We start from the raw sequence: 57671 nt of genomic DNA on the forward strand, positions 1-57671 counted from the left end.
TTCACAAAAGGCCACCCCGATAGAAAATTTTGTTAGTATTGCACCCATTTGTTCTGGACTATGCTTTAGCTTATCTACATGAATTTTGAAAACGATCATAATACAAAGTGCAGCAACGATGGAAGCACCTGCAAAATAATAGACAGACAAACCACTTTCCTCCAATTCAATTGTATTTTTCGTATACATAAATTACACATTAGCGCGCCTTTTTTGTAAAGGATTATGTTAGAAGAAACATATGAAACAACTAATCGCGCGTTTCATGAAAGAGCTATTTAGATGTGTTTTGTCCCAATTCCGTATGGCAATCGAACTTCTTTTTGAACCCCCCTTTGCTTTTCTAAAAACACTTTCACAATCCTCTTTCTGCCTCGCGAACAGCTTCTCCAACTGTATAGGCTCTTCGCTTTAGATGACCAGCGATGAAAAAAAACAAACTTAACGCACAAATCAACGCTAATCCTATAAACATGAATTTGCCACCGAAATGAACAAGGAGTATTCCTGATAGCCATGGTCCGATAAATTAACCGAGCGATGTAAAATTGAGTGATCCGTAATATGTGCCGCGCATATGATTGGGCGTGATTTCATCTACAATCGAGTATTCTGCGGGAATAAGGAACATCTCCCCAATTGTAAATACGATCATTGCTAAGCAAAAGGTCATAAAGTTGAACGAAGACGCAAAACCAATTACCCCTACAGCAAAAAAAAGACTCCCAATTACAATTGCTCGTAACGGCGATAAACGTTCCATCACTTTAACCAATGGGATTCCACAAATAACAATTACTCCCGAATGGACAGACCAAAGCAGCATTAAATAAGCTAAACCACTTTGAAATTCCAATTCAAAATATTGAGATAAAATAACTGAAAATTGACCATGAACAACTGTCGCTAGTAAGCCACCGAATAAAAATAAGAGCAGCACACGATCACTTTGAATCGCTTTGAAAGCACCGGCTAAATTCACATGCTCTTTTTCCCCGATCGAGATCTCTTGGACGCCAAAGGCACGGAATAACCATTGTAGAAAAAGAGCGTAAGCAAGGAGAATCGTCGACATAACGATAAAAGGTAGTCTACTACTTGCCGTCACGCCAGCTACTATACCAATCAATGGACCAATCGCAAAACCGATGTTGGCTCCAATGTAACGTAAAGAGAATGCTTTCATTCGCTTTTTACTCTCTGTAAAATCTGCCATTAGTGCTTTTGCGCAAGGTTCAAAAAAAAGTACAGAAGCCCATCACTAACGTTAAGCATACTAGTAGAAGGGCATAATCTTGGAGCATAAACCCAGCATAAATGGCAGAAGCAACAACAAGAGACACGAGCATGATCTTTTTTCTTCGAAATTGGTCTGATAATGTTCCTCCTAAAAAACCGCCCACCAAAGAGCCAATAGATGTGGTGCCTACAATTAAGCCGATCGAGACAGGGTCTAAACCTGTATACGTCCCTAGATAAATCGCGAAATATGGGACAACCATTCCGAAGCCAATGTTCATGCAAACACTTCCAAAAATCATCGAATATACGATTGGATGAAATTCTGTAAACCTGTTTCGTATTCGCATGAGCTAGTCCCCTTTTACATACCTAAAAAGAACGTCTTGTAATTGAACCAATGACTCATCTCTCAGACTATATTTTTCCACTCTTTTGCTATTGTGATGAGCGCGAATAAATCCAGCGGTCCGTAACAATTTTATGTGGTAATGGACATTTCCTTTTGCCAAGCCTGTAAACTGTTGGATTTCGGAAAACGTTCTTGGTTTCTCCTGCAAATAACGAAGGATCTTTAATCTCCTCTCATCAGCTAAACTTTTCATTTGTCTTTCAAGTTTTTTAGGAGGCTCTCCTTTCAACTCTTGGTCAACAGGATATAAGCATGTAATCAATCCATCAAAATAATCAATCACACTAAATGGGGATTGATGAAACTGAGGAACTAATAGTAGCGTGTCAACATTCTCAGCCATAATGTGCATTCCATTCGTACATTGCTCCACAAGGTCCACCGGGTCTATCTGTGAAGCGAGAACCGTTTTTTTTAACGCATCTTTTTGGAGCATCTCTAAAATATCTTCTGATAAATGACAAAAATATTGTTCGTTCCACCTTCTTAACAACGATACAAAGTACGTTTGAATCTGGATCATATCCTTAGATATTTGCTGCACCCATGGCACAAGTAATTCATAAACTTTTTCGGACGGAAGCTGTTCAAGCCAATATAAAAAACCCGTAATGGTCTCCTTGTGTGGACATTGCCATACAAGCAAACTTAAGCGATGCAACACTTCTAATTTTTGATCTTTCAACTCGTTTGCAAAGTCAGCGTTAATGCTTTTTTCCACTTGTTTCACCCACTTTGTCCCAAGCTCAGAAATTTGCCTGTTAGAAGAATCTAAATAAGTGTACAGGCTTGTAATAAGTTCATAAGCAGGGGAATAATCTATTTCGATTTTATACAAAAGCACCAGCCCCTTTGTTCAATATTTTCAAAACTTAATGTTGTTATAATTTTATTAAACAAATAAAGTGCTGTCAAACAAAAACCATTCGCTCCCGCCTTTGGCGGAAACGAATGGTTTCATTAATTAGAACGAATTTCTTGTCGCATGAATAAAACATAAGCAATGGCAAAGCAAACGAGGGTCGCCGCAATTAAGCCTGTTAGCTGTGGCCAAATTAACAATAAGCTTTCCTTTAAAACAAGCGGACTTGCAATTGAACCAGTTACCTGCTCCATCGTCATTAACCCGGTACTTCTCACTGTAGGGGAAAGGAGAACTGTGGTCGATTCTTGAAACAAATAGTTTGGTGAGAACCGATAAATGTTTAAAACCGCATTGTATCTGGACACATATTCATTCGTTGAACCTGCTTCCTCTAAATAAGAGTTTGTAAGTAATTTGACAATCATCGAGTAGAACACAAGGAAAAACAACCAAAGAGCCATGCTTGATAATGCTGAAGTCGCTTGCTGCCGGAAAATTACCGAAAAAAGGATAGCCAAATTGATCCAAAAAGCGATGTAGATAAGGATCAAGAATAAGAAGCTGATCACCCTTAGAAACTCATCGATACTCGGTGGTATTCCTAAAATGAGAATACCGAAAGCCATTACGAGCATGCCTAAAGCAATAAAGAGAACTATATTAATGAATAAAGCAGCAACAAACTTAGCATTAATCACATAATCCCTTGGAATCGGTTGGGCCATTAGTCGGCTCAACGTCCCTTTGCTTCGCTCGGAGTTAATCGCATCAAAGCCTAGAGCGATTCCTAACAATGGCCCAAGAAAACTGACAAACGAGAGAAACGAAGGTAAATTCCCATCCGAAATTGTAAACATTTGCAAAAACAAGTATGAATTTCTACCAATTCGGCCCCCATCCTGGTAGGAGTTAATGGCGTCTTGAATTGTGGTCACTGCCGTATACAGCGAACCTACACACGTGAGCAAGATGATTCCTAACAAGATAATGATTCTCCAGCTTGAAAGGAAATCGGTAAATTCTTTGCGGACGATAGCCCAAAACACTTTTTTCGTTATCGTCTCTTTCATCTGTTTTGACGTCTTTTGTCTGGCAAAACCGGCTATAGCCTGTTGAATTTTAGCCAGCTTCATTTGCTTCACGTCCTTCAAAATAGCGATGGTAAATTTCATCAAGTCCGAAATGTTTTTTGTATAAGTGATAAAGGTTTGAACCCGATTCCACAATTAATTTGCTAATCGTCGCTGAGGCATCTTCACGGCAATAAATGTCGAGCCTGTCCTCTTGAATTACATCCACGTTTTTTACCTGTTCAATCGTTTTGAGCTGATTTAATAGACTTTCATCAATTGGTGATGCTGCCACATGAATCACAACACTCTCATGCTTAAACAACCGTTTCACTAACTGATCAAGATCACCATAGGCCAATAACTTCCCATCGACAAATATTCCAACACGGTCACACACTTGCTGAACTTGATGCAAATGATGGGAGCATAGCAACACTGTAAGGTTTTCGTTTTGATTTAGGTTTCTGATTAAGTGTAAAAAGTCACGCACCCCTTCAGGATCTATTCCTAGTGTTGGTTCATCTAAAATAATAATCTCTGGACCTTTCATGAGAACATCTGCTAGTCCGAGTCTTTGCTTCATACCTCTTGAATATTGCCCAGTCTTTTTCTTCGCTGCCTCCGTTAGCCCCACTTTTTCTAGAAGTGTATTCGCCCGCTCAATGGCTTCAATTTTTTGAATCCCATTCAAACTAGCCGTATAGAGCAAGTTTTCCATGCCGGTCATATCTGGATAAAATCCGACGTTATCTGGCAGATAGCCCACTTTCCGCTTTACCTCAATCGGATATTTTGTTGAATCAATACCGGCCACCTGAACAGTTCCTGAGGTTGGCTCACTGAGCCCGAGCATCATCAAAATACTTGTCGTTTTTCCAGCCCCGTTCGGTCCAAGAAGCCCGAAAATTTCACCTTTCCTAATCGAGAGAGACAGATGGTCAACAGCATAATGATCATCGTACCGTTTTGTAATCTCATTCAGCTTAATAATCGCTTCTTCCACCTTTATCTCCTCCCAAATTTCCGAATGATGGAATACAGTCCACCCACTACTCCTAAAATAATGGCGATCGAAACAATTCCCCAAACTGTGGAGGTCCCCACTGAAATTCGAAATGTAGCATCTGAAGATGTTTCATCTGTTGATGCCGTGAAGGTTGCAACATAGTCACCAGCAATTGCGTCTTTTGGTGCCGTGACAGTTGCTTTTACTGTTTTCGAATCACCTGGTTCAAGATCAGCAATGGTATTTTCGTCAAATTCAACCTCCCACTCTGAAGGTGCGTCTACTGAAAGGTTAATATCTGTCAATGGAGCGGTTCCAGTATTGGTGATAACTAATTCAATAGTCTGATCATCTCCAGCAGTCATATCTGTATTTAATACACCCGTCGGTGTCGTCACTTCAATCCCATAAGATCCCGTCACAACTGCTTCTAACACGAGCTCTGAGTTCGAATCTGTCGTCGAGGCTGTAATCGGAATCTCATAGGTGCCCGCTTCCACATTTTCAGGTGGAGTTACTTCAACGGTTAAATCTGTCGAGGTATTCGGGTCTAATGATAGAGATGTAACCGAATTCCCTTCAGATAAAAAACGAACTCCCCATCCATCATCGGCAGAATTGCTTAACGCATAATTTTGTGCCTCTGCCGTTTTATTGCTTAACGTCACCGTATAAGAAAAAGTAGAGTCTGCATGCCCTTCTAGGTTCCCTTGTTTTGTCGTTAGTTCTGTTTCAAATGACCCTTGCTCTGTCACAGAAACCGCTAAATCTAAAGTCGATTGACTGTTGCCATCTGTAGCGACTAATGCAAACTGGTATTCCCCTTTATCTGCATCTAGAGGAACGGAGATTTCAGCAGTTATGGAAGCTTCACTATTCCCTTTTACGGATAGCTCACGAACGTCTGCTTCGTCAGACTTTATATTATAATCCCATCCTTTAGGTAACCCTTCCATTGCAAATGACATGCTTTGAATCGAAGAGCCGTTATTCATCACATCTACGTTATAGTGTATTGTATCTCCTGGTGCGGCGGACGTACCTGTATGTGGCGTAAATAGTGTCACACTTTCCAAAGCATACGCTTGGTTTACTTGCAGCATCGTCCCTAATAAAATAATTATCATGAGAAAGGATAAAACTTTCCGTCCGAACATGGTCTACATCCCCCTATCTAATCGTTTCACTTTTGATACGGACGGAACATTATTTTGGATTTGTATTTGAAAAAAAATTTTGTATGATTGTTTTAGAATCTATGGAGCAGGGGCGATTACAATGGGTACCAATCAAGAAAGCTTACAGTTATTGCAAAAAATACAAAATGGCTCTCGCCTAGCTTTTGATACGTTTTACAAAATGCATTATCCGCTCGTGTTCAACATTTCTTTGAACATTTTAAAAGACCATAGCGAAGCCGAAGATGTTTCACACGATGTGTTCCTTGAAGTTTTTCAAAAGATTGAACACTATGATGCTACGAAAGGGAGTGTCAGATCTTGGTTAGCGGTTATGACGAAAAGTCGTTCCTTAGACCGCCTTCGAAAAAAAAGACCTCTGCTAATTAATCGATTAGAATATCTACTGAAAGACGAAGAAAAAGGAGCCGATCTTCAATTTCTTTCCGAATTACAAAGACATCTTATTGTCGATGCCCTAAAACAAATCCCAACCGAGCAAAGAGAAGCGATCATCCGCTCTTATTTCCGGGGAGAAACTCATTCTGAAATTGCTACGACTATGGACAAACCATTAGGCTCCATTAAGTCACTGATTCGCTATGGCTTAAATAATTTGCGAAAGCAGAAATCCCTTTTGAATTGGGTAGAATCAGAGGGAGGGAAGAAGAAAAATGGTTAAATCAAACCATCTAACTGAACAGCAATTGATCGATTATGTTTTAGGCGAATTATCTGACGAAGAGCGCGCCATCGTTTCTCAACATACCACCACTTGTTCAGCATGCAAACGAACGCTCATCCATTGGGAGAAGATAATAACGAGTGAATCTTCCATTCCAGTGCCCCCATCTGCCGAGAAGATGGATCTTGTTTGGAAAAACCTCGATACCAAACGGACAAAACCGAGACGAAAAATCACTCCTCGCTTTGTGTTCAGCATCAGCAGCCTGACGGCAATCCTCATGCTAGTGGTTGCCCTTGCCTCGTTGAACAAAGGCATGGACCATGATGCCGTGCAAATCGCTCCATTCGAAGAGCAAGAACGGTTGAATTTTCAACAAAATCCTCACACTCAACAATTAGATATTGAACCACTGTCTTATCAACCAGATCTAAATGGGTATGTGTGGGTTAATGATGTTACCCATGAAATCTTCGTAGAAATCGATGGGTTATCAGAGCTGCAAAACCAAGACCATCAACTGTGGATTATTTTTACCGACAACAATGTTCAAGGAGCGATCATCCCGATTCAAGAAGGTTCATCTAGATTTTTTATGCACGGGATGGATGTGGAAACACTGAAATTAATCAAAGCAAGTGTTGAACCGAAAGGTGGCAGCCACACCCCTACAGGCCCAGAGACATTTATAGTCGAGATTAAAAACGAGTAAACTACGAAAAGCCTCCCTGTTACTGCTAGGGAGGCTAGATTCATCATGACAATCAACGAATAGCCACATACACGTCAATTTCGTTCGTCGCTTCGTCAGGCTTGTACCGTTCATCCCACACTTCAAAATCATAGCCAGCTGGTTGGTATGGCTGTTTTCCCATCCATGTTCCATAGAGTGCATCATACGTTTTGTAAAGTTCAGCTTCCAGCCCTCGGTGGGTCGCCATTACATATTGGTGGCTCGGAACCGTATGTACGATCATTTCCGCTGGTACTTCTTTCGGTTCTGCCACTTTATAGCCGATCACTTGCGTAAAACGATCCACATTCGGATTAAAGTTTGGCTTCATGTCATAAAGCTGAATCAAATAGATTTCTTCCCCTACCCGTTGCTGAACCAATGATTGATTTTCAAGCAATCGGTGTAACGTCTTTTTCCCGAGCTGCTGTTCCTCAATTTCTTGTAAATTAGCTTTCAATTGATATCCTATAACCGTAAAAGCATCGATTGATTTTAGTTGAGGGTTCATCCTTCTCCCACCTTTACATCACATTGAACATTAAATAAATTCCCATCTAGATCGTAAAAATCTAAAAAAGCATTCCCTTCCCCATCTTCATGAATCTCTTCCACTTGAACATCATGCTTCTTTAAGTGACCGTATAGCTTATAAATGTCATCCGTTTGAAAGCCAATCACCCCATGAGGCTTGTAGTTATAGGAAAAAGTAGCGGTCGTGTCATGGCTTGTTTCGCGCAAAAAGACCATTTGCCCAGAAGGGAGGTTCATTTGAGCCAAGTCCTCATCTTCACTATGCCAAATGAATTCCATACCTAGCACATCCGTATACCAACGAATCGCCCGATCCATCGACTTGACTGGGACGATCCCATAGATGATCTGTTGTAGCATAGAACTTCCCCCTTCGGATCACTTATCGACGATCACCCCAAACCGATTGCCATCCACATCGAAAAAATCAAAGCCTTCAATCGGCCCATGCTCATATATGTCAGTGACCTCAACACCTTTGTCCTTTAAGGATTGATGATAAGCTACTAAATCGTCCGTAGTAAAATTGTAGTAGCTGTTTTTGTACGTATCCGTTACCGTAAATTCAAGTGGTTGTTTCTCTTTCACCGTCACTAAACTTACATATTGCTTATGCTCCTCAAAATAAAAGTCTGCTCCCATCTCCTCTGGCCAAGTTCCCACATGATTTAACTCGAGCACATCTCGATAAAACGCAATCGACTTTTGCAAATGAACGACCGGTACGAACACAGCACCAATTCTCATCAGCAGCACCTCTCCTTTTTTATTCCTTCGGCCAGCCTTCCCAAATATAAGACCGATGTCCATCTAAATCTTTCACGATAAAGCTATAACCTCCCCCTTCTTTATAAACCATTTCCCCAACGGGTACGCCTTTATCTTTTAGGTCCGTATAAAAGGCATGAATGTCGTCGACGCGAAACGTTAACACCGCCTTCAGTTCCCCATTCTTATTTCGAAACGACAGATTGGGGACGTCGTCGCAACGAATTAACCCTAGCCCAATGCTACCATTCACGTTCAACCATGCTTCATCGTCGCCTTCTTGAAATGGAAAAGTAAACGCCAAACCAAGCATCGATTGATACCATTCGACTGCTTTTTCAAGATTGGAAACAGGCAATTGGATCACTGGAATGTCTAGTGCTTTTCTTGACATCTTTTTTCGTGTCCCCTTTCTTCGATCATGTGACGACCCCAAAATGATTTCCATCTAAATCGATTAGATCGAAGCCGCGAACCTTTCCATAATCGTGAATCTCGCCAACATTGGCACCTTTTGAGGAAAGAAGTTGGTGAGCCTTTTCTACATCATTCGTATGAAAGTTAAAATAGACATTCACCTCATAATCGTTCTGCGGAAACTTAGGTTGTTCGATGTCTTCACATGTCACGAGACAAAACGTCACTGTCCCATCGCCCACTTTTAACACATTGGCAGCTGGGCTATCCTCGTGAATCATTTCAAAGCCTAGCATCTCTTTGTACCAATCCGTTGCTTTTGCTAAGTGACGCACAGGTATGAAAATGCCGACACCGTAAAGTAAGTCTATGTTCATAAGCCCCTCCTTTTTTCCGTTCTACTCATATAAACGAAGGGATGAAGCAATACCTTACACCACATGGTAAAAAAATTATGTACAAATCATTAGCACATGACCGTCTGGATCAATCACTTGAAAACAAAGGGTGTAACCAATCGAACGCCCTTTTCTTACTTCAATCCCCGCCCGGCTTAGGGCGCAATAGGATTCATAGATAAGTCTCGGGTTTTTTGTACGAAACCCTTTGAGGAATTGTTCGAACATCGTGGAATCGATTTTTTCAGCACGAACCGATGGACCGATCTGCGGTTCCATATCTGAATAAGAGCGAACTTGTAAATAACGCTGGAGCTTTTTCTTCGCACGATGCAACGTCGTATACACGTTCGACTCAGATTCATTCATTAAGGTCGCCGTCTCTTTCGCGGTAAAAGCAAATACGTTAGATAGTAAAAGAGCAACGAATTGTTTTATTGTTAAATACTCCGCGAGCACTTCTAAAAGCTCTCGACTCTCATATTCTTCGTGAAAGTGTAGCTCCTGCATCACATCGTCTATTGGTTCAACCTGTAGCTGCCTTTTACGTTTTCTATCAATCCACGTATGTTTAATGATTCGATAGAAGAAGGTTTTCGTCATTTTTCGATCAGGTTGCTGTTTCATCGCTAGGTAGATTTTTATAAGGCTATCCTGAAATAAGTCCTCAGACTCCCATTTATTATGAGTTAACCGCTTACAATACCATTTCATCTCATAAAAAAATGGGGAGACTTTTTTCTCAAACTTCGACTCATCAAGAGGCTCCTGTTCATCTCTCATTTCTGCCTCACCCATTCCATCATTTTTTTAAAGGCACTTATTCTTTGTTTTTTGATTTTCTAAATTGTATGACACACTCTCTACAAATGCATGATTTCCCTACATGCTCTGGTGGAACTAAAAGAAAGATTCCATTCGGAAACACTTCGTCATTGCACCAGCAATCACCATATCCGCAGTTGTTTCCTTTGCCACAAATCGGGCAATGCTTGTTTTGTTCGCTCTTGGGCATGAGATTTCCCTGCTTTCTGTTCGAATCTTCTCTCATTATAAGAAATAAAGTGGTTGTAATCTATATGGAGCTTCTAGTAAATGAAAAACCAGGTAAAAGATCCACCTGGTTTTTGATTCAATATAAGAAATCACTAACAACATACCCAATATGAAATAAAAGGACGAAAATGAGCAGTGGTCCAAGGACGGATACGTACAGTGCCATCTGGCCATACCGAATGTTTTTATCTCTCCCGTACATCTTGCTTATGAGCACAATGGCTAGTGTTATCACGGCAACATAACAATCCCATCTGATGTAAATATTGTTTTTTCATATAAACGAACAAGAGGGGATTCCCCGTTGTTCGTTCTATAGATAGGTTGCTAGCGATGAAGCAATCGCAAAATAGAGGAGTAGACCGACTATGTCATTAATCGTTGTAATGAATGGGCCTGAAGCAACGGTAGGATCTATACGTAATTTATGAATAATGATCGGGATGATTGTGCCCGTCATTGTTGAGATGACGACCGTGCCAAAAAGCGCTGTTCCAACGATCAGCCCAAGAGCCATGTTGCCAAAGCCATAAAATTGAGCTAGCAACGCGGCAAAGAGTCCGCACACGATCCCCATAATAAGCCCGGTCAACAGCTCTCGTTTAATCATTCGTCGACACGTTGGATGTTTCAGCTTTTCTAAGGTTAACTGCCTGACGACAACCGCTAATGACTGCGTCCCTGTATTCCCTCCCATATCGGTTATGAGTGGGATGAAAATGGCAAGTAACGCAAGCTGGGCAAGTGTGTCTTCAAAGTGTTGAACGACGCTTGCAGTCGCCATCCCAAAAACCATTAATAGAAGAAGCCAAGGTAAACGTTTCATTGCTGCTTTGATTGGATGAACTTCTAGATTGATCGAACCCTTTGCCCCTGCCAGTTCCTCAAAATCTCCGGTTACTTCATCCTCCACAACGTCCATGACATCATCTACTGTCACGATCCCGATCATTTGATTGGTCTCTGTTGTGACGGGGATCGCGACAATGTCATAGTCACGTATCAGTTGTACAACCTCCCGCTGATCTGTATGGGGAAAAACAGAGATCACGTGCTTTTTCATTAGCTGTCGGACCGTTTCATGTAATGAAGAGGTTAAGACATCTTTTAACGAGAGGACACCCATCAGTTGATTGTTCTCGTTTACAACATAAAGGTAGTAGATCATTTCGGCATCTTTGCCCTCGGCGCGAAGCGTTTCGAATACATCTGCCACCGTTTTTTCTTGCTGAATGGTCAAATATTCAGTCGTCATCAAGGAACCAGCTGTCTTTTTCTCATAAGACATTAAACGCTTGATGGCATGGGCCTCCTGTTCATCCATACGATCTAAAAAATAGCCGGTCAAATGATTAGGAATCTCCTCAAAAAAGTCGGTCATATCGTCTGGTGCCATTTCTTCGAACATTTTAATCGTGTAAGACTCTTTCAGCTCTGTGACAATCTGTTTTTGTTGGTTCCGTTCCATCCCTCTAAATATAGGAGCAAACTCTTTCGGCCCAATCCATTCATACACTCGCTTCCGCTTTTGAACGTTCAACTCCGAGAAAATCTCCACTTGATCAATAGGATGTAATGCAAGAAAATCATCGCGAAATTTTTCTCGTTCTTGTTCTTTTAAATACATGTGTAAGTAAAAGGTATACTCTTCTCTGTTTTTGAAGTCCAGCATCATCATGAGAAATCCTCCTTTCCTTTTACAAATGTTCCACATCAACGGTGAGAACATGGTCGATCTTTTTGATGAGGTAATAAATTTCCGTCGTATATTGTTTTTCTGGAGCCGATAAAATCAGTTCCACTTGCTGATTACCGTTCTCTAAATCTTTTAATTTCAGATGGCGAATGCGGATGTCGCTCCCTTTTTTAGCCATGCTCGTTTTTCGTTCAATCGATTGGATTAGTTCCGTCATTCTCATATTCGGCTCCATGACCATCTTGACCGCCACATCTCGTTGCCGAAGAGAAGAAGGCCCCACTTTTTTCACGAGTTGAGGAAAGACATTTATCGCTAGCATTAAAAGGACTACCATATACCCTGCTTCAATGTAGAAGCCTGCGCCAACAGCAATTCCTAATCCTGACGCTGCCCAAATCATTGCAGCTGTCGTCAGACCGGAAATGACATCATTTCGTTTTCTTAAAATAACTCCCGCCCCTAAAAAACCGACACCGCTCACAATTTGCGCCGCTAAGCGCATTGGATCCATATTATTAAACATCGGGGTCGCAAACCTGTGAAACGATTCGACCGACACGATCGTTACTAGACAGCTGGCAACACAAATGACCATGCTCGTCTTTAATCCTAAAGGTTTGTGCTTTAACTGACGGTCAATACCAATCAATAATCCGAAAAATAATGCGATGCTTAATTTCATTAACAGTTCTGTCATTTCGTTCACCTGCTTTCCTCACTTATGGTTAGAAAAATGTTTTATAGCAAAAACCGTTGTTCGTCACAAAAGCTAAACTTCCTTAAAGTGCAAAAAGCCTACCTTCTACAAATAAAGGTAGGCTCCCCAAACACACTCATCTTCTATGAGCGAGATTCCCTTCATTCGTAGAGCTTTAGCACTGTATGGCATAGGACATTGCCAGCTACATTAAAAATCACCTTATGTCGATGATTTCTGTTGACCCATTGGCGTCTCTGGACGTTTTTGGGCAGCAGCATATCTCCATACAGGAGCCTCACCTAACGAAGTGGTTGTACGTATTTACTTGTCCGCTATCATCGAAAAGGCAGCGATGGTTACCGTTGCGCCAATTGAGATAAACATGTTCCCTTGATCATGTGACTCACTGTCCATCTCTTACCACCTCCACTGCTTCTAAGAAAGGGATAGCTCAAAATAAAAATCACCCTCATACGAATGAAGGTGATTACGTCATGTTTCCATTGTTCAAAAAACGAAAGCCTGATGCCAAGACGATCATAAGAAACGCACACTATAATCGTAAAGATGCCCCTTTATCGGGCATAGCGATGGCAATGGCCACTGTTGTCCCCCATTCGTAGAGCTTTAGCACTGTGCGGCATAGGAATCATCCAGCTACATTAAAAATCACCTTATGTCGATGATTTCTGTTGACCCATTGGCGTCTTTGGACGTTTTTGGGCAGCAGCGTATCTCCAGCACAGGAGCCTCACCTAACGAAGACATTTATGAAATTTTTTACAACTCATAGACTACATGAAGATATTTTACCTGTCAATAGGCGAAAAGCCGGAGGATTGCATTCCTCCAGCTCTCTTTACCCTTTATTGGATATTTTATCGATAAACAAGGCGATCGCGCCATCTCCTGTCACATTGGTTGCTGTGCCAAAGCTATCTTGGGCCATATAAAGAGCAATCATTAAACCGATAGCTGCCTCACTAAAGCCGAGCATCGAGGCTAACACTCCCGTGGCGGCCATTACAGCTCCTCCAGGAACGCCTGGTGCTGCGATCATGATGACTCCTAGCATTGCGATGACGGGGAGCATTGTGAAATAAGTTGGTGTCGCAAGCCCCTCCATCACCATCATGACTGCTAATGAGCAGCTGACGATCGTAATCGTACTCCCTGATAAATGAATCGTTGCACATAACGGGATCGAGAAGTTGGCAATATCTTCTTTGATCCCATTTTGTTTTGCTTGCCTTAATGTAACTGGAATCGTAGCCGCACTACTCATCGTACCTAAGCCGGTAAAATAAGCTGGGAGCATTGTTTTCAACAGAGCGAATGGATTTCGGCCAATATAGGAACCAGCCGCGACATATTGAATCGTAATCCAGACCCAATGAGTGAGAATCGCGACCACTAACACGACGCCAAATACTTGCAATGTGGCAAAGACGGTTCCTTCTGCCGCAATCCCTGCAAAAATACCAGCGATGTAAAAAGGCAATAACGGAATGATCGCTTTCACAATGATTAACTCAACAACTGCTTTTCCTTCATCAAAAAAACGGATCAAGGTATCGCTTTTCAACATCGTCATACTTATACCGAAAGCAAATGCTAAAACTAATGCAGTCACTACACCCATGATCGGTGCAATTTCAAAATCAATAAAACTTGCCAGACTAGCCCCTTCCTCTGGAACGCCTCCATCTTTTGCGACATACGGCATGACAAATGAGGCCACAAAGAATGCTAACGTGCCCGCTAGTAGTGTAGATACATAAGCTGTTCCTACCGTAAGACCAACCATCTTCCCTGAACCATTTCCTAACTTCGTCACCCCTGAAGCAATAAAAAACAAAATAATGAGCGGGATCATAAAGCGAATAAACTGACCGAGAATCACCTCAACGGTTAAAAAGATCCGTGTGATCCAATCAACTCCTAGGAGACCGACGATAATTCCGACAATGATTCCTGCAAGTAACTTGAGAATAAGCTTCATGCTCCATTCCCTCCTCTATTGATTAAGCGAAAAACGTTTCTCTTCCCCTGTCCCTTACCATAGCGTAAGCTTTTCTGCCTCTCTCCATGAAAGGCTTTTCTATTTCTATATTTTCCACTTACCAAAAACATTCATATTGTTCTGACATCGGTAGAAGAAGGGAAGCAAATGTCCCCTTTCTTTTTACCGAACAAGCTTTTTAAATTTCCGTTTGCCCACTTGTACGATGAGGCCATCCTCTATTTCCACTTGTAACTGGACGTCTTCGACTTTTTCACCGTTAAGCTTCACTCCGCCATTTTGCACCATTCGCCGTGCTTCACCTTTTGATGGCAATAAATCGAGGGTCACAAGCAAGTCCACAATCCAAACAGGGGATTCGCCATCCCACTTCACTTCTGGAATGTCCGTTGGCAAATCTCGCTTTTGGAAGACCGTTTTAAAGTAATTTACGGCTTCTTCAGCTTCCTTTTCGCCATGATACATTCGAACAAGCGTAGCGCCAAGCTTCATTTTCGCATCGCGTGGATGGACACTTCCATCTTCTAGGCCTTTTGCGATCGCTTTTACTTCATCCATTGATAAATCGGTCGCTAACTCATAGTATTTCACCATGAGCTCATCTGGAATCGACATGGCCTTTCCAAAAATTTCATTTGGCGCCTCATCAATACCAATGTAATTGTTTAAGGATTTAGACATTTTTCGTTCTCCATCCAATCCTTCGATTAACGGCATCGTGATCGCAACTTGCTTATCGTTTCCATAAGCTTCTTGAAGCATGCGCCCCATCAACAGGTTGAACTTTTGATCCGTTCCGCCTATTTCAATATCCGACTCTAACGCTACCGAGTCATACCCTTGCATGAGCGGGTAGAAAAACTCATGGATGGAAATAGGCTGACCTGACTTGTATCGCTTTTCAAAGTCATCCCGTTCAAGCATCCGAGCGACGGTCATTTGACTCGCAAGCTTAATGACATCTTCAAAGTTAAGCGCGCTTAACCATTTTGAATTATAATGTAACGTTGCTTTTTCCATATCTAAAATTTTTCCGTACTGCTCCACATACGTCCGAGCATTCGCTTTCACTTGCTCATCGGTTAACTGCTTTCTCGTCTCAGATTTACCAGATGGATCCCCAATTCGCCCGGTAAAATCCCCGATCAACATTTGCACCTCATGGCCAAGATCTTGGAATTGTCGCAGCTTATGAAGGACAACCGTATGACCGATATGAACATCAGGGGCTGACGGGTCCATCCCTAGCTTTACTTTTAACGGCTTACCTGTCCGAACCGACTTTTCAATTTTTTCTCGTAAAGCTTCTTCAGGGACAATTTCCACTACCCCACGCTTTAGAATTTCAAGCTGTCGCTCCACCTCTTGGGTTTGCTCTGGCGTTAACGCTTTTTCCTCCACGGTACATTCCTCCTGTATTGAATGTTAGATCGTTTATAAAAAAATAAAAAACCCCTCCCACATAAGGGACGAGCTTACTCGCGGTACCACCCTTTTTGGAGAAATAGTAGCATTTCTCCCAACTCCAACATGATAACGGCATGCCCCGTTTCTTCACCAAAATAGCAAAGAAAAAGCTCCAAGCTGTACTTCACGAGTCGCCTTTGTACTGATTTGCACCAACCACCAGCTCTCTTTTTACAGGGAGACGTTCGCTACTGTCACTCTTCAACGCTCAATATTGATTCCATTCGTTTTTATCATACTGCCTCATAAAAGTCAAGAATCGCCTTTAGACAAGCTTTACGAAATCATATCGACATTCGACAGTTTGTGCTATAATGACTCATGATATTATCCCTTCTTCGTTCACAAAAGGAGGCTGAACATGAAGAACGCCCTTTCGCAAATCCGTTCTCGCATTCAATCGATTATTACCATATTGCGAGAGAAGAAGATCTTTCGAGGGATTGGCGTAACCTATTTAGTTGCTTGGAACTTAACCCTTGTCTTTCTCGTTGGCGCCCTTGTCCTTTTCGTGTTTATCGGAAGTGCAGGCGCTGGCTATTTTGCTTCTCTCGTCCGGGATGAGCCTCTCCGCTCGGCAGATGAGATGAGGCAGGATATTTTTGATTATGAAGAAACGAGTCAAGTGTTCTTTGCAAACAATGTCTATCTCGGGGAACTTCCCGCAGAAGTAGAACGCCATTACGTTGCCCTCGACGACATCTCAGAACATCTCATACACGCGATTATCGCCACCGAGGATGAATACTTCTACGAGCATGATGGCATCGTTCCAAAAGCCATCCTACGCGCAACCTATCAAGAATTTGCTGGCTCTTCTGTCCAAACGGGAGGAAGCACGCTTACTCAACAGTTGATCAAAAACCAAATTCTAACGAGTGACGTTTCTTTTGACCGAAAAGCGACTGAAATTCTTCTCGCCATGCGCCTTGAACATTTTCTCGAAAAAGAAGAAATTCTTGAAGCTTACTTAAATGTTGTACCATTTGGACGGAACGCCTCAGGCAGGCAGGTCGCAGGTGCTCAAGCAGCGGCAAAAGGCATTTTCGGCGTTGACGCCAAAGATTTAAACTTGCCGCAAGCTGCTTTTATTGCTGGTCTTCCGCAAAGCCCATTCGGCTATACACCGTTTACGAGCACAGGGGAAGTAAAGGAAGATCTAGAGCCTGGACTTAGACGGATGAAAACCGTTTTAAACCGTCTTTACATCAATGGATACATTACGGAAAGTGAGCTAGAGGAAGCGCTAGACTATGACATACGTGAAAACTTAACAAACCGTAAAAAATCGCCTATTGAAAAGTATCCATACTTAACCTATGAAGTGATGAAACGTGGAGAAGAAATCCTCTACAACTTAAAATTAAAAGAGCTTGACGTTGATTTAGATGAGTTAGAGGAAGAAGAACGGCAATCACTTTTAAACAATCTTAGAGAAGAAGCGAAACATGAATTACGCCATAATGGCTACCGCATTCATACGACCATTGACAAAAACATTTATGAAGCGATGAATAATGCAGTCAAGGACGACTCCCTTTTCGGACCAACGATTGCAGGGGAACAAGAACAAGTCGGTGCTCTCTTACTGGAAAATTCGACAGGGGCGATCAAAGGGTTCGTTGCTGGTCGCGATGAAGGAAGTGCAGAAGACCAATACAACCACGCGACGCAAGCGTATCGTCCAAACGGATCAACGATGAAGCCGCTTTTAGCTTACGGTCCAGCGATGGAGATTGGTGCCGCTCAACCAGGTTTCGTCATTCCTGATACACCTGCAACGTATCCAGGCACTTCAACACCTATTAACAACTTTGATCGTACGCATATGGGACTCATCTCTGTTCGTGAATCGCTTGCCCGCTCTCGTAACGTTCCTGCCGTGCGTGCCTTTTTACAGGTGCCACATGAACAATCACGGGAAACGATGCGTAAGCTTGGTTTTCAGCTAAACGACGGAGAACCGTACCCTGCAGCAGCGTTAGGAGCAACCGATCACAACGTCACAGTAGAGCAAAACACGAACGCATTTGCTACGTTTGCAAACGGTGGTCAATACGTCGAATCCTATATGATCGAAAAAATTGAAACAGCAGACGGAACCGTAATTTATGAGCATAAATCAAAGTCAGTTGACGTGTTCACCCCACAGACATCGTACTTAATGATCGATATGATGCGCGACGTGCTCCGCGGTGTCGGAACAGCGAATTCTTTACCAGGACGACTGAAATTTTCTGCCGATTGGGCAGGAAAAACAGGAACATCAAGTGAGGTTAAGGATTCTTGGTTCGTTGGACTAAATCCGAACGTCACCTTGGGCGTATGGATCGGTTATGATACACCGAAAACGATTCAAAGCCCATGGAATGGCTTACGCTACGGGCCGCGTACGCAACAAATTTGGGCGCGAATTGCCAATGCTGCTTATGATGAAAATCCTGAGCTGATGGCACCGAATCAGTCGTTCGAAATGCCTGAAGGAATCGTCCGTCGATCCGTTTGTAGCATCACAGGAACCGCACCATCAAAAGCGTGTGAGCAAGCAGGGCTTGTGACATCCGATTTGTTCAACGCAAAGTTCTTGCCGAAATCTGGAGATGATGGTTTAGAATCTGCTCGTTACGTCACGATTAATGGAAAAAACTATTTAGCTCTTGATTCTACGCCACAAGAGTTCACAGAAGCTGGGCTACGGCTATCATCAGGGGCTTGGAACATGGACAACATAGGTCAATATTTGCCAGATAACCTAAAAGGATTAATTCCTGACAAAAAAGCACCGAATAACGGAAAAACGCCTGGTCCTGTCTCAAATATCCGCTTAAACGGCACGACGCTTCAATGGGATAAACATACAGCAGGTGACATTGTCGGGTATCGAATCTATCGAGTGAATGGTGGCTCGACAGAACGGGTTGGCTCTGTTAAAGGAAACGAAACGACATCTTATAACGTCAGCAACGGTAACCATTCTTATTATGTAACAGCCGTTGATTCGGTTGGTCGTGAATCTAGCCGCTCCTCAGCCGTTCAAGGAAAAACTGCGAGCGTCTCATCAAAGAGTAGCCAGACATCCTCAGATGAAAAGAAAGAGGAGAAGAAAAAAGAAGAGAAGAAGGAAGAAAAGAATGAGGAAAAGAAAGACGATAAGAAGAAGCAGGAGAACGAGCAAAACAACAAACGCGAAGACGATAAACCAGATGACGACGGAGGATCCGACGATGGGGATGATGATTCTTCTTCTGACGATGACCGTTAGGAATACGATAGGGACCCTTAATTAATATGATACCTATAGATAGGACACTTGAAAAAGGGCTCTACAATAAATGTTGGGGTTTTTGCACAAAAGAGGGCAAAAAAAATGCACGCAGGCTCCTTTATCCATTATCCTTGAATTGTTGAGAAACAAAGAAAGGATAGGAGCTGCGTGTACGATGAATTTTACCATGGATTTGCCCGGATTAAAAGGTGTGAAGGTCACAAAGATGGAGGAACGAGAGGGCTTTATCGCGCTCCATGTAGAAATGCCGCGAACGCCTCATCGTTGCCCATCCTGCGGGGAGAGAACCGAGAGAATCCATGATTACCGCATCCAAAAAGTTCAACATCTCAAGCTCTTTGAACGGTGGGTGTATCTATTCTATCGAAAGCGCCGGTACGCGTGCAGATGCGGGAAGCGGTTTGCGGAGAAAGCCTGTTTTGTAGAGCGATATCAGCGTCAGACAGTGGAATGGAATCAAGCGTTTCGCTTACGGCTCATTCAAGGGAAGAACTTTACGGACACAGCGAATCAATTCCAAACGTCCGTGACAACTGCCATGCGCCGGTTTGATCAATTGGCGGCCCCCCTCGTGAAGAAGGTGGATCACCTTCCTCCTCGGATTGCGATTGATGATTACAAAGGGGATACGAATGCGGGGAAATATCAAGTGATCATTGCGGATGCAGATACACGGAAGCCACTGGATATCTTACCGGATCGTAAAGCCGATACGCTTAAACGATATCTTCAAGAGAAAGGTCATCATCTGAAAACAGTCGTGATGGATCTTAGTTATACCTTCAAGTCGGCTGTTCAAAAGGCCTTAGGCCACCCGCTCATCATTGGGGATCCGTTCCATTTCTGTCGTTACATCTACTGGGCTCTGGAAGGGGTTCGCCGCCGAGTGCAAAAAGCGTTCCATCCGTATCATCGAAAACGATGTAAACGGATCAAACATCTGTTTCAGAAAGAGAGAGAAGGACTGGATGATAAGCAAAAGAAGAAGGTGGAGCGGTACTTAGAGCTATCCCCTGATTTAAGGGAAGCGTATGAGCTAAAAGAACATTTTCGTCAGTGGTATCAAGAAGCGAAGATGCAAGGAAGGGAAGGACGAATGAGCGAGGTGAAGCAAGGGCTCTACGCCTTTTACCGAAGAGTGGAGGCGAGCCGGTTAAAGGAGTTCCACCGAGCCATTCAGACGCTGAAGAACTGGCAGACCGAGATCTTGAATAGCCTCGCGTTTGGCTTAAACAATGGTTTTATTGAAGGACTGAATAATCAAACGAAGGTGATTAAGAGAAATGCCTTTGGTTTTCGGCGTTATGATCGCTTGCGAAACCGTATTCTCTTGCATCATCAATTCAAACATCAAACATTCGGGGTAGGATAAGAGGGGCTCGCCCTCCTATGCCACCCCAACATTTGACTAAGAACCTGAAAAAGAGTGTTCATCTATAGGTATTTTTATACACTTACATTTAGAGGGGCATGGGTAGAAGATCATTTTCAACGCGGTCTCTTAGGCGTAAACCTAACCTTTAGAATGCATTTTCCCCTTTTTCCTAGAGCCTGTGACAAAGTTAAAAATCAACCTTTTTCAGACTCTTTTTCTCCATAGGATGCTTTTTACGGTTTTGCTAGAATCATCTGTCTGTTATAAAACGCTCACTCACTTCTAAAAGACATATCTCCTTTACAAGAGGCCGCTTTATCCAATAATCTATTTCACGATTATCATCTCTATCTTCAAAACTTGCCTTGAATCCTTTTGCACGACCCTCTATTGATTAAAGTCGCATTTATTTTTTCTACAATACCAAGCTGTTCTTTTTCTTCAATCGATTTAATGAGAAGTGTTGTTGCTCTCTTTGCTATGTCTGCAAATGAAATATCTATCGTTGTCAAAGGAGGCGATAAATATGAGGCAAAAAACGAATTATCAAAACCTACAATCGAAATGTCCTCTGGAATGTTCAATCCTAGCTCTGTCATTGCTTTGTAAGCTCCAATAGCCATTGTGTCGTTACTGACAAAAATGGCCGTGGGCTTATTTGATCCATTGAGTATAGACTTTATCCCTTCGTACCCGCTATCTTCAGTGAAATCTCCTTGAAAAATATGGTCTTCACTAAGCTTTAATCCATGATAACTTAATGTCTCTTTAAATCCATCTAGTCTTTCTTTAGCAGATACTTTATTTAGATTCCCTGTTATAATCCCAATTTTTTTATGTCCGAGTTCAACTAAATGATTGACTGCTTTCGCACTACCCTCATAGTTATCTGGATTAATATAAATAGCATTATGTTCTTTACTATATACTTCGCTTGTATCAATCATGGCAATCTTATATCCTTGTTTAATGAGCTTAAAAATAAACTCATTTTCATCTTCTTGTGTTCCAACAAAAATGGCACCTTCAATCATTTTTTGATTGAAAATACTCTCGACCTTCTTTAAGTCCTCTTTCGAATAAACAATCGATATGATGACATAATAATCTAATTTGTTGGCTTGATCACTTACTGCATTAATAACCGGAGCAAAAAAGGGGTTGTTGTAGATTAATGTATCGTCAGTCGTTTTGAGATGATGTGTGCCATCGTTCTTCACATCTAATACAACGATGGCAATCATTTTATTTTTTGCACCTGCTAGCTTTCTTGCTGAAGCATTAGGCGCATAATTATATTTTTCAATTGCTTTCCATACTTTCTCTCTAGTTGCTTGAGGGATATCTGGATAATTATTTATGACTCGAGTGATTGTGCTTCTAGAAACGCCAATAAGCTTTGCAAGATCCTCGCTTCGCATAATGATCATACACCCTATCCTTAATCGTTTTTTTTATTATAGCAAAAGGCTGTTTCAAAAGGACAATTGCCTTCTGGACAGCCTTCACAAAAAATCTTTCGTTAGTTGTCATTTATTCCCTGTCATTATTCATTTTTAAACCAAAATTCTCTTAAGTTAGCGGCCCCAGCACGAGATACGATATATATATCATGAACGCCTTGAGCTGTTGCATCTAACGCAGGAGTCCCACTCCATTGATAATTCTCCCAACCAGCTGTCGAGCCATAATTGACCGTGCCAATCAGTCGACCATTAGGACTACCTAGTCTAATGTCAAAGCTTCCACTTTGTGTTGAAGCATAGCTTACAGCAAATGCATTATACCCTGTCGATAAATTGACGTTATCAAACTTTATCCAACTACCAGGGTAAAAGCTTCCCACCCCACAATGCCATGAGGTTACTCCACTTGCACCACTATACTCGCATGCATGCAACTGGAAATCAGAAGCTATCGTACCCCCGTTGTTCGGTGTATAGCGCACCCATTCATAGGAGGCAATAGCATTTTGTCCCCAATATGCTCCTGCCCATTCATCAATACCATACGTATTCCAAATGTTCATCAGCATTTTACTTGGATTTCTAGGGATATTTTCTGTTGCTGTTGCAACCAACTCTCCATTGACATACCAGTTAATGTAATGTTCTTGCCAATCAAACGCATACGTATTAAAACTATTTGCAACATCAAAGCCTAAATCATAAAGGATTTCATTTCCCCCTCTACCATTCGTGTAGTAATTAAATTGAACCTTAGTCGTGTCATTACCTAAGAATTCAATATCAATTTCATCCCAAGGTGCTCCATTATGAGAGGGACCTGTGTATGTGAAGAAAGAAGAAATAACCCCCGATACATTTGATAGCTTCATCGATACTTCATACAACCATAACCGTAAAAATGGTTCGTTGAATATTCAGCACACTCATAGTTATACGGTGCTGCGTAGGAATGATTTGGACGAATAGACAGCTCCATTTCACCACCACTAAAATTAACCCTATTCCGACTCCAATGACATCCAAAAAAGGGATCATTATTTCTCCAACCATCCGAAATCTGCCAGTTTCGCTCATCATGACTTTGAAACGAATGATAAAGTGGACTTTCTGTTACTGGGTTATGTGCAAACGTCACAGCTTTAAATGACACCAGTATTAAAAAGATCAAGACAAAGACACTGATCGTTTTGTAAATTTTAATTGTGATCACTCCCACAAAAAATGTATTTTACGATAATCAGTAATTTCTTAATACTTGAAAGCCTACTTTTCTGTTACTCTAGCCCTTAAGTAAACCATTACTCCTATTGCAAAAGCTAGAAGTCCAAATAGTAAATAATGATACATTGAGGTCGCCGTATTAGGTAATCTTTCACCTCCAGATTCCTTTAAGTCGTTTACGTTTTCTTTCGTTTCGTCGTTCTCATCTATTTCGATTTTCTCGATAGGCTCTTCAATTGGTTTTTCGATTGGTTCTTCAATTGGTTCTTCTGTCGGCTCTTCAATTGGTGGTTCTGGTGTTACTGGTGGATCTGATAATTCTGAAAGTGGTGTATACCTCACCCAATCATAGTATGAATATACAGGCGTATTATCGCCATCGAATACACCTGTCCATCCATCTACTCCCACGCCCGGCCATAAATTCATCATGATCTTCTGCGGGGTCTGTGGAATGTTTTCTGTCGCTGTATGAACCGCTTCTCCATTAACATACCAGGTAATGGAATCCTCTCTCCATTCAAAGGCATACGTATTAAATGACTCTGATGCATCAAACCCTAAATCATAGTAAAATTCATTTCCTCCTACTCCATTTGTAAAGTAATTAAATTGTATTCTCGTCGTGTCCTTTCCTAAGAACTCAATATCAATTTCATCCCAAGGATCTCCATCCCAATCCCATTCCCCTGTGTAGGTAAAAAAGGATGACACGGTCCCTTCTACCTTCGCAGGCTTCATACTCACTTCAAAGAGTCCATAATGATAGAAATCATTGGTACGAAGCTCTCCTGCTTTATAGGGAGGTGCTTGTTCATCATTTTCTAGCACTTGTTCGTCTTCTTTGTCAATAGTAAGTCTCATTAGACCGTCAGACAACGTCACCTGTTCTGGATACCATGTTGCATTGAACATCTGGCCATTTGTCCAGACGCCTGCTTTAGACCAACGTTCGTCATCAAAAGCATCAAACGACTCATAAAACGCTGTTCCCATTGGCCTCTCTTCTTCAGCTTTTACCCCTTGATGACTAAACCCAACAACAAATACTCCAAACAACAAAGAAAAAACAGAAATGAAAACTAAATATTTACTTTTTACCATCTTCCATCCTCCTTATAGGGATCATTTTGTTACTATCCGTTAACTAACGCGTGTTAGTAAACAGCGAAAAATTTGTTGTTACTTTTTCGGTAACAACTTTAAAAAATTCGGAATTTTAGAAAGCGCTTTCAATCCTATTATAAATGAATCTTAAATAAATTCAATCTTTTTCACTACTTTTTCTATTAACTGCAAAAAGTCAGGTTATCATACAGCGCGTAGAAAAAAATATTATTTTCCGAGGGTAAAATCCCCCAAAATCAACTGAAATAGCCAAATATCGGAGAATTCGATTTATGCTACTTTTTGTAACGATTCTTTTCTCAATAAACAATTTTGCCTCATTCACTACCTCAACATTTGATTAAGTGCTAAAATAAAGCCCCTACAGGATTGGTTCCATAGGGGCTGGATGCTTTTAATCTTCCATTGTCGAAAGGTCTCCCGTAGGTAAGTCTAGCTCCCATGCTTTTAACACACGACGCATAATTTTACCGCTGCGTGTTTTTGGTAGCTTATCCTTAAACTCGATCTCTCTTGGAGCGGCATGGGCAGCAAGACCTTCCTTCACAAATGTGCGAATATCTTCTTTTAACTCGTCGGTGAGTTCATATCCATCGCGAAGGGAGACAAATGCCTTGATAATTTCGCCACGAACTGGATCAGGCTTTCCGATAACTCCCGCTTCAGCTACAGCAGGATGCTCTACTAGCTTGCTTTCTACCTCAAATGGACCGACTCGTTCCCCTGAGGTCATAATGACATCATCAATTCGGCCTTGGAACCAGAAATAGCCATCTTCATCCATATAAGCCGAATCACCAGAAACGTACCAGCCATCAATTTCAAAATAGCTGTTATACTTTTCTTCATTTTTCCATATGGCACGCATCATCGAAGGCCAGCCTTTGCGGATCGCTAAATTCCCCATCCGATTCGGTGGTAGCTCATTCCCTTGATCATCGATGATGGCCGCTTTAATTCCTGGCAACGGTTTTCCCATTGAGCCTGGGCGAATGTCCATTGATGGATAGTTACAAATTAATTGCGCTCCTGTTTCTGTCATCCACCACGTATCATGAATACGCAAATCAAACACTTTCATCCCCCAGCGGACAACTTCTGGATTTAATGGTTCACCCACGCTTAAGATGTGGCGCAAAGACGATAGATCGTACTTTTTCACGAGCTCATCCCCGGCGCTCATTAACATTCGGAACGCGGTTGGTGCACTGTACCATACGGTTGCCTTATATTTTTGCAATGTCTCATACCAATCTGCTGGGCTAAAGCGACCACCGCGAATTACATTTGTCGCTCCACATAACCACGGGGCAAAAATCCCGTACGACGTCCCTGTTACCCAGCCAGGATCAGCAGTACACCAATAGACATCATCCTCTTTTAAATCTAACACCCATTTTCCTGTTTGGTAGTGTTGAATCATCGCATTGTGGACGTGCAATACTCCTTTTGGCTTCCCAGTAGATCCTGAAGTATAGTGTAAAATCAAGCCGTCTTCACGGTCCACCCATTCAATCTCTAAGTCGTCCGATGCTTGAGTTAACCTAGAGAGAAAATCACGATAAGGCCCTTCTTCTTCAACATGATCACCGACGATAAATACCGTTTCCAAATGTGGCAATTGGTCGACTGGTACACGTTGTAACAGATCTGGAGTTGTGATGAGAACTTTTGCTTCACTATCTTCTAAGCGATCTCTGACTGCCCCTTCCATAAAGGCTTCAAAAAGAGGTCCAACGATCGCACCAACCTTCACTGCGCCAAGCAATGCAAAATAAAGTTCAGGTGAGCGTGGCATGAAAATAAAGACCCGATCCCCTTTGCTGACTCCAGCATCGCGAAGAACGTTGCCAGCTTTATCTGTATACTTCTTCATATCAGCAAATGTATACTGCTCATCCCTTGTTGCGTCACTATAATAAAGAGCCACTTTATCTTGTCTGTTTGATTCTGCATGACGGTCAATGGCTTCATAGGCGAGATTCACTTTCCCTGTCTCATACCATGAAAACTGTTTTTCAACAGAAGACCAATCAAAGGTAGAGACAGCTTCATTGTAATCTTTTAGATTATGGTTCCCCTCTTTTGCTGGAAGCGCTTGCAAGTTCATCAACCTCATCTCCCTCTCTTATTTTCAAATTCTCGTACTATTATAGTACAGTTAGAAAATTTTTTCAATTTCAAATTGTGTATTGGTTTTACTTATGAGAAAATAATCATGTGGCAATCCGCAGAACAAACAACAATTTGGGGCAACATCATGTATACTATGAATAGATATACAACCAAGGAAACAGAAAAAAGCGCCGAGCGTAAATACGAGCGCTTCGATCATTAAAGGTGGTTCAAGTGATGATTCATAAAAAAACGTACTATGCGGTAAAGCACGAAGCCAACGGATTTCCCCTCGTCCTTGAAGGTCCTTTATCAGGAAAACAGCTTTCGGAGCTCGACTTTCATGAAGGGCTCGTCGCTTTTCGTCCACCTAAGGAACAGAGAAAGGCCTTAATTGAAATAGCCGATTTACCCGAGGGCCGAGTGAATATTGTCCGTCATGAGCAAATGATCGTCGGCTATGTGACCTTTGTGTACCCAGATCCGCTGGAACGTTGGTCACAAGGACAAATTGAAAATTTAATTGAGCTTGGTGCGATCGAAATTGCCCCTGAATATCGCGGAGCTCAGGTTGGAAAAAACCTTCTCAGACTATCGATGAAAGACGATGCAATGGAGGATTACATCATTATTACAACGGAGTATTACTGGCATTGGGACTTAAAAGGGAGTGGTCTCAATGTATGGGAATACCGAAAAGTGATGGAAAAAATGATGAGCGCTGGCGGTCTGGAATGGTATGCGACTGATGACCCTGAAATATGCTCCCATCCGGCTAACTGCTTGATGGCCCGAATCGGGAAAAGAGTGGCCCCAGAGTCGATTCAGGCGTTCGATCAGCTGCGCTTCCAAAACCGGTTTATGTACTAATTCTACTCTATAAGACACTCAAAAGAGGTGATCGTTTTCATGCTCATCGAAGAGATTATGAAACGTAACGTCGTCACAATCCATGAACAAACAACGATCAAAGAAGCTTATCAGACGATGATTCAAGAAAAATTCCGCCACCTCCCTGTCATTACCAAATCAAAGGACGTTATCGGCATCGTAACAGATCAAGATATACGTGATGCTAGCCCGTCCATATTCCATCAGGATGAACATCAAGAGGACTTGCAGAAACCCGTATCTTCCATCATGACAAAGGATGTGATTACCGTCCATCCTCTAAATTCAGTCGCAGAGACCGCGAGACTTCTTTATGAAAATCGCATTAGTTGTCTGCCAGTGACAGAAGGGGAGCAGCTTGTCGGGATCGTAACAGACACGGATGTTCTGCATACGCTCGTAGAATTGATGGGAGCTCACCAGCCGAGTTCACAAATTTATGTGCGCGTGGAAAATAAAGCTGGCCAATTAGCAGATGTAGCAGCAATTATGAAACAGCGGCAAATGAATATCGCAAGCGTCCTCGTCTACCCAGATAGGGAAGATGAACGTTATAAAATTTTAGCTTTTCGCATTCAATCGATGGATCCAAGGGGAACAATTAGTGACCTCCAATCAAAAGGGTATCACGTGCTGTGGCCCAACATTCCAGGGATCGCCACATGAAAAAAGCAAGCTTTGTTTACTCAGAAAACCAGCTGTCGTATCAATTTCACTCGACCCACCCCTTTAACCATCAACGTTTGCGATTAACTTATGATCTGTTAAAAAGCATGAACGCTTTGGATGATTCAGAAATTGTAGCCCCTCGTGTAGCCACAGAGGCTGAACTCCGCCTCATTCACGATCAAGCGTTTATCGATGCAGTGAAGGCTGCCGGTAATGGAACGTTAAGCGATGGGGTCGCATTGAACTATGGTCTCGGAACGGAAGACACTCCGATATTTAAAAACATGCATGAAGCCGCGGCCCTTCTTGTCGGGGGCACGCTAACTGCTGTCGATCAAGTGATGGAAGGTCATGCCGAGCACGCCTGCCACCTAGGCGGCGGCTTACATCACGGGTTTCGTGGGAAAGCTTCAGGCTTCTGCGTTTACAATGATAGCTCAATCGCGATCGAATATATGAGACGCAAATTTGGTGCACGTGTTCTTTACATTGATACAGATGCCCATCATGGTGATGGTGTCCAATGGGCGTTTTATGAGGAGGACGATGTTTGTACATTGAGCATTCACGAAACCGGTCGCTACCTTTTCCCAGGAACAGGGAACTTTAATGAAAAAGGGCAAGGCGAAGGATATGGTTATTCGATTAACATTCCTCTCGATGCGTTTACGGAGGATGACTCCTTTTTATTCGCCTACGAACAGGCCGTTACAAACGTCGTGAAATTTTTTAAACCAGACGTCATTTTAACGCAAAACGGGGCTGACGCTCACTTCCATGATCCGTTAACACACCTTTGCGCCTCAATGCGAACGTTCCGCTACATCCCTCAGCTTGCTCACGCCCTTGCCCATGAATATTGTGAGGGCCGATGGATTGCTGTCGGTGGTGGCGGCTATGATATTTGGCGAGTGGTTCCACGGGCATGGGCTATGATATGGCTTGAGATGACCGATCAATTGCAAAAAGCTAACGGGCCGTTACCTGAGCGATGGCTCAGTAAATGGACCACATATGCTCAGCATCCTTTGCCTTCACATTGGGAAGATGAAAATGAAGAGTTACCTACCATTCCGCGCCGTGATGAAATTACAGAGAAAAACAAGAAAATTGTCGAGAAGGCATTATATCACATTTACACAGAATTGAAAACGCAAACATAGACAGTTTATGAAAACATGTCTAGTTGTCGTATATGTGCCGAGAGACTGGAGATAAACTTGGCACTCCAGTCTCTCGTTCCTATGTAAGCTTTTTGAGCATCCCACTTACAATTAATTGTGATTGCTCACTGGCGATTTTCGTAAATTCAGCAAAGGATATATTCGCTTCCTCGTTCGCTTTATCAGAAATCGAACGAATTACGACAAACGGAATCTGATTCAGCGCTGCCACTTGAGCAACAGCTGCCCCTTCCATCTCAACACAAACAGCATCAAATTTCTCAGCAAGCTCTCTCACCCTATGGCGATCAGCAATAAATTGGTCACCGCTCACAATTCGTCCCTTAACAACCTTTCGTCCCGTCTCGTTTGTCGCTACATCATAAGCTACAGATGCAAGCCATTCATCTGCTAAAAAGTCAGATGATCGTTCAAACATCGGAATTTCTCCTCGCTTGAATCCAAGAGGGGTGCCATCCATGTCATGATGCTGAAGTGATGTAGAGATGACAAGGTCTGCAACTTCAAGTGAAGGAGATAAAGCTCCAGCAACCCCAGTAAAAATGATGGCGTCTACATGAAAGTGGTCAATTAATAATTGGGTTGTCATCGCGGCGTTCACTTTACCCACACCTGATTTAACGAGTACGACTCGTGCCCCATGAATGGTCCCTTCATAAAAACAAACGGTCGCTAAAGTCGACTCGCTGATGACATCCATTTGCTCTTTTATTAATGCTAGTTCTTCCTTCATTGCGCCAATGAGACCAATTGTTTTCATGGTCTTTTCTTCCCCCTTTGGAAAATAAGTAATCATTTCTTTGTCAAACAACAGATTGCCACCGTTAGTATGTCACAAGTCAATCCTCTGCCATTATCCATGTGCTTCCTAGATTGTAGAAAAAAACAACCCTCATGCAAGAGGATTGTTAAGTTGCTGCATTAAAACGTATCATCTGGATTTGTGGTAGGGTCTGAGATAACGATAATAACCCTACGGTTTTGCTGCAGATTTTCTTCTGTTGTGTTCGGGACAACAGGCCTTGTATCACCGAAGCCTGTAGCGATAAACCTACTAGGGTCAACATTATGATGATCGATAATATAACGAATGACACTGCTCGCTCTCGCACCTGATAATTCCCAATTTGAAGGGTAACGGTACGTCGAGATCGGCCGGTTATCGGTATGACCTTCCACTTTGACGATATTCGGAATTAATTCTACTAAGGTTCCGACCTTATCAAGAAATGGTCTTGCTCCTGGTAAAACCTCAGCTTCTCCTGTCTCAAAGAGAGCTTGTTCTTGCAAAATGAGAACAACCCCTCGATCATCCCGGGTGGCAGAAATTTGTTCTGTCAATTCATTCTCTTCTAAGAACTCTTCCACCTCAGCTAGCAGTTCATCAAGATCCACTTCATCCTTTTGCTCATCGCCATACTCTCCTTCATCGAACGGTTCTTTCCGCTCTTCTCCCCGATCTTCTTTTGGACTTTCAAAATCGATTGCAGAGGGAAGGAATTCAAATACTTGTCGCTGTTGAAACGACTCTGCAATGGCTCGAAACTTTTGCGCATCAACTACAGACATGGAGAACAAGAGGATGAAAAAGACGAGAATGAGCGTCATCAAATCAGAAAAAGTAACCATCCATCTTGGTGCTCCTTTTTCTGGCTGACGTTTTCTACGCTTCATTCGCTTCGTCCCCCGTTTCTTCGTCTGCTTCCTTATCTTTCTTCGTAATAAATGCGCTTAGTTTCTCTTCAAGGATTTTCGGGTTCTGACCTGACTGAACACCGATTACTCCTTCAATAATAATCTGCTTCACAAACACTTCGCTGTCTGTTTTGTTCATGAGCTTGGTGGACATCGGTAAGAAGACAAGGTTTGCTAACACCGTTCCATAGAGAGTTGTCAACAAAGCCACCGCCATGTTTGGTCCAAGAGTTGATGGATCATTTAAGTTTTGCAACATTAACACGAGTCCGATTAATGTACCGATCATTCCCCAGGCTGGCGCATACTCTGCCGCCTTATCAATCAGCGCTCGGCTCTTTGTATGCCGCTCTTCCATCGCGGTCACTTCAGCCATCATAATGTCTTTAATCACATCTGGTTCAATACCATCGACAGCAAGAAGGATCCCTTTCCGAATAAACGGATCTTCCACCTCTTCATCAAGACCGGCTTCTAATGCTAGTAGCCCTTCTCTTCTTGCCTTTCCTGACAGATTCACGAATGTCTGTACAAGTTTCCCCAAATCGTGATCTTGCGTTCGAAAGGCCTCCATTAGTACTCTTGGCACTTGTTTTAACTCGGTAAAAGAAAAGGTAATAACGAGTGCCGATACGATTCCTCCAATAACGATAAGAACGGAGGAAATCTGGATGAAGAAGACGATTCCTGAAGGACCAGAGTTTGAGAACACAGCTAATAATAGAACTGTAATTCCAAGAAAAAGACCCACAGGTGTTAAAATATCAAATTTTTTCATATCCCTCTCCCTGCCTATCACGTGATGAATCTAGATGTCACGGAGAGCTAGGGTCTTGTCGATTGGCGAAACTCAATGCGGTGCGGAAGTTCGACGATATGCTCACTTACCTCTTCTTTGTTCATATACTTAGTCAATAACCGCATGGAAACAGCCCCTATATCATAAATAGGCTGGACTACTGTTGAAAGGGTTGGGCGAACCATTGTCGCTAGGCGGGTATTGTCAAAACCGATGACTTCAATATCATCCGGGATATTAAGTCCATGATCCTGAGCCCCATGAATAATACCTAACGCCATTTCATCGGTTGCTACAAAGATCGCGGTCGGTCTTTTCTCTAGCTTCGTAAAGACGTTCATCGCATCAATCCCTGAATCATATGTATAATCGCCAATGACGACCATCGATTCATCGAATGCAACGCCTCTCTCTTCCAACGCTTCCCGGTAGCCTGCATATTTTTGATAGCCATTTACAGGATCCTCTAACGATCCAGAAACCATGCCAATGGAAGTATGTCCTTTTTCAATTAAATAGGTGACAGCATCGAAAGCAGCTTGTTTGTAATCGATGTTTACAGATGGGATTTCTTTTTCTGCATCTAAAGTTGCTGCTAATACAACTGGAACATGCGCCCGCTTGAATTCTTCTGCATGCTCATTTGTAATTTCTCCACCCATGAAGACAATACCATCCACTTGTTTCTCTAAAAGAGTGTTGATGAGATGGATTTCCTTTTCTTTGTTTTGATCAGAGTTACAAAGAATGATGTTATACTTGTACATCGTCGCGATATCTTCAATCCCCCGTGCAAGTTCTGCAAAGAAGATACTTGAGATATCTGGAATAACCACCCCAACTGTCGTCGTCCGCTTACTCGCCAATCCTCTTGCTACAGCATTTGGTCTATACCCAAGTCGTTCGATGGCTTCCAGCACCTTTTTTCGCGTCGCTGGTTTTACATTTGGATTGCCATTGACCACCCGGGATACCGTTGCCATAGATACCCCTGCTTCACGTGCAACATCATAAATCGTAGTATTCAATGTGATCCTCCTCTATCTAAAGGAATAATTTTTCATATGAATGTATTGTTATCATACGATACTATGAGGAGGTCCGCAATGTCTTACTCTACTTATATCGACATTAATGAAAAAACTTTCAACATTTTTTCATAAAAGGCGAGTTCTTTTTGATCGTAACTCGCCCTATTTCAACACGAACCTACTCCTATTTATACCTTTCCCATTTTTTAGCTTATCCACTCTATGTAAATGTATTTTTTGGCCATAGCCGATCGTTATCAGATAACAGCGAAAAACTCCTCATTATTGAGGAGTTTTCGTTGCATCTTTGTATAGTCCTGATGCAATAAGATCATCGACAAATGCATGGAATTGCCCGATGTCCATTTGTTGTGCTGAGTCTGACAAAGCAACAGCAGGATCTGGATGCACTTCAGCCATTACCGCATCGGCGCCGATAGCAAGAGCTGCCTTTGCTGTCGGGAGAAGCAGATCACGTCGGCCAGTAGAGTGAGTCACATCTACTAGAACCGGTAAATGCGTTTCTTGCTTCAAGATTGGTACCGCTGAAATATCGAGTGTGTTTCTCGTTGCTTTTTCGTAAGTGCGAATGCCACGCTCACATAGCATGATCTGCCCATTTCCTTTTGAAACGATATACTCTGCCGCGTGAATGAATTCAGAAATCGTTGCTGATAGACCTCGTTTTAATAGAACAGGTTTGTTCACAGATCCGGCAGCTTTCAACAGTTCAAAGTTTTGCATGTTACGGGCTCCAATTTGAATCACATCGATATAATCGATTGCTTCTTCAAGGTCCGCTGGCGTTACAATTTCACTAATGACCGCTAAGTCGAACTCATCTGCCACACGTTTTAAAATTTTTAACCCTTCAAGTCCTAATCCTTGGAAGTCGTAAGGCGATGTTCTTGGCTTGTATGCACCACCACGCAATAGTTTAAGTCCTCTTGCTTTTACTTCCTTTGCTACAGCCGCTACTTGCTCGTAGCTTTCAACTGCACAAGGTCCCATAATAAGACGTTGCTCGCCATCGCCAACTGTTTCCCCTTTCACGTTGACAATCGTGTTCTCAGGGTGTTTTTTCCGTGAAACAAGTAGCGCTTTACGGTTATCATCTTCTTGAAGTTCGAGGCTTGCTTTGAAAATTTCCTTAAAAATATGTTGGAGGGTCGATGTTTCAAACGGCCCTTTATTGTTTTCTGCGATATGGTTCAACATATTTCGCTCGCGAACAGGGTCAAAACGATTAACGCCTTGCTTGCTCTTTAGCTGACCGATTTCCTGCACGAGTTGCGCGCGCTCATTAATCAATTCAAGAAGCTTTAAGTTTACCTCATCTAACTTATCTCTTAACAAATCTAGCTGCTCATTGCTCACTATTCTCCACTCCTTCGTTTTGCTTGGCTTCTATCGATTACGGACTATTATAAACGATCCTTTTTCAAATGTCACGAACTTTTTCTTTATTAATTAGACGCTTTTAAGCACTAAAGTAAAAATAGTACGAAAGGATGACGCCCAAGGTAAATTTCGCTAGAATAGAAGAAGCGGTATACGTTTGCCGCCTTTATTTCGAACAAGTAGGTGATCGATCCATGACACAGAATACCGCTTCGCCTGTTTTCGCTCTTGATATTGGAACGCGTACAGTCGTTGGTCTTCTATTAAAAGAGGAGAACAACGGCTATGAATTGCTCGATATGGAAGTCATGGAGCATGCGGAACGCTCCATGCTTGACGGTCAAATCCATAACGTGCCTGCCGTCGCCCAAGTCATTGGTAAAGTCAAGTCAACGTTAGAAGAACGGCATGGACCCTTATCAAAAGTATGTGTTGCAGCTGCTGGTCGTTCATTACGAACCCAAAAAGCTGCCTTTGATATGAACATTGACGGAAAGCCCATGCTAACGAGAGACGATCTGCTCCATCTCGAGTTGAGTGCTGTGCAAAAAGCCCAGTTTGCCCTCGCTCAGGATAAGAAAGATGAAGCTTCTAGGAACTATTATTGCGTTGGCTATTCAGTATTGCATTATAAGCTAGATGATGAAGAGATCGGAAGCCTTCTCGATCAGACAGGACAAACGGCCGCTGTAGAGGTCATTGCCACCTTTTTGCCAAAAGTCGTTGTGGAATCATTAATGGCCGCATTATCCAGAACTGACTTGTCACTCGAAGCGCTGACGCTGGAGCCTATCGCAGCCATTAACGTCCTCATTCCTCCTTCTATGCGGCGGTTAAATGTGGCTCTTGTCGATATTGGAGCAGGCACATCCGATATTGCGATTACAGAGGAAGGAACTGTTACCGCTTATGGGATGGTCCCGGTGGCTGGAGATGAAATGACAGAGGCTTTAAGCGATCAATTTCTTCTTGATTTTCCCGATGCCGAGCGAATGAAACGAGAGATAACGGTTCATGATGAGGTCACCATTCAAGATATATTAGGGATGGAAACCACTTTAGCAAAAGAAGATGTGCTAAGTGCTATACGGCCATCGGTTCAAACGTTAGCCCATGGGATTGCCAATGAAATTCTCAACTTAAATGGTAAAGCACCAAAGGCCGTAATGCTCGTTGGAGGGGGAAGCTTAACACCAGAGCTCCCGCAACATTTAGCCCGTTGTCTCCAGCTTCCAGACAATCGAGTCGCTGTTCGAGGCATCGATGCCATTAAAGATTTAAAACAAGTATCTGAAGAATATAAAGGTCCAGAATTGGTGACACCGATCGGCATTGCCATTGCAGCGAAAGAAAATCCGATTGAATATATAAGCATCACGGTAAACGGCCGAACACTACGGTTGTTTGATGTGAAAACGTTAACGGTTGGAGATGGATTAATCGCTGCTGGGATCGACATTGCAAAATTATATGGAAAACCAGGTTTAGCTGTCATGATGACTCTCCAAGGTCGACTCATTACGATCCCAGGAGAGCATGGGGAACCTCCGATGCTTATGAAAAATGGAGAAGCAACGAGCCTTGATGAACCGTTAAAAGCAGAGGATCGAATCGAAGTAATACCTGGGCAGGATGGAAAAAAGGCTTCACCCAAAATAAGCGATTTGCTTGATGAGGTGCCTACTTTATCGATTGAAATTAACGGAGAAGCAAAGCAAATAACAGGAGTAATTACAAAAAACGGAAAACCTACTTCTTTAGAGGCGGCCGTTGAAGAACGGGATGTTATCGATGTCATGCTCCCACAAACGATTGCTGAAGCGTTTGATCAGTTAGGGATTTCCTTTTCTGAGCCAAAACCATTCACTGTTTTTGTAGATGGCCAAAAGATAGAATGGACAGATGAAGAAGGAAGGTTGCTAAAGAATGGTATCCCGGTAACAGGGGAGACACCTTTGAAGGCTTTCGACAAAATTGATTACATTCATAAAGTGACAAAGCCATATACAATTAATTCATTATGGGAAAAGCTGAACCTTCAACCTACAATGACGATCACGGTCACCGTTAATGGACAACCCGTAACATTGGAAAAAAAGACGATGGCGTTTTGGGAGAACGACAGGTGCTTAGATCCTAACGAGCCGCTTCGATCCCATCAGTCGATCATTCTAAAGAAAAAGGAAATACAGCCATTTACATTTCAAGATCTCTTTTCTGTCATCGATATTGACCTCTCCCCTTCCCGTTACCGTTCGGTACGTTTGCTGCGAAATGATCATGAAATTGAATTGCAAACGCAGATTAGAGATGGCGATCAATTATACATTCAATTAGAAGAACGAGCAAAAAGCTAAGCCATGAAGGCTTAGCTTTTTGCTTCTTCCTCGACTTTCTGTTCGAGGTCTGCTGCTTCTTTTTTCGCTTCCTCAGTTACCACTTCAACCGATTGCTGCACTTCCGATGTCAATTCATCGGTAAGCTGTTTCGCTTCATCGTATCCTTTGTTCGTAAGCTCCTTCACCTTATCCATGACTTGGTTCGATTGATCACTAACCGTTTTTGCTAAATTTGTTGATTTTTCTTTTGCAATCGACGCCCACTCATTTCCTTTTTCGTAGGCTGAAGATGTAAACTGGCTTGTTTTTTCACGGGCGATTTGTGCTTGATCACTTATATCGCTTCGAAGTTCTTTTCCCGACTTAGGTGCTAATAATAGAGCGGCGGAAGCTCCAACAATTCCACCGATCAGCGTACCGATTAGAAAGTCCTTCGTGTTCATTTCTGCCATTATAACTCCTCCTTGGTTTGGTTTACATCTTTCACTTTCGTTCTTTCTTTAAAGCGTTTGTATAGATCAATGGCAACATTGCCCCATTGAACCACTTGTGCAATCTGACCTGATTGTCGTTCAGTTTCTGTAGCGACCCGGTCAGCGACATGACGAACGGATTGATTCACCTGTTGGACGGCTTGTCCCATATCCTTAACAGAATCGAAAACCGTATTTAACGACTCTGATTTTTGCTGGAGGTCATCAGCCAACTGATTGGTCCGATGCAGCAATTGTTCCGTTTCTTTCGTAATCCCTGTCATTTGCTTTTCGAGCCCTGCCATTGTGTTTGCAACATGATCCAACGTCTTTGTCGCGGAACGGAGCGTACGAATAACGAAAATCACTAAAATTGCAAAAGCAAGGGCAACGATCATGGCGCTTATGTATAATAAGCCTTCCATATGACACCTCCTTACATAGATGGGTGTACCCAATTTGGCCATTCATTAAACTAGCGTTACCCTTCATTATAAACGTTTTCGCAGTTTTTTTCTAATCTCCTTCAACTTTTTTCAAGTAACTAGGAACTAAACGGCATATCGTTTACAATAAGGTAGTGACGATAAAAGGAGGGACCGTGAATGAGAGATCCAAGAATAACAGAGCTAGCAGATAACCTAATTAACTACTCGATTAGGCTTCAACCAGGCGAAAAAGTATTAATCGAAAATTTTGGCTTACAGCGTGATTTAGTAACAGCCCTTGTGGAAAAGGCCTATGAAGCAGGTGGTTACCCATTTGTCCTATTAAAAGATTACCAAGTGGATCGCTCACTTCTTCTAGGAGCACAGGAAGAGCAATTAGAACTGATAGCCCATGTAGAAGCGACGATGATGGAGAAAGTGGACGCATACATCGGTTTGCGCTCTGGAGATAACATATCTGAGCTTTCCGATGTCCCTGGAGATAAGTTGGCTTTATGGGGTAAAACTGTTGGTACAAAGGTTCATCGAGAAATCCGTGTACCTAAGAAAAAGTGGGTTGTCCTTCGCTACCCGAACCATTCTATGGCCCAGCTCGCAAACATGAGCACAGCAGGCTTCGAGGATTTTTATTTTAACGTCTGTAATCTAGACTATGGAAAAATGAGTCACGCGATGGATGCCCTTGTTGCGCTCATGAACCGGACAGACAAAGTTCAAATTAAAGGTCCTGGTACTGATTTAACCTTCTCGATTAAAGGGATTCCTGCAGTCAAGTGCGCAGGAGAAATGAACATTCCAGATGGTGAGGTATATACCGCCCCTGTTCGAGATTCGGTGAATGGAACGATCAGCTATAATACACCTACCCCATATCAAGGGTTCACCTTTGAACAAGTATCCTTTACTTTTAAAGATGGAAAGATTATCGAAGCGACTGCCAACGATACTGAGCGAATCAACCGAATTCTTGACTCGGATGAAGGCGCTCGATACATTGGAGAATTTGCCATCGGTGTAAATCCATACATTCTTCACCCGATGAAAGACATCCTCTTCGACGAAAAAATCGACGGGAGTTTTCATTTTACGCCGGGACAATGCTATGACGATGCCTTCAATGGAAACCACTCCACCATCCATTGGGATATTGTCATGATTCAACGCCCTGAATACGGCGGGGGAGAAATTTATTTTGATGATCAGCTTATCCGGAAAGATGGCCGATTTGTCATTGACGAACTACAAGGACTTAATCCAGAAAACTTAAAATAACGACAGGAGCGTATGATTTAGCTACCGCAGAGTGTTAAATGGCGGTAGCGTCGTTTTTCTATAAAAAGTATAAAAAGCAGCTTCCTCATTTTGAGGAGTAGCTGCTTTTTTATTTTTCCGTTACGTTGTTAAGACGTGCTCATACGCCTGTTGAAACTTTTGAATGTCCCCGGCTCCCATAAAAAGAAGAACACCGCTTCGATGATCTTGCAACGGAGCTAGGTCATTTTCTGACAACAAGTGAGCACCAGGAATTAACGCTTGCAAATCTTCAATCGACAACGAGCCTTTGTTTTCCCTAGCTGACCCAAAAATATCACAAAGGTAGACGTGATCGGCTTGCTTTAAAGCTTTCGCAAACTCATGTAAAAACGCTTTTGTCCGTGAAAATGTGTGGGGCTGAAAAATCGCAACTACCGGCCGATCTGGGTATTTTTGCTTTGCGGCCTCAATCGTTGCAGAAATTTCTGTCGGATGGTGGGCATAGTCATCAATAAGGATTTGACCGCCCAGCGTTTTTTCCGTAAAGCGCCGTTTCACACCTTCAAACGTTTTCAGTTCGCGCGCTAATACCTCAACCGGAATGTTTTCATAATGGCAAAGAGCGATAACCGCTAACGAATTCAGGACATTGTGTTTCCCGAATCTAGGAATTGTAAAATCCCCATAATGATTGTTGCGAACGAACACTTGAAAATGCGTACCCTCAGATGTAACTTCGATGTTTCGGGCTTGAAAATCGTTGTCTTCATTGAATCCATAATAAACCACTGGTACATTCGCATGAATGCCTTGGAGCTGCTCGTCATCCCCGCAAGCGACAATTGCTTTTTTCACTTGCATCGCCATCTCTTGAAAAGCCGAAAAAACATCGTTAATATCGTCAAAATAATCAGGATGGTCAAAATCAATGTTCGTCATAATACAGTAGTCTGGTCGGTAGTTTAGGAAGTGACGACGATATTCGCAAGCTTCAAATACAAAGTAATGACTATCTGCCGCTCCTTTACCAGTTCCATCACCGATTAAAAAAGATGTTGGACAATGAGAGCCTAGCACGTGAGAAAGTAAACCAGTCGTAGACGTTTTTCCATGGGAACCCGTAACAGCAATGCTTGTAAACCGCTGGATAAATTCACCTAAAAACGTTGGATAGGACTGGATCTCTAAGCCTTGCTCTTTCGCTGCTACCACTTCTTCATGTTCGTCTGAGTAAGCAGCAGAAACAACTACCTGTTGTCCTTCTTTTATGTTTTCTTTCTGAAAAGGAAAAATAGGAATCCCTTTTTCCTCTAAGGGCTTTTGTGTAAAAAACCGTTTTTCGACATCGGAACCTTGGACCTGATAGTTCATGTCATGTAGGACTTGTGCCAAAGCACTCATACCCGATCCTTTAATTCCGATAAAATGAAAAGTTGTCATGGGGGAACCTCCATATGTTTGTGGTTTCAACCGCGTCCATAATAAAGGTATCATCTGTATCCAATAATTATTGAATTATTATAACAAACTTTAACCTTAACACCAATCGACCGAGTGAACATTCTTTTCCAGTACCACACATCATAGAAACATGCCATTTCCACTTTAAACATTATCCTTGATACAATATAATCAATTCAATATATATGTGTGAGTAACAGGAAAAGCACAGATTTCCCCTCCATTCCAGAGGGACCTTAAGCATATAGTAGCCTGTCGCAAAGCGGCAGGCTAAAGATACGTTCTTTATTCTACAACTTCAAGGCGAGGGTTGTCGCGATATTTTCGTCCTGCTTTTGCTTGCTCTTTTCCGTTCAGAATTACGTTGTCACCAGTAAATCCGATATGTATTTTTAACAGACTACTACCAACACCGTAAATATCTACCGGCACTTGTTGTTTTTCATATGCTGCAATTCTCTCCGCATTGAATCCTCCAGTTGCGATGATTTTCACATGTTGAAAACCTTCTTTGTCCAACGCTTCACGAAGAGCGAAAAGTAGTGGAGGATTCACCCCTCGAGGGTCGAACGACCCCATTACTTGTGGATTGCGACAAAAGTACTGATCGACCATCGTCCGTGACGTATCGACTCGAACTCCTTTTAGCTTCTCGCCAAAAGCTCTAGCCACCTTTAATGAGTCGGTAATCACATCATTATTATAGTCTACAAGTGCTGTTAATTCATCCGTAGGGTACGTTTCATAATAAGCTTGAGTTGCTGCGACAACATCGCCTTCAAACAGCTGAATTAAGGCATGCGGCATCGTCCCCATCCCTTTTTTCCCCCACCATTCGTTCATCGCATGGGTCGCTTGTGCCGTTGATCCACCGATGTAAGCAGCGTATCCATCACCAGACTGTTGGGTAAAATGGTCGTCACGATCCCCCATAAAAATGACTGGCTTTTGTTTACCAGAGAGACGCGCTGCTTTTACGACATTGTATACGTTCGTCGCAACCGATGTTCGCCTCGCAAAAATGCCATCAATAATTCCTTCTAAGTAGCCAAAATTTTGATATGGGCCTGTTACGGTTAGCACTGTTTCGAACGGGGTTATTTTGTCCCCATCTTTCAGTGAACGAATCTCAAGCTCGTCCGGATTTTTTGCGAATGTCTTAATGAGAGCAATGACCTCATCCGTTCCGCACAAAATCGCATGCTCTTTTTGAAAAAATTGCATCGTCACCGTATTGTTCGAACGATATTTTTCAACAATGTTTCTCGTTTTTAAAAAATAGACAGCGGAAAACCATCCGTCCCGCACCCGCTCATCAAATTTGAAGGTTTTATTGGTCAAGCGTTTAATCTTACCTTGCATTTTTTGTTCGATTTCTTTCATAACCAATTTAACTCCCTTGCCATCATCCCTTGTGTCTTCTCCTCTCAGGAGACCGGAACGAGCTCTTTTTCTCTAGGTCTATGTGATCATTTGACAATCTACCATCTATCATATAAAACCTTTGCTTGGAAAACAAGCGTCACAATACCCGTTAATCTTGGGTATTCATTCGCTCTTGAAACTCGTATTCATCCATGAGCACATGGCGAGGCTTGCTTCCCATTGCTTCTGAAACGACCCCTTGTCCTTCCATCATATCAATTAGACGAGCCGCGCGATTATAGCCGATGCGGAAACGGCGCTGTAAGCTTGAAGCCGAAGCCGCTCCTTGTTCGATGACAAACAAACACGCTTCTTCAAACAGGTCATCTTCTTGATCAAACTGCTCCTGTACTTTTATAAGCTGGTCTTGTTCTAGCAAATAATCAGCAGGACGTTGTTTTTTCACATGGGCGATGACATCTTCAATTTCTTCATCGGAGACAAATGTCCCTTGTACACGAACCGGCTTTGACGAGCCATTCGCATGAAACAGCATATCCCCGCGCCCGAGTAACCTCTCCGCCCCGTTAGTGTCAAGAATCGTCCGCGAATCGGTTTGAGACGACACTGAAAAGGCCACTCGTGTCGGAATGTTCGCCTTTATTAAGCCTGTGATGACATCCACCGACGGACGTTGTGTCGCAAGCAGCAAATGAATACCGCACGCTCTCGCCTTTTGCGCGATTCTGCAGATCGAATCCTCCACCTCCTGCGGTGAAACCATCATTAAGTCGGCTAGTTCATCGATTACTACTAAAATATACGGAAGAGCTGGTTTATCAGGTGACTCAGAATAAAGATCGTTGTAACGTGCCAAGTCACGCACCCCTTGTTGGCTGAATAGCTCGTAGCGCCGCTCCATTTCCCCGACAACCCACTTCAATGCAGCAGTCGCTTGCTTTGCATCGGTAATGACCGGCGTAACGAGATGGGGGAGGTCATTGTACGGTGCAAGCTCAACCATTTTCGGGTCAATCAACATCAGTTTCACTTCATCAGGTGAAGCCTTATAAAGCAAACTGACAAGAATCGAGTTGATGCACACACTTTTCCCTGAGCCTGTTGCCCCCGCAACGAGACCGTGCGGCATTTTGTTCAAATCCGTTACGACTGGTTGACCTGAGATGTCTAGCCCTAAAGCGACCGTCAATGGCGATGGCGACTGGCGAAACACATCCCGACGTAAAATTTCCCGCAAAAATACTGGCTTGGACATTTGATTAGGGACTTCAATACCGATCGTGTTTTTCCCTGGAATTGGAGCCTCTATACGGATATCTTTTGCTGCTAACGATAACTTAATGTCATCGACCAATGCCGTCACTTTGTTTACTTTTACACCGCGAGCTGGCTGGATTTCGAACCTTGTGACAGACGGCCCTTTCGTTACGTGTACAACCTTTGCATCGACGTTGAAACTTTGGAGGGTTTCTTCGAGTAACTCCGCTTGGCTCGTTAACCAGTCCTCATTATCCTCCTCCACTTTCGGGGGATTGGCGAGGAGCTGAATGCTCGGGAATGTATAGCTTGATGTCGGCCCTTCTTTTTCTTTACGTTTGGCCACATGCGCTTGCTTTGCACGGTCTTGCGGGAGCATCATCACATTAAACGGAACGGTCCGTTTTCGCGGCTGCCTGCCCTTCTCTGATGCAGACTTGTTTTCCTCTTCTTGTTCGCGCTCTTTTGCTGAAGCAGAGGTATGGTCATGCTCTTGGGAGGAATGAGCCTCTCTCTCATCACTCTCTTCCTCTTGTTGGGCACTAGGTTCTCGTTCCGCGAGAAGCCCTGACTGAAATGTAGACTCAACCTGCTCTACCTCTTCTCCTTGTAATGAAAAGGCTTTGTCTGATTCAGACAGAGTTTCCTCTTGCAAACCTCCCTCCATGCTTGGTACTACCTCTGCTTCAGTTGATGAGTTTTGATCCATTGTTGCTGTTGAGGGAAGCTCCGTTTCTTCTTTCGAGCTCTCATCTACCATTTGCTCTCGATTTTCTTCTGCCGCCTCATGAAAGCTTTCCTCGATAATTGGTGTTCCTTCTTCCCCTAACGGTTCTTCTTCTATCTCTAAAGGCTGCACCTCTTGTTCAACGTTTTCTCCCATAGCCGAAACCGACTCTTTCCCCCGTTTAGCTTCTAGCACTTCCTCTGCTAGCGCTAAATCTAGTTTTTCATCTACCCTTTCCTCGATGACAGCGTCTAATGTCTCCCCTTCTACTTCCGTTTCTCGAGCTGTATAGGCATCGTTCTCTGTTTCCAACGTCGACGCTATCTTATCCCTATGGTTTTTTTCTTGTTCTCTCTCATCGTTAAAAGTTCTATTATGCTGATCCACTTTAGTTGATTCCACTGACTTTTCTGTTTCAGCAATGTCACGAGCGTCCTCTTTCTTTAACGATAGTGAGCCCACCTTTTTTGCTCGCATAAAGGTAGGGACAGATATTTTTGGGTCGATCTCATGATATGTACGCTGTGGTGGTGGTTTTACCTCTCCGCTTTTCTTTTCCTCTTTTTTTAAAAAGCGAAATGGGACTACAACGCCCCCTTCGTACGCATCATGGGCAGCCTCATCTTCACCATACGGGATCGTCTGCTCTTCGGTTCCACTGACCTCCTCCTTAGAAGGAGCCGAGCGAAACCCATGGACAGGAGATGGAATATGTGTCGGCTTGAAGCCAGGATTATCAAATCGTTTTGAATTTCCTTTTGTTGATGATTCTTCCACCTCAACTTCTATCAACGATGACTTTTGTGAAGGTTCCCACTCATCGCGAATGTTTTTTGGTTCATCATCGATGACTGGAAACCGAAACTTTCCAGGCTTAGGATATTTGTGAACAACTCTCGATTCTACTCTTCGTTCATCTCTTAATACGCGTCCGTAGCGTTTCCGGTCAGAGGAACGAGAAGGCGTGTAGCTTTCTTGATCAGCCTCGTCGCCTGTAAACAACCGCAAAATCTGCTCCATCCAACGTTGAAATCGACTCACAACTACATTCACCTGCTTTCTACACTATCTTAGGCTTGATCAGAAAAACCACTAGCAGGACTAGTGGTTCAATTTGAAAGGTCGTGTCTGCTGAAAACTCTAGAAAAAGGATGTTCCGACTTCATACGAATCATCAAGGACTAAAATTCCTTTTTCTTCAGGTGCATCAGGCAGTGCGAGTTCTTTTGCAGAACAAATCATACCCGTTGATGAAACACCTCTGAGTGATGTTGGCTTGATCACTAATCCAGATGGCATGACCGCACCTTCTAACGCGACAACTACTTTCTGACCTGCCTCTACATTCGGTGCTCCGCATACAATTTGCAGTGTATCGCTCCCTACATCCACCTTACAGATGCTCAGCTTATCAGCGTTTGGATGCTTGTCCTTGGATTGAACGAAACCAACGACAAATTTTGGAGACAGGTCCACTTCAAGCGTCCAATTGACTCCGTTTTTTTGAAAGGCCTGCTCTAGTGTTGCTACGAGTGAATCGGTTAACTCTAGCAATCCTTGACCATTGAATTCACCGTATTTGCTTGCGTGGAATAAGTTGTAGCCTGTCGTTTTCCCGGTCGCTAAGTGATAAATGCGGACCACATCGCCTTGGCGCTCATACGCACGATTTGCAGGCTCCACTTCATCTATTACGATTAAGATCGTATCTCCAATACCTTTTTCATTGTAAAAAACGTTCATGCTTCGACTCCTTTAACGAACAGTAATAATGTTTGATCCCTTTTATTGTAACATAGCTTTTTCGGTTTGCTATCACTCTTTTGGCTTACGCTGAGCCAGGATAAAGGTCGGCTCTAATTCTCCATCCTCATAAAGAAACGGTAACGCAGTAATCGGGATTCTCCCTTGTGCATAAAACTGCATCGTTACTTGTGCTAATACGTCATAGCCTCGTTCATTTACAATATCGGCAAAAATCAACACGTCTTGATGGGGAGCAGCAACCGCTAGTTGACCCTCGACCTTTTGACTCATTTTCTCAAGAAGAGATTCATTTAAGATGCGGCTTGCATCGTATCCATCATTTGAGTTTAAAAAATAAAACGTATTTCCTGCTACTTTGTCTGCTTTTAACGGTTCAGACAATGAGCGTAAATTAAACAGGGCCATTTCACGAATTTCCTTAGCAGACATCTCTTCTCTGCTCAATTGTTGCTCGTGGAGAAGGGTATAAGAATCGCCTAAATCAAGCGAATAGTAAACTCTTGTCTCCGCCGTATGCTCATCAAATAATAAACGATGACCATCGCGATTTTCTTCAGGAAAGGACGTTGCGCGAATGACAGGAAATATACGTTTCTCATTCCCTTTAATCGTTGTTTGTTTTTTAAAAGCCGCCATCCCTGTCTGGACATAATGAACCATTTCAGAAATCGCTCGGTCTCCTAGGCGCTCAACTTTTGCAAGCAGCGGTTTAAGCGCGATCGTCATTCCTTTTTTTAGCTCTTTATCTTCAATCCGCAGTTTTGCTTCCTTATGATCATATGAAAGTGTCCACTCAGGACGATTTAATTTCTCTTCTAATTGCTTCCGTATTTCCCTTACTTCCATCTACGACCCTCCTACGGTCACGATCCGAGTTGATAATAAAATGATCTTTCTAATAGTATCATGTCTAGAACATGAGGACAAAAGAGAGGGACTTGTTCAATAGGCTCAAGATTTCATCATTCAGTTTCCCATCATCTGTTCACATGAGCATAAAAAAAGGCGGAGGTAAAGTCTCACGCCTGTTTCGCTTCTGTTAGGAAACGCTCAATTTCTTCTTTTGTTTTACGGTCTTTGCTTACAAAACGGGATCGCTCTTCACCATTTGAGTAAAACAAGAAGCTTGGTATGCCAAAGATGTCTAACTCCTGACAAAGCTCAATGAAATCATCACGATTCACATAATAAAACTGATACTCGTCATACGTCTGTTCCAGCTCTGGCAAAAACGGTTCAATCACTCGGCAATCAGGGCACCAATCAGCAGAAAATAAAAAGACGACATTCTCTTGATTTTTCACCTGTTGAAACTGTTCTAATGTTTTAATTTGCTCCATTTCGTTCATCCTTTCGTTTATGATTGTTCAATTTTCATATCCCCTGGTCGAATCCACCCTCGCTTCCGGAACCACTCTGACAAACTTAAGCTAATAAGAGCAGGACCAATGAAATGTAACAATAGAATAGCTAGCACGACATTTCCGCTAAACCCCATATCGGTAAAGGTCATGATCTGACCAACAAGACCACTCGTCCCCATTCCAGCTCCCGCTTCATTGTTGGTCATCAAAAAGACTGTGGTCGCTAACGGAGCAAGGACCGCACCAGCAATTGTCGGCGGCAAAATGATGAGGGGATTTTTGACAATGTTCGGGACTTGTAGCATGGACGTTCCAATTCCGAGAGAGAAAAATCCAGCCCAGCCATTTTCTCGGTAGCTACTAACCGCGAAGCCGACCATTTGTGCTGCACACCCAACAGTCGCTGCACCTGCAGCAATCCCTGATAACTCTAACATAATGGCCAAGGCTGCGCTAGAAATCGGTGCCGTTAACGCAAGTCCCATTAGCGTGGCAACAACAATCCCCATAATAATTGGGCGCTGTTCTGTCGCCCACATAATCGTTGCGCCGAGACCGCTCATCCCTGATTGTATCACGGGTCCGATAAATTGCGCAGTGAGAAAGCCTACGATGACAGTGACAAACGGTGTCACGATAATATCGATTTTCGTCTCTCCTGCGACGACCTTCCCTACTTCTGTCGCAAGTAATGCAGCAACAAAGCTACCAGCAGGACCTCCAAGCTCTGCACCTGCTGCCCCTGCGATTAAGGCGGAAAACAGGACGAGTCTTGGCGCCTGAAGCCCATACGCTACCGCCACACCAATGGCCGGTCCCATTAAGCTCATCGCGAGCACACCGATATTATGCATGAGTTCAAATTGAGTTACATCCCCAATGGTTCGAATAATAAGACCAATGATTAATGATGAAAACAGTCCGAGTGCCATAAAGCTTAAAGCTGTTACAAAATACGTTTTTAACGAAAGGGAGACCCCTTTTTTCTTCAAAAATTCAATCACGATCGTTCCTCCTTCTACGCTGCAAACCGTGTCATAAGATGAACTCATCATACTGAATTTTTTTACACATGACAAGACACATTTCTTGTGAGGATTAGTCGTTTGCTCCTCGTGACAGGATCACGGTACAATAGATCCAAACCTTGTGTGAGGAGGAAACATCATGGAATTAATGATTTACCTAGCAGGCGAAATTCATTCTAACTGGCGACAACAAATCAAAGAAGCTGCCAAAAAGCAGGATTTGCCTTTCGTTTTTCTCGGACCGATGGAAGATCACGCCCGTTCTGATAACATCGGTGAAGAAATTTTAGGAAAGCAACCAGACCCTGTGCTAAAGGATGATGCTGCCTCCAGCATTAACAACTTACGGACAACGATTTTGCTTAATAAAGCCGATGTAGTCATTGCATTATTTGGGCTCCAATATAAACAATGGAACACCGCAATGGATGCGGCAAGTGCGCTTGCCTTACAAAAACCACTTATCCTCATCCGCCCAAAAGAATTGCATCACCCGTTAAAAGAACTTGCAAACAAAGCGCAAGTGGTAGTAGAGACACCTGATCAAGCCCTTCAAGCGTTAAAGTACATCATTGAAGCTTGACGCTAAAACGAAAAAACGGACAGTGGCCTCACCCGCCATTGTCCGTCTTCATTCAAATTAGTGGGTTACCGTTCGGAGCAAATGCCCGTCCCGCCGAGCTTGTCCAATTAACAAATGGACGACATGCTGAAACATCGCTTTTCTCGAGATTTCACCACCTGTTAAATAGCCAATGGCCCCATCTGTCATGCGAACATCGGGATTTTTAGTGAGCGACTCCATAATATCGCCAAGCTCTTTGCCTCCTTCTAGTTCGTGAGCCACTTCTTGTGGAAGAGGAACCCTAGCACCGCCAGCAACCCATTGATCGCCCGTTTGGCTGACAAGTGCTCCCCAATTACATAAAAACAAACCGTACTCACTCCTTACAACACCGCCTTCAAGACCAACCCCGTAATCAACACCGTCAAAGGACAAACAATGGTTGGCTCGGTTGATTGCCCCTTGAATCGTTTCTTGATCAGAGAACGGTTGGCTAGCTACGTCTGAAGGAACGGCCTCAGAGCGAACGATGATTTTGTCACGAATGACCACTTCTTGCAAAGCATGTACTTTCGCGCGATTTTTCGAACCGATCATGATCGTCCACATCTGCTTCATCCTTTCCCTGCTTGAGAAAAATCGGCTTAGCGCCAAGTCTTATAGTGAAAGCCATTGTTTATCTATCTTTTTTAAAAAGAAGTTCCCGAATGGCGAGAATCTTAACAAGCTTATCTACCCATTGGCTAAAATGGTCTCCACTGCCGCTTTATCTGTCGTTTTAACAAGCTTCACTAACAATGCTTTTGCCGCAGCATAATCATCCACATGGATGATGGAAGCTGCCGTATGGATATAGCGAGAACAAATCCCGATAACAGCAGAAGGAACACCGTTACCCGATAGATGAACACGACCTGCGTCAGTCCCGCCCTGGGAAATGAAAAATTGGTACGGAATATTCTCAGTCTCGGCTGTATCGAGGACAAAATCTCGAATCCCTCGATGTGTTACCATCGTCCGATCATAAATTCGAACGAGCGCTCCTTTTCCGAGCTGACCGAACGCATCTTTCCCTCCAGTCGCATCATTGGCTGGGCTGGCATCCAAGGCATAAAAAATATCAGGCTCGATCATTTGCGCCGATGTGGCAGCCCCACGTAGGCCAACTTCTTCTTGAACAGTTGCCCCAGAGTATAAAATGTTTGGCGTTGTTTCACCTTGTAGTTCTTGTAACAATTCAATAGCTAACCCAACACCATACCGGTTGTCCCACGCCTTCGCCATAATTTTCTTTTCATTGGCAAGAGGGGTAAACGGACAAATTGGCACAATTTGTTGCCCAGGTTTAATTCCTAGCTTCTGAGCATCTTCCTTATCATCAGCCCCAATATCGATATACATATTCTTTACGTCCATCGGCTTTTTCCGCTGCGCTTCTTCCAGCAGATGCGGTGGGGTCGATCCAATCACACCGATCACTGGTCCTTCGTCCGTCATAATTTGCACGCGCTGGGCTAGTAACACTTGGCTCCACCAGCCACCTAACGTCTGAAAACGGATCAGACCTTTTTCATTGATGGATGTTACCATAAAACCGACTTCATCCATATGACCTGCAACCATCACTTTAGGCCCTTGTTCGTTTCCTCGCTTCACACCGAAAATACTGCCAAGACGGTCCTGGACGATTTCATTTGTATATTTCTCCAACTCACCGCGAACGAAGCGCCTGATGTGATGTTCAAAACCAGAAGCCCCCTGAAGCTCTGTCAATGTTTTAAATAACGACTGTGTCTCTTGATTCAAAAAGAGCCACTCCTTTCGAAATCCGAATCTTATGTACCCTCTATATTCTAGCGAAAGCTTACCAACTGTTCAATCAATCTCCACCCCCTAGATTGAAAACGCTCTTACCAGTTGGGTATAATAAATTGTAAGGATGGTTCACATAAAGGAAAGGATGGTTACTTCATGGGAATGAAACGGTTCGCACTTGGTGTCGGACTCGGGCTTGCGGCTGGGATTTTCCTCACCTCTTCGCTTAGAAAAGACAAGCTTTCACCGGAACGAGCGTTAAAATTAGCAAAAAGAACCTTTGCACCCAACATGAATATTACAGGTTCGTGGATTCACATGATTCCTGAAACATTGGAGAAAGATCATTTATCCTATACCGTTTATCGTGGAGGAATCTCCTCCTCAAACGAAGACGACATGACGCAATTTGAATTTTTGATTGACGCGAATACAGGGACGGTTTTAGAAGTGAATGAAACATAACTAAGGCGATTATGCTGAGGGGAAAAACAAAGTGGACAGGAAATCCCCCAACCTAGAATACAAAAAAGTTCGTCAAGGTAGTGAGCTCTAGCTGACGAGCTTTTTTTATTCTTTGATCCGATCCTTTGACAATAAGCTATAAAGAACCAAATAGATGGTAGAAGTCCTTTGCTAATGGCAAAGGACTTCCGGCGATTATTCTCCTAAATCAACATTGTGATACACTTGCTGGACATCCTCTAGATCCTCAAGTACATCAATTAACTTCTCAAACTGCTCTTGATCTTCCTGTGATAAACTCACTTCTGTTTGTGGGATCATCGAAATTTCGGCTACCACAAACTCTTCGACGCCAGTCTGTTTAAACGCTTCCTGCACCGCATGGAATTGATCCGGTTCAGCATAAACGATCGTCACCTCATCTTCCTGCACTAGGTCACGAACATCCAGATCTGCTTCCATTAACAATTCAAGCACTTCTTCCTCAGTCTTCCCTTGGACACCGATGATAGCGGTTTGGTCAAACATGTAAGCGACAGATCCGCTCACCCCCATATTCCCACCATTCTTCCCAAATGCCGCGCGAACTTCAGAAGCTGTCCGGTTTACATTGTTTGTTAACGCATCGACAATAACCATCGAGCCACTCGGACCAAAGCCTTCATATCGAAGTTCATCAAAGGTTTCATCTGAACCACCTTTTGCCTTTTCAATGGCTCGTTCAATGATCGCTTTTGGTACGTTGTACGTTTTCGCACGTTCAAGGACAAATTTTAATGCCTGGTTTAACTCAGGATCTGGTTCCCCTTGCTTTGCAGCAACATAAATCTCTCGGCCAAATTTAGCATAGATCCGGCTCGTATTTTTATCTTTTGCTGCTTTTTTCTCTTTAATGTTGTTCCATTTACGTCCCATACGTTCCACTCGCTTTCAATGTTCTCATGATGTATTTTATTATAGCGGATCGTAAACAATGTTTCGAGCTTTTCAAAAGAGTAGAATATTACTTATAAGAAGTTGGCGTCCGCTCGATGGATGCAACGATCTCTCCTTCATCGTTCCACTTAATGGCACGATATTTGTAGTCATGATAGAACAAATACCACGCCTCCTGTTCAGAGGCAAAGGCTTGCCATTTTTGCTTAGCGAAAATCGAGTCCATCGGATAGTCATCATAAGCGAGCACCCAAAGAACGTTCTGATGAGCATGGGTAGGCATAATATCTGCTAAATGTATGAACGTTTCTCCTTCATGCTCAATGACTATGATGGAATGTCCGTCAGAATGGCCCCCTGTATGAATCATTCGAATTCCTGGAATAATTTCTTGCTCCTTTTCAAAAGTGACCACTTGCTGTTCCACTGGACGCCAATTTTGCTCCCAGTATGTATTTTGAGAGCGAATGTTTGGTTCTCGCATCTCAGCCCATTCTCTTGCCGACGCATAAATGACAGCGTTTTCAAAAGTTGATACCCATTCTCCTTCTTTTTGTTTTGCAAGACCGCTTGCATGATCAAAATGAAGATGTGTCATTAGCACAGCGTCAATGTCGGCAACTGTAAGGCCCAATGATTGCAAATCATCCTCCAGAAACGACTCTTCACTAATGCCATAATTCCGCTTCTGCTTGTCGGTAAAACGTCCGTTTCCAATTCCTGATTCCACTAAAATGTTTTGACCATCCAGTTGAATAAGAAACGGGTCGGTGCGTAGTTCAATTTGATTTTTTTCGTTAGAAGGATACTTTCGGCTCCATAGCGGTTTTGGGACAACACCGAACATGGCACCTCCATCCATATGAGTCACGCCTCCACGCAACCACGTAATCGTCATCTTGCCAACGGTCAATTTTTCCATTTCCATCCCCTCCCCAAAAATCATCTCTTTCATTGTAGCACAGACGACAAGAATGAACAGTCGCTCATCATTAGCATATAGCCCCTTAGAGGGAGTTTTTTACGCATATAAAAATAAGCCACACCTTTAAAGGTTATGGCTTTCATCATTCGTGCGAAATTGGGCCTCACAGCGGTAAATTCGCATTCCTTTTTTCGCAAACTTTTCTTCGTATTCGGTCATAATGTTTCCCTCAAAATCACTGTTGTGTAAATCTAAGCTCACGTTATGGAGAATCATGCCGTATTTAGAAAAGCTGTGCAACGAATACTCGAACAGTCCTTGATTATCGGTTTTGAAATGTATGTCCCCTTTCTCCTTTAACACGATCTCATACTTAGCTAAAAAGTCTTTATACGTTAAGCGACGTTTTTCATGACGCTTTTTTGGCCAAGGATCTGTAAAGTTTATAAACAAACGGGATACTTCACCATCCGCAAAAAAGTCCAATAAATCGTAGACATCCTCCGATAAAAATTTAAGGTTTGTCAATTCTGCCTCTTTTGCTCGCTCCATAGCGGTTACAAGCACGCTTTCATAGCGTTCAATCCCAATGAAATTAATCTCTGGATGATGCTTGGCCATTCCTGTTAAAAACTGTCCCTTACCAGTACCAACTTCAATGTAAAGTGGAGCTTGACGCCCGAAGCATCTATGCCAATTTCCTTTCCATGTAGCAGGCTGTTGAATCACAAGATCAGGGTTTTGTGCGATGGCATCTCTTGCCCATGGTTTATTCCGTAACCGCACGGTAACCACTCCTTTTTATACTTTCTATCACCAACGTCATTATAGTCATAACGAGTTAAAATGTATAGAGCGTATCTTTTTTCAAAAATAGATCGTTTGTAAACGGAGACTGTATATTCTATCTTTGACTGCTTACCCTATGTATAAAAAGGTGGAATATTTCAATGCTAAACAACACTCATAAACTTGGTTTATTAAAGGATTTACTTCAAGGGCAAGATGCTGATCAATATATGACTCTTGATCAAGCGCGCCAAATTGATGAATTAACATTGGCGATGATGAATGACCCAAACCTTTCAGCAGACGTACAAGCGACACTTGAATCGATTCAGTCGAAATTAGAGCATAATACGAGTCCTTTTTTAGCAAGCGATGTTGAACAATGGCTATCCGAGCTAGATCATCAGTAACTTCGACAGCGATTGCTCCTATTCCCCAGGAAATAATCAACAGGATGTCATTTCCTAGGGAAATTGTAAGCCACTTTTATTTTGCAAGTGTTTATTTTATAGAGAGTGAATTGTTTCAAAAACACTTGCTTTCCCCGCAGACGTCTCGTGATTTTAACAATCAACTTAGAAACGTCTGTCTAGCTATGGCACAGATCGTCATGGCTTTACACGAACATTCTCTGGATATGAATGTGAAGCTTGTTCAGGTTTCCCATTACGGACGTAATGCACCAAGCAAGAAGGACGCTATAAAGAAAAAGATCCTACAGATGGTTCCAGATGGGTAATCGAGGAAAATCTATAGTCAGCCTAAAAGGAATGCAGAACGAGTTCTTGGATACTTGAAGGCTCATTTATGTTTCACTCGAATGTCCGTATGGGCTTGCCTTTATAGCCGTAAATTTATGAAAGTACACGTCCATAAACGGCAATCAAACGACTAACGATCCCATGAATTCAACAGAAAAAAGGTTCGGATCATCAAAATAAAATGAAATGATCGAACCTTTTTTATTACGTTTTCCTACTCATGTCCCATCCTCATTAAAATGAATCATCAAGCAACGTCTTTAAAAAGTCCTGCCATGTTTCAGCCTCTGCATGCTTCCCACGATCCATATTCGAAAGCATAACGGAAATGGTTTGTGAGACGACATACCAGTGCATGCGAAGCAATAGATGATCCGACATTTCTAAGCCGTAATTGGCTAACCATGTCTTCCATTCATGCCGAGGAACATAGGAATACAATAATAAACCTAGGTCCAAAGCCGGATCTGCAACAGTGGCTCCATCCCAATCAATTAAATAGAGCTCCCCAGCATCACTCATCATCCAATTATTATGATTAATGTCGCAATGACAAACAACATACTGTTCTTGATTCACAGCCTCTTGCTGTGTTTGTAAAAACTTTAGACCTTTTTGAAAAAGAAGGTCGTCACACTCATGCCTCTTCATAGAGGCTTTTAGATCATCAATGATCCGTTGAGGGGTTAACATATCATTTCCCATTCGCTTAAACATGTCCAACAATTCGACTGAATGATGAATTTTTGCTAAAAGATGCGCAACATTCGGCTCTTTCATTTCAAAGGCTTTTAATTCACGCCCGTATACCCATCGTTGGGCCGTAATCACATCTCCATTTTCCAGCCTTTTCGTCCAAAGGAGCTTAGGGACGATGCCCTCAGCCGAGAGCACAGCTAAAAAAGGTGACGAGTTCCGCTTTAAGAAAAGCCTCTGCTCACCTTGCTCTGCGATATACGCTTCCCCAGTCGCACCTCCAGCAGGCTTAACCTGCCATCCTTCTCCTAAAAACATGTTCAACCGTTTCACCCTCAAACCTTTGTGGATCTCGTTATCGTATTCTTAAGTATAACGCAGTTTGCAAGAAATACCCATAGTAAATTATTAGCTTTCCATCGCCATTAGAAAAACGTAAGTTATCATCAAGCCCTATCGCGAAAGCCTTAGTAATTTCTGCAAAGGAATTTTCAGCTTTTTGATGATGCAAAAAAAAGAAAACAGAGCTGCAAACAACAACTCTGCCTGCTTTCCTATTCGTTAAGTCGATACAAAACCATGGATGATCGACTTTGTACACTTACCGTATGACCATTGAACGTATACAATGGTACCAAACCTGCCTTCTTTCCGTCAACGATGACTTCCCACTCACCACTTGCTGGTAGTCGTATGTCTACCTTATCTCCTCCACCATTATGGAGGACAACCATCTCATCCCAAGGCCCCCATTTAGCGATGTGGTGATAATGGAATCCGATCACTTCGGATGGAGTTTTCAAAGGACACATGTGCGTGTTCACCTCAGAAAATGTTGAGAAGCAAAAGGCGCGGTGGGCCTTCCGTAATGCGATGAGCCCTTTCACATACTCTACATCCGCCGCATAAATAGCCCTTCTTGACCAATCTAATTGATTGATCCAATCCGGAGAATTGTAACTATTTCCTTCACCATGTTTCGTCCGAAAAAACTCTTGTCCCCCATGAAGAAACGGAATGCCCTGAGAGGTTAAAACGATAGCTGTTGCTAACCGGTGACATGCTCTAAGCACTTCCTCCTCTTCATCAGGGAAGACAAATTGGAGCTTATCCCAAAGTGTATGATTATCATGGGCCTCCACATATTGAATCGCCTGACTTGGTCTGTCAAACTGAGCTTCATGCCCGAGCATACTAGCAATTAGCGTCTCTTTCAACTCTATGTTTCCTGCACAAAAGCCCCCCTTATTAAGATCAAACGTACTTCCTTTTACCGCATCGCGAAACGTATCATGAAAAAAGTGTAAAAAAGGGACTGCCCTTGCTTGTGCCAGCGTTGTTTTTTGATCATTTTCCAACGGTGTCTCAAGATCCCAACCTTCACCTAACAGCAAAATCTGACGATTGATTGGGGCAAGGGCACGCTTCACTTCCTTCATCGTCATTTGATCAATAATTCCCATTAAGTCAAAGCGAAATCCGTCAACCCGGTATTCGCTAGCCCAATAAGTAACACAATCAACGATGAATTTACGGACCATTAGCCGCTCGCTGGCAATGTCATTTCCTACCCCGGTACCATCTGCCAAATTTCCTTCCCCATCATAGCGAAAATAGTAACCTGGAACGAGCTTTTCAAACGGAGACTCTTTCATCACGTACACATGGTTAAACACAACATCTAAAATGACTCTAAGGTCCATTCGCTGGCATTGTGCAATCAATTGTTTCAATTCCTTTACTCGCGTCACACCATCGTAAGGATCAGAAGCATAGCTCCCCTCTGGGGCGAAATAATGAACAACATCATAGCCCCAATTGTATTCTTTTTCCCGATTGGCTTCATCCACACTTCCATAGTCAGCAACCGGTAAAAGCTCTAAATGGGTAACACCTAGTTCGCGTATATACGATAGACCGGTCGACTCCCCCCATGGACCGCACGTATTTTGTTCGGCCAAGGATAGATAGGTTCCTTTCTTATGATGACCACTCCCTGGATAAACGGTCGCATCACGAATGTGCAACTCATAAATAATTGTATGTTCTGGCGGGATCGGGTGAACCGTTGGCCAAGAGGCTGGATCGGTCCGCTTTAGATCAAAAATGACCCCTTTTTCTCCATTCACGGTCACACTTTTTGCATACGGATCGACCGTCGTTTTCCATTTGCCATTTACCTTCGCTCGATACAAGTAACAATATTGATGTAAGTCTCCATCTAAGCTGACGGACCAAACGCCGTTAGGCGAGCGCTTCATTTGATATTCAATCGCTTCGAGTGTATGCCAGTTTTCATAGAGCAATAGAGAAACCTCTGTGGCAACCGGAGTCCACACAGCAAACACGGTTCGTTCATGTGAATAAAGAGCCCCTAGCTCTCCGTTATAAACATACTGCTGATCAAATGCTTCCGTACGAACGACTCGCCCCACTTTAATTAAATGGGTTTGTTCATGATTTTTCTGACGTAGCTTATATTCAACACCAAGCTCAAGTGGATCATCGAATTGAATGAACGCAATAGCTCCCCTTTCCCACTCCTGCCAACTCTTGATAGAGAACGGGACTGTCGTTCCTTCTTTCTCAACGACAAATGGGCAAACCTGTTCTTTCGTTACGGTAAAGTGAATCATCACCGTGTGGAGCGTTACAATCTCTGCTGAATAAAAAAGACATTTGACAGCCTGCTCTTCA

The 57671-nt window shown here is 42.9% G+C and carries 56 protein-coding genes, 1 pseudogene, 2 riboswitches and 1 other annotated feature (2 of these 60 only partly in view); of the genes and pseudogenes, 13 read left to right on the plus strand and 44 right to left on the minus strand.

What is annotated here, in order from left to right; all coding sequences use genetic code 11:
- From FED51_RS16285 to FED51_RS16310, 7 genes are all read right to left on the minus strand, one after another.
- A protein-coding gene (locus tag FED51_RS16285; RefSeq protein ID WP_053430504.1) for a hypothetical protein crosses the window boundary here: on the minus strand, nt 1-150 show its start. Its footprint begins 255 nt before the window's first position; only the first 150 of its 405 coding nucleotides appear in the window; the start codon lies at nt 148-150; its stop codon lies beyond the left edge, outside the window.
- A 379-nt stretch (nt 151-529) separates the two neighbouring features.
- Nucleotides 530-1186, minus strand: coding sequence for an MFS transporter (locus tag FED51_RS16290; protein ID WP_053430503.1), 657 nt, complete (start codon nt 1184-1186; stop codon nt 530-532).
- 49 nt (nt 1187-1235) lie between these two features.
- Nucleotides 1236-1589: an MFS transporter gene (locus FED51_RS21605; RefSeq protein WP_053430502.1), complete on the minus strand. Its 354-nt coding sequence runs from the start codon at nt 1587-1589 to the stop codon at nt 1236-1238.
- A 3-nt stretch (nt 1590-1592) separates the two neighbouring features.
- Complete coding sequence (locus FED51_RS16295; protein ID WP_010899355.1) at nt 1593-2489, minus strand: ArsR/SmtB family transcription factor; 897 nt, start codon at nt 2487-2489, stop codon at nt 1593-1595.
- Between the two features lie 122 nt (nt 2490-2611).
- A complete protein-coding gene (locus FED51_RS16300; protein WP_083445469.1) occupies nt 2612-3649 on the minus strand; it encodes an ABC transporter permease in 1038 nt (345 codons plus the stop codon).
- On the minus strand, nt 3636-4592 hold the full coding sequence (locus tag FED51_RS16305) for an ABC transporter ATP-binding protein (protein ID WP_010899357.1): 957 nt from the start codon (nt 4590-4592) through the stop codon (nt 3636-3638). The genes FED51_RS16300 and FED51_RS16305 overlap by 14 nt, the downstream gene beginning before the upstream one ends.
- Nucleotides 4593-4594: 2 nt before the next feature.
- On the minus strand, nt 4595-5752 hold the full coding sequence (locus FED51_RS16310) for a COG1470 family protein (RefSeq protein WP_053430501.1): 1158 nt from the start codon (nt 5750-5752) through the stop codon (nt 4595-4597).
- A gap of 121 nt (nt 5753-5873) precedes the next feature.
- Between FED51_RS16310 and FED51_RS16315 the strand changes: the two genes are divergently transcribed.
- Both FED51_RS16315 and FED51_RS16320 read left to right on the plus strand, forming a co-directional pair.
- Nucleotides 5874-6455 carry an RNA polymerase sigma factor gene (locus tag FED51_RS16315; protein WP_010899359.1) on the plus strand — a complete coding sequence of 194 codons (582 nt, stop codon included), beginning with the start codon at nt 5874-5876 and terminating at the stop codon, nt 6453-6455.
- Complete coding sequence (locus FED51_RS16320; protein ID WP_053430500.1) at nt 6448-7170, plus strand: anti-sigma factor family protein; 723 nt, start codon at nt 6448-6450, stop codon at nt 7168-7170. Before FED51_RS16315 ends, FED51_RS16320 begins: the two co-directional genes overlap by 8 nt.
- Nucleotides 7171-7222: 52 nt before the next feature.
- Here the strand turns inward: FED51_RS16320 and FED51_RS16325 are convergent, their stop codons facing one another.
- The 9 genes from FED51_RS16325 to FED51_RS16365 form a co-directional block, all read right to left on the minus strand.
- Nucleotides 7223-7702, minus strand: coding sequence for a GyrI-like domain-containing protein (locus FED51_RS16325; RefSeq protein ID WP_053430499.1), 480 nt, complete (start codon nt 7700-7702; stop codon nt 7223-7225).
- Nucleotides 7699-8085, minus strand: coding sequence for a VOC family protein (locus FED51_RS16330; protein WP_010899362.1), 387 nt, complete (start codon nt 8083-8085; stop codon nt 7699-7701). Before FED51_RS16330 ends, FED51_RS16325 begins: the two co-directional genes overlap by 4 nt.
- A gap of 18 nt (nt 8086-8103) precedes the next feature.
- A complete protein-coding gene (locus tag FED51_RS16335; RefSeq protein WP_010899363.1) occupies nt 8104-8472 on the minus strand; it encodes a VOC family protein in 369 nt (122 codons plus the stop codon).
- A 19-nt stretch (nt 8473-8491) separates the two neighbouring features.
- Nucleotides 8492-8887, minus strand: a complete 396-nt coding sequence (locus tag FED51_RS16340) for a VOC family protein (protein ID WP_010899364.1) — start codon at nt 8885-8887, stop codon at nt 8492-8494.
- Between the two features lie 25 nt (nt 8888-8912).
- A complete protein-coding gene (locus tag FED51_RS16345) occupies nt 8913-9287 on the minus strand; it encodes a VOC family protein (protein WP_053430498.1) in 375 nt (124 codons plus the stop codon).
- A 75-nt stretch (nt 9288-9362) separates the two neighbouring features.
- Nucleotides 9363-10091 (minus strand): RNA polymerase sigma factor, encoded by a 729-nt coding sequence (locus FED51_RS16350; protein ID WP_010899366.1) that lies wholly within the window; start codon nt 10089-10091, stop codon nt 9363-9365.
- 37 nt (nt 10092-10128) lie between these two features.
- A complete protein-coding gene (locus FED51_RS16355; protein ID WP_321542790.1) occupies nt 10129-10359 on the minus strand; it encodes a cysteine-rich CWC family protein in 231 nt (76 codons plus the stop codon).
- Nucleotides 10360-10677: 318 nt separating this feature from the next.
- Nucleotides 10678-12042, minus strand: coding sequence for a magnesium transporter (mgtE, locus tag FED51_RS16360; protein WP_053430497.1), 1365 nt, complete (start codon nt 12040-12042; stop codon nt 10678-10680).
- A 19-nt stretch (nt 12043-12061) separates the two neighbouring features.
- Complete coding sequence (locus FED51_RS16365; protein WP_010899368.1) at nt 12062-12760, minus strand: MgtC/SapB family protein; 699 nt, start codon at nt 12758-12760, stop codon at nt 12062-12064.
- A gap of 153 nt (nt 12761-12913) precedes the next feature.
- Nucleotides 12914-13077, minus strand: a riboswitch (M-box (ykoK) riboswitch).
- A 180-nt stretch (nt 13078-13257) separates the two neighbouring features.
- Here FED51_RS16365 and FED51_RS21610 point away from each other — a divergent pair.
- The gene (locus FED51_RS21610) at nt 13258-13386 is read left to right on the plus strand and encodes a hypothetical protein (RefSeq protein ID WP_276399890.1); all 129 of its coding nucleotides are present in this window, start codon (nt 13258-13260) and stop codon (nt 13384-13386) included.
- A riboswitch (M-box (ykoK) riboswitch) is annotated at nt 13368-13533 on the minus strand. It overlaps the preceding gene by 19 nt.
- Nucleotides 13534-13622: 89 nt before the next feature.
- Here the strand turns inward: FED51_RS21610 and FED51_RS16370 are convergent.
- Together FED51_RS16370 and tyrS are read right to left on the minus strand one after the other, a co-directional pair.
- Nucleotides 13623-14765, minus strand: coding sequence for a dicarboxylate/amino acid:cation symporter (locus FED51_RS16370; protein ID WP_053430496.1), 1143 nt, complete (start codon nt 14763-14765; stop codon nt 13623-13625).
- A 183-nt stretch (nt 14766-14948) separates the two neighbouring features.
- Complete coding sequence (tyrS, locus tag FED51_RS16375; RefSeq protein WP_010899371.1) at nt 14949-16187, minus strand: tyrosine--tRNA ligase; 1239 nt, start codon at nt 16185-16187, stop codon at nt 14949-14951.
- A 61-nt stretch (nt 16188-16248) separates the two neighbouring features.
- Nucleotides 16249-16467: a binding site (T-box leader), on the minus strand.
- Between the two features lie 147 nt (nt 16468-16614).
- Here tyrS and FED51_RS16380 point away from each other — a divergent pair.
- Nucleotides 16615-19515 (plus strand): transglycosylase domain-containing protein, encoded by a 2901-nt coding sequence (locus FED51_RS16380; RefSeq protein WP_053430495.1) that lies wholly within the window; start codon nt 16615-16617, stop codon nt 19513-19515.
- A 178-nt stretch (nt 19516-19693) separates the two neighbouring features.
- Complete coding sequence (locus FED51_RS16385; RefSeq protein ID WP_138090681.1) at nt 19694-20911, plus strand: ISL3-like element IS651 family transposase; 1218 nt, start codon at nt 19694-19696, stop codon at nt 20909-20911.
- A 356-nt stretch (nt 20912-21267) separates the two neighbouring features.
- On the opposite strand, the gene FED51_RS16390 is transcribed toward FED51_RS16385, so the two are convergent.
- From FED51_RS16390 to acsA, 5 genes and pseudogenes are all read right to left on the minus strand, one after another.
- Nucleotides 21268-22344, minus strand: coding sequence for a LacI family DNA-binding transcriptional regulator (locus tag FED51_RS16390; protein ID WP_233443842.1), 1077 nt, complete (start codon nt 22342-22344; stop codon nt 21268-21270).
- Nucleotides 22345-22460: 116 nt separating this feature from the next.
- Entirely contained in the window at nt 22461-23252 is a 792-nt protein-coding gene (locus FED51_RS16395) for a family 16 glycosylhydrolase (protein WP_233443843.1), read from the minus strand.
- A 394-nt stretch (nt 23253-23646) separates the two neighbouring features.
- Nucleotides 23647-23946 carry an LPXTG cell wall anchor domain-containing protein gene (locus FED51_RS21770; protein ID WP_420810282.1) on the minus strand — a complete coding sequence of 100 codons (300 nt, stop codon included), beginning with the start codon at nt 23944-23946 and terminating at the stop codon, nt 23647-23649.
- Nucleotides 23929-24708 (minus strand): annotated as a pseudogene (gene bglS / locus FED51_RS16400) (beta-glucanase); the annotation flags it as partial. The pseudogene bglS and the gene FED51_RS21770, both read right to left, overlap by 18 nt.
- A gap of 418 nt (nt 24709-25126) precedes the next feature.
- Nucleotides 25127-26842, minus strand: coding sequence for an acetate--CoA ligase (gene acsA, locus FED51_RS16405; protein WP_010899376.1), 1716 nt, complete (start codon nt 26840-26842; stop codon nt 25127-25129).
- Between the two features lie 242 nt (nt 26843-27084).
- Here acsA and FED51_RS16410 point away from each other — a divergent pair, with 242 nt between their 5' ends.
- The 3 genes from FED51_RS16410 to FED51_RS16420 are packed head-to-tail and all read left to right on the plus strand — an operon-like array spanning nt 27085 to nt 29570.
- Nucleotides 27085-27717, plus strand: a complete 633-nt coding sequence (locus FED51_RS16410; protein ID WP_053430493.1) for a GNAT family N-acetyltransferase — start codon at nt 27085-27087, stop codon at nt 27715-27717.
- A gap of 39 nt (nt 27718-27756) precedes the next feature.
- A complete protein-coding gene (locus FED51_RS16415; RefSeq protein WP_053430492.1) occupies nt 27757-28404 on the plus strand; it encodes an acetoin utilization AcuB family protein in 648 nt (215 codons plus the stop codon).
- A complete protein-coding gene (locus FED51_RS16420; protein WP_053430491.1) occupies nt 28401-29570 on the plus strand; it encodes an acetoin utilization protein AcuC in 1170 nt (389 codons plus the stop codon). Before FED51_RS16415 ends, FED51_RS16420 begins: the two co-directional genes overlap by 4 nt.
- 79 nt (nt 29571-29649) lie before the next feature.
- Here the strand turns inward: FED51_RS16420 and FED51_RS16425 are convergent, their stop codons facing one another.
- From FED51_RS16425 to FED51_RS16445, 5 genes are all read right to left on the minus strand, one after another.
- Nucleotides 29650-30351, minus strand: a complete 702-nt coding sequence (locus FED51_RS16425) for a 5'-methylthioadenosine/adenosylhomocysteine nucleosidase (RefSeq protein ID WP_053431929.1) — start codon at nt 30349-30351, stop codon at nt 29650-29652.
- A 161-nt stretch (nt 30352-30512) separates the two neighbouring features.
- Nucleotides 30513-31265 (minus strand): flagellar motor protein MotS, encoded by a 753-nt coding sequence (motS, locus tag FED51_RS16430; protein ID WP_010899381.1) that lies wholly within the window; start codon nt 31263-31265, stop codon nt 30513-30515.
- Entirely contained in the window at nt 31255-32064 is an 810-nt protein-coding gene (gene motP / locus FED51_RS16435; RefSeq protein WP_010899382.1) for a flagellar motor protein MotP, read from the minus strand. The genes motS and motP overlap by 11 nt, the downstream gene beginning before the upstream one ends.
- A gap of 47 nt (nt 32065-32111) precedes the next feature.
- Nucleotides 32112-33113 (minus strand): catabolite control protein A, encoded by a 1002-nt coding sequence (gene ccpA, locus FED51_RS16440; RefSeq protein ID WP_053430490.1) that lies wholly within the window; start codon nt 33111-33113, stop codon nt 32112-32114.
- 285 nt (nt 33114-33398) lie between these two features.
- On the minus strand, nt 33399-34493 hold the full coding sequence (locus tag FED51_RS16445) for a bifunctional 3-deoxy-7-phosphoheptulonate synthase/chorismate mutase (RefSeq protein WP_010899384.1): 1095 nt from the start codon (nt 34491-34493) through the stop codon (nt 33399-33401).
- A 218-nt stretch (nt 34494-34711) separates the two neighbouring features.
- On the opposite strand from FED51_RS16445, the gene FED51_RS16450 reads away from it, so the two are divergent.
- Entirely contained in the window at nt 34712-36874 is a 2163-nt protein-coding gene (locus FED51_RS16450) for a cell division protein FtsA (protein ID WP_053430489.1), read from the plus strand.
- 11 nt (nt 36875-36885) lie between these two features.
- Here the strand turns inward: FED51_RS16450 and FED51_RS16455 are convergent, their stop codons facing one another.
- Nucleotides 36886-37308 (minus strand): YtxH domain-containing protein, encoded by a 423-nt coding sequence (locus FED51_RS16455; protein WP_053430488.1) that lies wholly within the window; start codon nt 37306-37308, stop codon nt 36886-36888.
- On the minus strand, nt 37308-37754 hold the full coding sequence (locus FED51_RS16460) for a DUF948 domain-containing protein (protein WP_053430487.1): 447 nt from the start codon (nt 37752-37754) through the stop codon (nt 37308-37310). The genes FED51_RS16455 and FED51_RS16460 overlap by 1 nt, the downstream gene beginning before the upstream one ends.
- Nucleotides 37755-37934: 180 nt before the next feature.
- Here FED51_RS16460 and FED51_RS16465 point away from each other — a divergent pair, with 180 nt between their 5' ends.
- Entirely contained in the window at nt 37935-39050 is a 1116-nt protein-coding gene (locus FED51_RS16465; RefSeq protein ID WP_010899388.1) for an aminopeptidase, read from the plus strand.
- A 120-nt stretch (nt 39051-39170) separates the two neighbouring features.
- Here FED51_RS16465 and murC read toward each other — a convergent pair whose 3' ends face one another.
- From murC to FED51_RS16500, 7 genes are all read right to left on the minus strand, one after another.
- The gene (gene murC, locus FED51_RS16470) at nt 39171-40472 is read right to left on the minus strand and encodes a UDP-N-acetylmuramate--L-alanine ligase (protein WP_138090684.1); all 1302 of its coding nucleotides are present in this window, start codon (nt 40470-40472) and stop codon (nt 39171-39173) included.
- Between the two features lie 306 nt (nt 40473-40778).
- On the minus strand, nt 40779-41876 hold the full coding sequence (locus tag FED51_RS16475) for a nicotinate phosphoribosyltransferase (protein ID WP_010899390.1): 1098 nt from the start codon (nt 41874-41876) through the stop codon (nt 40779-40781).
- A gap of 151 nt (nt 41877-42027) precedes the next feature.
- Nucleotides 42028-44904: a DNA translocase FtsK gene (locus FED51_RS16480; protein WP_138090687.1), complete on the minus strand. Its 2877-nt coding sequence runs from the start codon at nt 44902-44904 to the stop codon at nt 42028-42030.
- 99 nt (nt 44905-45003) lie between these two features.
- Nucleotides 45004-45606 carry a YtpR family tRNA-binding protein gene (ytpR, locus tag FED51_RS16485; protein ID WP_138090691.1) on the minus strand — a complete coding sequence of 201 codons (603 nt, stop codon included), beginning with the start codon at nt 45604-45606 and terminating at the stop codon, nt 45004-45006.
- A 72-nt stretch (nt 45607-45678) separates the two neighbouring features.
- Nucleotides 45679-46476, minus strand: coding sequence for a DUF1444 domain-containing protein (locus tag FED51_RS16490; RefSeq protein ID WP_138090694.1), 798 nt, complete (start codon nt 46474-46476; stop codon nt 45679-45681).
- Nucleotides 46477-46649: 173 nt separating this feature from the next.
- Nucleotides 46650-46970 (minus strand): thioredoxin family protein, encoded by a 321-nt coding sequence (locus FED51_RS16495; protein WP_010899394.1) that lies wholly within the window; start codon nt 46968-46970, stop codon nt 46650-46652.
- 17 nt (nt 46971-46987) lie between these two features.
- Nucleotides 46988-47998 carry a PTS sugar transporter subunit IIC gene (locus FED51_RS16500; RefSeq protein WP_134229526.1) on the minus strand — a complete coding sequence of 337 codons (1011 nt, stop codon included), beginning with the start codon at nt 47996-47998 and terminating at the stop codon, nt 46988-46990.
- A 163-nt stretch (nt 47999-48161) separates the two neighbouring features.
- On the opposite strand from FED51_RS16500, the gene FED51_RS16505 reads away from it, so the two are divergent.
- Nucleotides 48162-48605, plus strand: coding sequence for a YtoQ family protein (locus tag FED51_RS16505; protein ID WP_134229527.1), 444 nt, complete (start codon nt 48162-48164; stop codon nt 48603-48605).
- Between the two features lie 57 nt (nt 48606-48662).
- Here FED51_RS16505 and FED51_RS16510 read toward each other — a convergent pair whose 3' ends face one another.
- The gene (locus FED51_RS16510; protein ID WP_138091148.1) at nt 48663-49196 is read right to left on the minus strand and encodes a DUF84 family protein; all 534 of its coding nucleotides are present in this window, start codon (nt 49194-49196) and stop codon (nt 48663-48665) included.
- A 123-nt stretch (nt 49197-49319) separates the two neighbouring features.
- A complete protein-coding gene (locus FED51_RS16515) occupies nt 49320-50393 on the minus strand; it encodes a M42 family metallopeptidase (protein WP_138090697.1) in 1074 nt (357 codons plus the stop codon).
- A gap of 165 nt (nt 50394-50558) precedes the next feature.
- Between FED51_RS16515 and FED51_RS16520 the strand changes: the two genes are divergently transcribed.
- Entirely contained in the window at nt 50559-50867 is a 309-nt protein-coding gene (locus tag FED51_RS16520; RefSeq protein WP_010899399.1) for a PepSY domain-containing protein, read from the plus strand.
- A 195-nt stretch (nt 50868-51062) separates the two neighbouring features.
- On the opposite strand, the gene FED51_RS16525 is transcribed toward FED51_RS16520, so the two are convergent.
- The 3 genes from FED51_RS16525 to trmB form a co-directional block, all read right to left on the minus strand.
- Complete coding sequence (locus FED51_RS16525) at nt 51063-51782, minus strand: YebC/PmpR family DNA-binding transcriptional regulator (protein WP_138090700.1); 720 nt, start codon at nt 51780-51782, stop codon at nt 51063-51065.
- A gap of 88 nt (nt 51783-51870) precedes the next feature.
- Entirely contained in the window at nt 51871-52725 is an 855-nt protein-coding gene (locus FED51_RS16530; RefSeq protein WP_138090703.1) for a YtnP family quorum-quenching lactonase, read from the minus strand.
- Nucleotides 52726-52851: 126 nt separating this feature from the next.
- Nucleotides 52852-53514 carry a tRNA (guanosine(46)-N7)-methyltransferase TrmB gene (gene trmB, locus FED51_RS16535; RefSeq protein ID WP_138090706.1) on the minus strand — a complete coding sequence of 221 codons (663 nt, stop codon included), beginning with the start codon at nt 53512-53514 and terminating at the stop codon, nt 52852-52854.
- 164 nt (nt 53515-53678) lie between these two features.
- Here trmB and FED51_RS16540 point away from each other — a divergent pair, with 164 nt between their 5' ends.
- A complete protein-coding gene (locus FED51_RS16540) occupies nt 53679-53927 on the plus strand; it encodes a YtzH-like family protein (RefSeq protein WP_010899403.1) in 249 nt (82 codons plus the stop codon).
- Between the two features lie 585 nt (nt 53928-54512).
- On the opposite strand, the gene FED51_RS16545 is transcribed toward FED51_RS16540, so the two are convergent.
- Together FED51_RS16545 and pulA are read right to left on the minus strand one after the other, a co-directional pair.
- Entirely contained in the window at nt 54513-55292 is a 780-nt protein-coding gene (locus FED51_RS16545) for a phosphotransferase family protein (RefSeq protein ID WP_041821775.1), read from the minus strand.
- Between the two features lie 236 nt (nt 55293-55528).
- Nucleotides 55529-57671 carry the 3' portion of a type I pullulanase gene (pulA, locus tag FED51_RS16550; RefSeq protein WP_138090709.1) on the minus strand. 11 nt of this gene lie beyond the right edge of the window, so 2143 of the gene's 2154 nt are visible here — the last part of the coding sequence; the start codon falls outside the window, past its right edge; it ends in the stop codon at nt 55529-55531.

The sequence above is a fragment of the Halalkalibacterium halodurans genome (assembly GCF_005671335.1).
GTDB lineage: Bacteria > Bacillota > Bacilli > Bacillales > Bacillaceae_D > Halalkalibacterium > Halalkalibacterium halodurans.

Coding starts and splice junctions, on each gene's coding strand:
- FED51_RS16460 (WP_053430487.1), bottom strand. CDS start 37,754: ATGGAAGGCTTATTATACATAAGCGCCATGATCGTTGCCCTTGCTTTT.
- FED51_RS16290 (WP_053430503.1), bottom strand. CDS start 1,186: ATGAAAGCATTCTCTTTACGTTACATTGGAGCCAACATCGGTTTTGCG.
- mgtE (WP_053430497.1), bottom strand. CDS start 12,042: ATGATGATGCTGGACTTCAAAAACAGAGAAGAGTATACCTTTTACTTA.
- FED51_RS16380 (WP_053430495.1), top strand. CDS start 16,615: ATGAAGAACGCCCTTTCGCAAATCCGTTCTCGCATTCAATCGATTATT.
- FED51_RS16520 (WP_010899399.1), top strand. CDS start 50,559: ATGGGAATGAAACGGTTCGCACTTGGTGTCGGACTCGGGCTTGCGGCT.
- motS (WP_010899381.1), bottom strand. CDS start 31,265: ATGAAGCGTAGAAAACGTCAGCCAGAAAAAGGAGCACCAAGATGGATG.
- FED51_RS16415 (WP_053430492.1), top strand. CDS start 27,757: ATGCTCATCGAAGAGATTATGAAACGTAACGTCGTCACAATCCATGAA.
- FED51_RS16425 (WP_053431929.1), bottom strand. CDS start 30,351: ATGAAAACAATTGGTCTCATTGGCGCAATGAAGGAAGAACTAGCATTA.
- FED51_RS21610 (WP_276399890.1), top strand. CDS start 13,258: ATGTTTCCATTGTTCAAAAAACGAAAGCCTGATGCCAAGACGATCATA.
- motP (WP_010899382.1), bottom strand. CDS start 32,064: ATGAAAAAATTTGATATTTTAACACCTGTGGGTCTTTTTCTTGGAATT.
- FED51_RS16365 (WP_010899368.1), bottom strand. CDS start 12,760: ATGACAGAACTGTTAATGAAATTAAGCATCGCATTATTTTTCGGATTA.
- FED51_RS16355 (WP_321542790.1), bottom strand. CDS start 10,359: ATGAGAGAAGATTCGAACAGAAAGCAGGGAAATCTCATGCCCAAGAGC.
- FED51_RS16345 (WP_053430498.1), bottom strand. CDS start 9,287: ATGAACATAGACTTACTTTACGGTGTCGGCATTTTCATACCTGTGCGT.
- FED51_RS16370 (WP_053430496.1), bottom strand. CDS start 14,765: ATGAAGCTTATTCTCAAGTTACTTGCAGGAATCATTGTCGGAATTATC.
- acsA (WP_010899376.1), bottom strand. CDS start 26,842: ATGAACTTGCAAGCGCTTCCAGCAAAAGAGGGGAACCATAATCTAAAA.
- FED51_RS16505 (WP_134229527.1), top strand. CDS start 48,162: ATGGAATTAATGATTTACCTAGCAGGCGAAATTCATTCTAACTGGCGA.
- FED51_RS16475 (WP_010899390.1), bottom strand. CDS start 41,876: ATGAAAGAAATCGAACAAAAAATGCAAGGTAAGATTAAACGCTTGACC.
- FED51_RS16465 (WP_010899388.1), top strand. CDS start 37,935: ATGAGAGATCCAAGAATAACAGAGCTAGCAGATAACCTAATTAACTAC.
- FED51_RS16330 (WP_010899362.1), bottom strand. CDS start 8,085: ATGCTACAACAGATCATCTATGGGATCGTCCCAGTCAAGTCGATGGAT.
- FED51_RS16320 (WP_053430500.1), top strand. CDS start 6,448: ATGGTTAAATCAAACCATCTAACTGAACAGCAATTGATCGATTATGTT.
- FED51_RS16350 (WP_010899366.1), bottom strand. CDS start 10,091: ATGAGAGATGAACAGGAGCCTCTTGATGAGTCGAAGTTTGAGAAAAAA.
- FED51_RS16545 (WP_041821775.1), bottom strand. CDS start 55,292: ATGTTTTTAGGAGAAGGATGGCAGGTTAAGCCTGCTGGAGGTGCGACT.
- FED51_RS16310 (WP_053430501.1), bottom strand. CDS start 5,752: ATGTTCGGACGGAAAGTTTTATCCTTTCTCATGATAATTATTTTATTA.
- FED51_RS16300 (WP_083445469.1), bottom strand. CDS start 3,649: ATGAAGCTGGCTAAAATTCAACAGGCTATAGCCGGTTTTGCCAGACAA.
- FED51_RS16385 (WP_138090681.1), top strand. CDS start 19,694: ATGAATTTTACCATGGATTTGCCCGGATTAAAAGGTGTGAAGGTCACA.
- FED51_RS16490 (WP_138090694.1), bottom strand. CDS start 46,476: ATGGAAGTAAGGGAAATACGGAAGCAATTAGAAGAGAAATTAAATCGT.
- FED51_RS16455 (WP_053430488.1), bottom strand. CDS start 37,308: ATGGCAGAAATGAACACGAAGGACTTTCTAATCGGTACGCTGATCGGT.
- FED51_RS16510 (WP_138091148.1), bottom strand. CDS start 49,196: ATGTGGACGATCATGATCGGTTCGAAAAATCGCGCGAAAGTACATGCT.
- FED51_RS16410 (WP_053430493.1), top strand. CDS start 27,085: ATGATTCATAAAAAAACGTACTATGCGGTAAAGCACGAAGCCAACGGA.
- FED51_RS16390 (WP_233443842.1), bottom strand. CDS start 22,344: ATGATCATTATGCGAAGCGAGGATCTTGCAAAGCTTATTGGCGTTTCT.
- FED51_RS16525 (WP_138090700.1), bottom strand. CDS start 51,782: ATGGGACGTAAATGGAACAACATTAAAGAGAAAAAAGCAGCAAAAGAT.
- FED51_RS16495 (WP_010899394.1), bottom strand. CDS start 46,970: ATGGAGCAAATTAAAACATTAGAACAGTTTCAACAGGTGAAAAATCAA.
- FED51_RS16450 (WP_053430489.1), top strand. CDS start 34,712: ATGACACAGAATACCGCTTCGCCTGTTTTCGCTCTTGATATTGGAACG.
- FED51_RS16420 (WP_053430491.1), top strand. CDS start 28,401: ATGAAAAAAGCAAGCTTTGTTTACTCAGAAAACCAGCTGTCGTATCAA.
- FED51_RS16395 (WP_233443843.1), bottom strand. CDS start 23,252: ATGAAGCTATCAAATGTATCGGGGGTTATTTCTTCTTTCTTCACATAC.
- FED51_RS16340 (WP_010899364.1), bottom strand. CDS start 8,887: ATGTCAAGAAAAGCACTAGACATTCCAGTGATCCAATTGCCTGTTTCC.
- ytpR (WP_138090691.1), bottom strand. CDS start 45,606: ATGAACGTTTTTTACAATGAAAAAGGTATTGGAGATACGATCTTAATC.
- FED51_RS16335 (WP_010899363.1), bottom strand. CDS start 8,472: ATGAGAATTGGTGCTGTGTTCGTACCGGTCGTTCATTTGCAAAAGTCG.
- FED51_RS21605 (WP_053430502.1), bottom strand. CDS start 1,589: ATGCGAATACGAAACAGGTTTACAGAATTTCATCCAATCGTATATTCG.
- FED51_RS16530 (WP_138090703.1), bottom strand. CDS start 52,725: ATGGAAAAATTGACCGTTGGCAAGATGACGATTACGTGGTTGCGTGGA.
- FED51_RS16325 (WP_053430499.1), bottom strand. CDS start 7,702: ATGAACCCTCAACTAAAATCAATCGATGCTTTTACGGTTATAGGATAT.
- FED51_RS16540 (WP_010899403.1), top strand. CDS start 53,679: ATGCTAAACAACACTCATAAACTTGGTTTATTAAAGGATTTACTTCAA.
- FED51_RS16315 (WP_010899359.1), top strand. CDS start 5,874: ATGGGTACCAATCAAGAAAGCTTACAGTTATTGCAAAAAATACAAAAT.
- murC (WP_138090684.1), bottom strand. CDS start 40,472: ATGACAACTTTTCATTTTATCGGAATTAAAGGATCGGGTATGAGTGCT.